At 63.2% G+C, this 54689-nt stretch carries 57 protein-coding genes, 2 tRNA genes and 1 pseudogene (1 of these 60 running past the window's edge); 28 read left to right on the top strand and 32 right to left on the bottom strand.

The genetic code is table 11. The features are described from left to right. Positions 1–271: 271 nt before the first annotated feature. The 4 genes from M2427_RS23425 to M2427_RS23440 all read left to right on the top strand — a co-directional run bounded on the left by M2427_RS23425 (position 272) and on the right by M2427_RS23440 (position 5406). Positions 272–1777 carry a M81 family metallopeptidase gene (locus M2427_RS23425; RefSeq protein WP_280709083.1) on the top strand — a complete coding sequence of 502 codons (1506 nt, stop codon included), beginning with the start codon at positions 272–274 and terminating at the stop codon, positions 1775–1777. Between the two features lie 13 nt (positions 1778–1790). Next, on the top strand, positions 1791–2954 hold the full coding sequence (locus M2427_RS23430) for a M20 aminoacylase family protein (protein ID WP_280709084.1): 1164 nt from the start codon (positions 1791–1793) through the stop codon (positions 2952–2954). Positions 2955–2956: 2 nt separating this feature from the next. Beyond that, positions 2957–4378, top strand: coding sequence for an amidase (locus M2427_RS23435; RefSeq protein WP_280709085.1), 1422 nt, complete (start codon positions 2957–2959; stop codon positions 4376–4378). Positions 4379–4515: 137 nt separating this feature from the next. Then, positions 4516–5406, top strand: coding sequence for a crotonase/enoyl-CoA hydratase family protein (locus tag M2427_RS23440; RefSeq protein ID WP_280709086.1), 891 nt, complete (start codon positions 4516–4518; stop codon positions 5404–5406). 118 nt (positions 5407–5524) lie between these two features. Here the strand turns inward: M2427_RS23440 and M2427_RS23445 are convergent, their stop codons facing one another. The 3 genes from M2427_RS23445 to M2427_RS23455 form a co-directional block, all read right to left on the bottom strand. Further along, positions 5525–6502 (bottom strand): NADPH:quinone oxidoreductase family protein, encoded by a 978-nt coding sequence (locus M2427_RS23445; RefSeq protein ID WP_280709087.1) that lies wholly within the window; start codon positions 6500–6502, stop codon positions 5525–5527. Then, positions 6502–7110 (bottom strand): 2-hydroxychromene-2-carboxylate isomerase, encoded by a 609-nt coding sequence (locus M2427_RS23450; RefSeq protein WP_280709088.1) that lies wholly within the window; start codon positions 7108–7110, stop codon positions 6502–6504. Before M2427_RS23450 ends, M2427_RS23445 begins: the two co-directional genes overlap by 1 nt. A 136-nt stretch (positions 7111–7246) precedes the next feature. Next, the gene (locus M2427_RS23455; RefSeq protein WP_280709089.1) at positions 7247–7948 is read right to left on the bottom strand and encodes a glutathione S-transferase N-terminal domain-containing protein; all 702 of its coding nucleotides are present in this window, start codon (positions 7946–7948) and stop codon (positions 7247–7249) included. A 109-nt stretch (positions 7949–8057) separates the two neighbouring features. Between M2427_RS23455 and M2427_RS23460 the strand changes: the two genes are divergently transcribed. Further along, complete coding sequence (locus M2427_RS23460; RefSeq protein ID WP_280709090.1) at positions 8058–9080, top strand: methionine synthase; 1023 nt, start codon at positions 8058–8060, stop codon at positions 9078–9080. 16 nt (positions 9081–9096) lie between these two features. Here the strand turns inward: M2427_RS23460 and M2427_RS23465 are convergent, their stop codons facing one another. Genes M2427_RS23465 through M2427_RS23475 form a run of 3 tightly spaced genes read right to left on the bottom strand, consistent with a single transcriptional unit; the run spans position 9097 to position 11094 of the window. After that, positions 9097–9765: a hypothetical protein gene (locus M2427_RS23465; protein ID WP_280709092.1), complete on the bottom strand. Its 669-nt coding sequence runs from the start codon at positions 9763–9765 to the stop codon at positions 9097–9099. Positions 9766–9789: 24 nt separating this feature from the next. After that, the gene (gene gpt / locus M2427_RS23470; RefSeq protein WP_280709093.1) at positions 9790–10317 is read right to left on the bottom strand and encodes a xanthine phosphoribosyltransferase; all 528 of its coding nucleotides are present in this window, start codon (positions 10315–10317) and stop codon (positions 9790–9792) included. 39 nt (positions 10318–10356) lie between these two features. Beyond that, positions 10357–11094, bottom strand: coding sequence for a molybdopterin-binding protein (locus M2427_RS23475; protein WP_280709094.1), 738 nt, complete (start codon positions 11092–11094; stop codon positions 10357–10359). 277 nt (positions 11095–11371) lie between these two features. Between M2427_RS23475 and M2427_RS23480 the strand changes: the two genes are divergently transcribed. The 5 genes from M2427_RS23480 to M2427_RS23500 all read left to right on the top strand — a co-directional run bounded on the left by M2427_RS23480 (position 11372) and on the right by M2427_RS23500 (position 16265). Continuing rightward, complete coding sequence (locus M2427_RS23480; RefSeq protein ID WP_280709096.1) at positions 11372–12790, top strand: circularly permuted type 2 ATP-grasp protein; 1419 nt, start codon at positions 11372–11374, stop codon at positions 12788–12790. A 4-nt stretch (positions 12791–12794) separates the two neighbouring features. Further along, complete coding sequence (locus tag M2427_RS23485; protein ID WP_280709097.1) at positions 12795–13739, top strand: alpha-E domain-containing protein; 945 nt, start codon at positions 12795–12797, stop codon at positions 13737–13739. 47 nt (positions 13740–13786) lie between these two features. Further along, positions 13787–14635 (top strand): transglutaminase family protein, encoded by an 849-nt coding sequence (locus M2427_RS23490; protein WP_280709099.1) that lies wholly within the window; start codon positions 13787–13789, stop codon positions 14633–14635. A gap of 87 nt (positions 14636–14722) precedes the next feature. Beyond that, complete coding sequence (locus M2427_RS23495) at positions 14723–15481, top strand: proteasome-type protease (protein WP_280709100.1); 759 nt, start codon at positions 14723–14725, stop codon at positions 15479–15481. 25 nt (positions 15482–15506) lie between these two features. Further along, positions 15507–16265 carry an SDR family oxidoreductase gene (locus M2427_RS23500; RefSeq protein ID WP_280709101.1) on the top strand — a complete coding sequence of 253 codons (759 nt, stop codon included), beginning with the start codon at positions 15507–15509 and terminating at the stop codon, positions 16263–16265. A gap of 264 nt (positions 16266–16529) precedes the next feature. Here M2427_RS23500 and M2427_RS23505 read toward each other — a convergent pair whose 3' ends face one another. After that, complete coding sequence (locus tag M2427_RS23505) at positions 16530–17768, bottom strand: MFS transporter (protein WP_280709102.1); 1239 nt, start codon at positions 17766–17768, stop codon at positions 16530–16532. 158 nt (positions 17769–17926) lie between these two features. On the opposite strand from M2427_RS23505, the gene M2427_RS23510 reads away from it, so the two are divergent. Continuing rightward, positions 17927–19177, top strand: a complete 1251-nt coding sequence (locus M2427_RS23510; protein WP_280709103.1) for a nucleoside transporter C-terminal domain-containing protein — start codon at positions 17927–17929, stop codon at positions 19175–19177. 107 nt (positions 19178–19284) lie between these two features. On the opposite strand, the gene M2427_RS23515 is transcribed toward M2427_RS23510, so the two are convergent. Beyond that, the gene (locus M2427_RS23515; protein WP_280709104.1) at positions 19285–19845 is read right to left on the bottom strand and encodes a cupin domain-containing protein; all 561 of its coding nucleotides are present in this window, start codon (positions 19843–19845) and stop codon (positions 19285–19287) included. Between the two features lie 179 nt (positions 19846–20024). Beyond that, on the bottom strand, positions 20025–20312 hold the full coding sequence (locus M2427_RS23520; RefSeq protein ID WP_280709105.1) for an usg protein: 288 nt from the start codon (positions 20310–20312) through the stop codon (positions 20025–20027). A 379-nt stretch (positions 20313–20691) separates the two neighbouring features. Here M2427_RS23520 and M2427_RS23525 point away from each other — a divergent pair, with 379 nt between their 5' ends. The 3 genes from M2427_RS23525 (at position 20692) to M2427_RS23535 (ending at position 23468) form a co-directional block, all read left to right on the top strand. Continuing rightward, on the top strand, positions 20692–21006 hold the full coding sequence (locus tag M2427_RS23525; RefSeq protein ID WP_200519935.1) for a co-chaperone GroES: 315 nt from the start codon (positions 20692–20694) through the stop codon (positions 21004–21006). An 87-nt stretch (positions 21007–21093) separates the two neighbouring features. Further along, positions 21094–22734, top strand: coding sequence for a chaperonin GroEL (gene groL / locus M2427_RS23530; protein ID WP_071912538.1), 1641 nt, complete (start codon positions 21094–21096; stop codon positions 22732–22734). Positions 22735–23180: 446 nt separating this feature from the next. Next, entirely contained in the window at positions 23181–23468 is a 288-nt protein-coding gene (locus M2427_RS23535; protein WP_280709106.1) for a GIY-YIG nuclease family protein, read from the top strand. A gap of 59 nt (positions 23469–23527) precedes the next feature. Here M2427_RS23535 and lepB read toward each other — a convergent pair whose 3' ends face one another. The 5 genes from lepB to M2427_RS23560 all read right to left on the bottom strand — a co-directional run bounded on the left by lepB (position 23528) and on the right by M2427_RS23560 (position 27094). Continuing rightward, a complete protein-coding gene (gene lepB, locus M2427_RS23540) occupies positions 23528–24274 on the bottom strand; it encodes a signal peptidase I (protein WP_280709107.1) in 747 nt (248 codons plus the stop codon). A 162-nt stretch (positions 24275–24436) separates the two neighbouring features. Further along, the gene (locus M2427_RS23545) at positions 24437–25588 is read right to left on the bottom strand and encodes a slipin family protein (protein ID WP_280709109.1); all 1152 of its coding nucleotides are present in this window, start codon (positions 25586–25588) and stop codon (positions 24437–24439) included. A 337-nt stretch (positions 25589–25925) separates the two neighbouring features. Then, positions 25926–25991: transfer RNA gene (locus M2427_RS23550), tRNA-Thr, on the bottom strand. Positions 25992–25995: 4 nt separating this feature from the next. After that, positions 25996–26068, bottom strand: a tRNA-Phe gene (locus M2427_RS23555). Positions 26069–26260: 192 nt separating this feature from the next. Then, positions 26261–27094, bottom strand: coding sequence for a LysR family transcriptional regulator (locus M2427_RS23560; RefSeq protein WP_280709110.1), 834 nt, complete (start codon positions 27092–27094; stop codon positions 26261–26263). A gap of 128 nt (positions 27095–27222) precedes the next feature. Here M2427_RS23560 and M2427_RS23565 point away from each other — a divergent pair, with 128 nt between their 5' ends. Both M2427_RS23565 and M2427_RS23570 read left to right on the top strand, forming a co-directional pair. Further along, positions 27223–27816, top strand: coding sequence for a cysteine hydrolase family protein (locus tag M2427_RS23565; protein ID WP_280709112.1), 594 nt, complete (start codon positions 27223–27225; stop codon positions 27814–27816). A gap of 13 nt (positions 27817–27829) precedes the next feature. Beyond that, the gene (locus tag M2427_RS23570) at positions 27830–28459 is read left to right on the top strand and encodes a glutathione binding-like protein (protein WP_280709113.1); all 630 of its coding nucleotides are present in this window, start codon (positions 27830–27832) and stop codon (positions 28457–28459) included. Between the two features lie 8 nt (positions 28460–28467). On the opposite strand, the gene M2427_RS23575 is transcribed toward M2427_RS23570, so the two are convergent. Next, positions 28468–29541, bottom strand: coding sequence for a DUF2778 domain-containing protein (locus tag M2427_RS23575; RefSeq protein WP_280709114.1), 1074 nt, complete (start codon positions 29539–29541; stop codon positions 28468–28470). 676 nt (positions 29542–30217) lie between these two features. Between M2427_RS23575 and M2427_RS23580 the strand changes: the two are divergent. After that, positions 30218–31432, top strand: a pseudogene (locus M2427_RS23580) (CHASE2 domain-containing protein); the annotation flags it as partial. Positions 31433–31460: 28 nt separating this feature from the next. Here the strand turns inward: M2427_RS23580 and M2427_RS23585 are convergent. Continuing rightward, positions 31461–31940: a hypothetical protein gene (locus tag M2427_RS23585; RefSeq protein ID WP_280709115.1), complete on the bottom strand. Its 480-nt coding sequence runs from the start codon at positions 31938–31940 to the stop codon at positions 31461–31463. A gap of 218 nt (positions 31941–32158) precedes the next feature. On the opposite strand from M2427_RS23585, the gene M2427_RS23590 reads away from it, so the two are divergent. From M2427_RS23590 to M2427_RS23610, 5 genes are all read left to right on the top strand, one after another. Beyond that, the gene (locus M2427_RS23590) at positions 32159–32896 is read left to right on the top strand and encodes a class I SAM-dependent methyltransferase (protein ID WP_280709117.1); all 738 of its coding nucleotides are present in this window, start codon (positions 32159–32161) and stop codon (positions 32894–32896) included. Beyond that, positions 32893–33735 (top strand): NAD(P)-dependent oxidoreductase, encoded by an 843-nt coding sequence (locus tag M2427_RS23595; protein ID WP_280709118.1) that lies wholly within the window; start codon positions 32893–32895, stop codon positions 33733–33735. The genes M2427_RS23590 and M2427_RS23595 overlap by 4 nt, the downstream gene beginning before the upstream one ends. Positions 33736–33797: 62 nt before the next feature. Further along, a complete protein-coding gene (locus M2427_RS23600) occupies positions 33798–34709 on the top strand; it encodes an ATP-grasp domain-containing protein (RefSeq protein ID WP_280709119.1) in 912 nt (303 codons plus the stop codon). Next, positions 34687–35367, top strand: a complete 681-nt coding sequence (locus tag M2427_RS23605) for a metallophosphoesterase family protein (protein WP_280709120.1) — start codon at positions 34687–34689, stop codon at positions 35365–35367. Before M2427_RS23600 ends, M2427_RS23605 begins: the two co-directional genes overlap by 23 nt. A 77-nt stretch (positions 35368–35444) precedes the next feature. After that, positions 35445–36212, top strand: coding sequence for a class I SAM-dependent methyltransferase (locus tag M2427_RS23610; protein WP_280709121.1), 768 nt, complete (start codon positions 35445–35447; stop codon positions 36210–36212). A 50-nt stretch (positions 36213–36262) separates the two neighbouring features. Here M2427_RS23610 and M2427_RS23615 read toward each other — a convergent pair whose 3' ends face one another. Together M2427_RS23615 and M2427_RS23620 are read right to left on the bottom strand one after the other, a co-directional pair. Beyond that, positions 36263–36976: a WbqC family protein gene (locus M2427_RS23615; protein WP_280709122.1), complete on the bottom strand. Its 714-nt coding sequence runs from the start codon at positions 36974–36976 to the stop codon at positions 36263–36265. A 19-nt stretch (positions 36977–36995) separates the two neighbouring features. Beyond that, positions 36996–37742 carry a glycosyltransferase family 25 protein gene (locus tag M2427_RS23620; protein ID WP_280709123.1) on the bottom strand — a complete coding sequence of 249 codons (747 nt, stop codon included), beginning with the start codon at positions 37740–37742 and terminating at the stop codon, positions 36996–36998. A 180-nt stretch (positions 37743–37922) separates the two neighbouring features. On the opposite strand from M2427_RS23620, the gene M2427_RS23625 reads away from it, so the two are divergent. Together M2427_RS23625 and M2427_RS23630 are read left to right on the top strand one after the other, a co-directional pair. Continuing rightward, positions 37923–39095, top strand: coding sequence for a DegT/DnrJ/EryC1/StrS family aminotransferase (locus M2427_RS23625; RefSeq protein WP_280709124.1), 1173 nt, complete (start codon positions 37923–37925; stop codon positions 39093–39095). Between the two features lie 55 nt (positions 39096–39150). Then, positions 39151–40179, top strand: a complete 1029-nt coding sequence (locus tag M2427_RS23630) for an SDR family oxidoreductase (RefSeq protein ID WP_280709125.1) — start codon at positions 39151–39153, stop codon at positions 40177–40179. Positions 40180–40183: 4 nt separating this feature from the next. On the opposite strand, the gene M2427_RS23635 is transcribed toward M2427_RS23630, so the two are convergent. From M2427_RS23635 to M2427_RS23660, 6 genes are all read right to left on the bottom strand, one after another. Next, positions 40184–41689 carry a glycosyltransferase family 39 protein gene (locus M2427_RS23635; RefSeq protein ID WP_280709126.1) on the bottom strand — a complete coding sequence of 502 codons (1506 nt, stop codon included), beginning with the start codon at positions 41687–41689 and terminating at the stop codon, positions 40184–40186. A gap of 30 nt (positions 41690–41719) precedes the next feature. Next, positions 41720–42847: a glycosyltransferase family 2 protein gene (locus M2427_RS23640; protein WP_280709127.1), complete on the bottom strand. Its 1128-nt coding sequence runs from the start codon at positions 42845–42847 to the stop codon at positions 41720–41722. A gap of 261 nt (positions 42848–43108) precedes the next feature. Next, positions 43109–43315: a hypothetical protein gene (locus tag M2427_RS23645; RefSeq protein WP_280709128.1), complete on the bottom strand. Its 207-nt coding sequence runs from the start codon at positions 43313–43315 to the stop codon at positions 43109–43111. An 82-nt stretch (positions 43316–43397) separates the two neighbouring features. After that, positions 43398–43853, bottom strand: coding sequence for a hypothetical protein (locus M2427_RS23650; RefSeq protein ID WP_280709129.1), 456 nt, complete (start codon positions 43851–43853; stop codon positions 43398–43400). Beyond that, positions 43834–44019 carry a hypothetical protein gene (locus M2427_RS23655; protein WP_280709130.1) on the bottom strand — a complete coding sequence of 62 codons (186 nt, stop codon included), beginning with the start codon at positions 44017–44019 and terminating at the stop codon, positions 43834–43836. Before M2427_RS23655 ends, M2427_RS23650 begins: the two co-directional genes overlap by 20 nt. A 185-nt stretch (positions 44020–44204) precedes the next feature. Next, complete coding sequence (locus M2427_RS23660) at positions 44205–44585, bottom strand: hypothetical protein (protein WP_280709132.1); 381 nt, start codon at positions 44583–44585, stop codon at positions 44205–44207. Positions 44586–44702: 117 nt separating this feature from the next. On the opposite strand from M2427_RS23660, the gene M2427_RS23665 reads away from it, so the two are divergent. Together M2427_RS23665 and M2427_RS23670 are read left to right on the top strand one after the other, a co-directional pair. Next, entirely contained in the window at positions 44703–45524 is an 822-nt protein-coding gene (locus tag M2427_RS23665; RefSeq protein WP_280709133.1) for a DUF72 domain-containing protein, read from the top strand. Positions 45525–45533: 9 nt separating this feature from the next. Beyond that, positions 45534–45995, top strand: a complete 462-nt coding sequence (locus tag M2427_RS23670) for a DUF488 domain-containing protein (RefSeq protein ID WP_280709134.1) — start codon at positions 45534–45536, stop codon at positions 45993–45995. 9 nt (positions 45996–46004) lie between these two features. Here the strand turns inward: M2427_RS23670 and M2427_RS23675 are convergent, their stop codons facing one another. Further along, the gene (locus tag M2427_RS23675; protein ID WP_280709135.1) at positions 46005–46307 is read right to left on the bottom strand and encodes a hypothetical protein; all 303 of its coding nucleotides are present in this window, start codon (positions 46305–46307) and stop codon (positions 46005–46007) included. Positions 46308–46359: 52 nt separating this feature from the next. Here M2427_RS23675 and M2427_RS23680 point away from each other — a divergent pair, with 52 nt between their 5' ends. Both M2427_RS23680 and M2427_RS23685 read left to right on the top strand, forming a co-directional pair. After that, the gene (locus tag M2427_RS23680; RefSeq protein ID WP_280709136.1) at positions 46360–46881 is read left to right on the top strand and encodes a hypothetical protein; all 522 of its coding nucleotides are present in this window, start codon (positions 46360–46362) and stop codon (positions 46879–46881) included. A gap of 204 nt (positions 46882–47085) precedes the next feature. Continuing rightward, positions 47086–47604: a hypothetical protein gene (locus M2427_RS23685; protein ID WP_280709137.1), complete on the top strand. Its 519-nt coding sequence runs from the start codon at positions 47086–47088 to the stop codon at positions 47602–47604. 276 nt (positions 47605–47880) lie between these two features. On the opposite strand, the gene M2427_RS23690 is transcribed toward M2427_RS23685, so the two are convergent. From M2427_RS23690 to M2427_RS23720, 7 genes are all read right to left on the bottom strand, one after another. Continuing rightward, on the bottom strand, positions 47881–48795 hold the full coding sequence (locus M2427_RS23690) for a PhzF family phenazine biosynthesis protein (protein ID WP_280709138.1): 915 nt from the start codon (positions 48793–48795) through the stop codon (positions 47881–47883). A 119-nt stretch (positions 48796–48914) separates the two neighbouring features. Continuing rightward, entirely contained in the window at positions 48915–49808 is an 894-nt protein-coding gene (locus tag M2427_RS23695) for an amidohydrolase family protein (RefSeq protein ID WP_280709139.1), read from the bottom strand. Positions 49809–49830: 22 nt separating this feature from the next. After that, on the bottom strand, positions 49831–51072 hold the full coding sequence (locus M2427_RS23700) for an MFS transporter (RefSeq protein WP_280709140.1): 1242 nt from the start codon (positions 51070–51072) through the stop codon (positions 49831–49833). 50 nt (positions 51073–51122) lie between these two features. Beyond that, the gene (locus tag M2427_RS23705; RefSeq protein WP_280709141.1) at positions 51123–51854 is read right to left on the bottom strand and encodes a GntR family transcriptional regulator; all 732 of its coding nucleotides are present in this window, start codon (positions 51852–51854) and stop codon (positions 51123–51125) included. 118 nt (positions 51855–51972) lie between these two features. Then, complete coding sequence (locus tag M2427_RS23710; protein WP_280709143.1) at positions 51973–52173, bottom strand: hypothetical protein; 201 nt, start codon at positions 52171–52173, stop codon at positions 51973–51975. A gap of 116 nt (positions 52174–52289) precedes the next feature. Further along, complete coding sequence (locus tag M2427_RS23715; RefSeq protein ID WP_280709144.1) at positions 52290–53591, bottom strand: adenylate/guanylate cyclase domain-containing protein; 1302 nt, start codon at positions 53589–53591, stop codon at positions 52290–52292. A gap of 28 nt (positions 53592–53619) precedes the next feature. Further along, positions 53620–54689 carry the 3' portion of an ABC transporter permease gene (locus M2427_RS23720; protein WP_280709145.1) on the bottom strand. The gene runs 94 nt beyond the window's last position, so 1070 of the gene's 1164 nt are visible here — the last part of the coding sequence; the start codon falls outside the window, past its right edge — the gene reads right to left on this strand; its stop codon occupies positions 53620–53622.

The raw sequence follows: 54689 nt of genomic DNA on the forward strand, positions 1-54689 counted from the left end.
CGGGGGGGGTCCCGCCCCGGCGGGGGGGGGGGGGGGGGTGGGGGCGGCGTTTTTCTCACACCACTTTTGGGTCGCGGCCCGCGCCCCCCCCCCCCCCCCCCCCCCCCCCCCCCCCCACACCGAGACTATGATTGGCGGATTCGCTCACAGCGGCCACCGCAGCATTCCCAAAACAGCTTGAGGCCATGCATGGCGCGCTTGCTTCCCGCCTTGCTCTCCTCGCAAGGCCAAGGCTAACGTCCCGCACCCTTGATCGACCGGACTTGCATTGATGACACGTATCGCCGTCGGCGGCTTCCTGCACGAGACCAATACCTTCGCTCCGACGAAGGCGACGTTCGCAGACTTTCAGCATGGCGGCGGCTGGCCGGCGATGACGCAAGGGCCTGACGTGCTCAAGGTGATGCGGCGCATCAATGTCGGCCTCGCCGGCTTTGTCGACAGCGCCGAAGCCAACGGCTGGGAACTCGTTCCGACCATCGCCTGCGGCGCAAGCCCGTCGGCGCATGTCACGGAGGATGCCTTCGAGCGCATCGTGAAGGTGATGGTCGACGGCATCAAAGAAGCCGGCCCGCTCGATGCCGTCTATCTCGACCTGCATGGCGCGATGGTCACCGAGCATCTCGATGACGGCGAAGGCGAGATCCTGGCGCGGGTGCGCCGCGTCATCGGCAAGGATGTTCCGCTGGTCGCGAGCCTTGACCTGCACGCCAACGTCACTTCAGCAATGATGGACCACGCGGATGCGCTGATCGCCTATCGCACCTATCCGCATGTCGACATGGCCGACACCGGCCGTACCTCGGCCAAGCACCTCGCGCTGCTGCTGAACACGAAGCAACGCTTCGCAAAGTCTTTCCGGCAATTGCCGTTCCTGATCGCGATCAGCTGGCAATGCACCAACGACTTCCCGACCAAAGGCATCTACGAACAGCTCGCTGCGCTGGAGAGCGATGCGGTTCCGACACTGTCCTTCGCACCCGGCTTCCCGGCCGCCGACTTCCACGACTGCGGGCCGAGCGTGTTCGCCTATGGCAAGACGCAAGGCGACGCCGATCGCGCGGCGGATGCGATCGTCAAGCTGATCGAAAGCCACGAAGATGATTTCGACGGCAAGATCTGGACGCCCGATGACGGCGTGCGTCACGCCATGGAACTGTCCAAGAGCGCGAGCAAGCCGATCATCATTGCCGATACCCAGGACAATCCCGGAGCCGGCGGCGATTCCGACACGACCGGCATGCTGCGCGCGCTGGTGCGTAACAAGGCGAGCGCGGCGACCGGCGTGATCTACGATCCCCAATCGGCCAAGGCCGCGCATGCGGCCGGCGTCGGAGCAACCGTCACGCTCTCGCTCGGCGGCAAATCAGGGATCGCCGGCGACGAGCCCTATACTGAGACCTTCGTCGTCGAGAAACTCTCCGACGGCCGCTTCATCGCGCCGGGCCCCTATTACGGCGGCCGCGAGATGGAGATGGGCCCGTCCGCAGCCTTGCGCATCGGCGACGTCCGAATCGTCGTCTCCTCGCACAAGGCGCAGCTCGCCGACCAGGCGATGTACCGCTATGTCGGGATCGAGCCGACCAAAGAAAAGATTCTGGTCAACAAGAGCTCGGTGCACTTCCGCGCCGATTTCGAGCCGATCGCAGAAAAGTTGATGATCTGCGCCGCACCCGGCGCGATGCCGGCCGACACCGCGTCACTGCCCTGGACGCGCCTGCGGCCGGGCATCCGCATCAAGCCGAACGGCCCCGTTTTCAATCCCCCCTCACGCTAACCGGACAGGACTTATGCCCACCATCGATCGCATCGACGGCTACGCCGACGAACTCACCGCCATCCGCCGCGACATCCATGCCCATCCCGAGATCGGCTTCGAGGAAGTGCGCACCTCCGGCATCGTTGCCGACAAGCTGACGAGCTGGGGCATCGAGGTGCATCGCGGTCTTGGCGGCACCGGCGTGATCGGCGTCATCAAGGGCAAGGGCTCGGGCAGCAAGCGCATCGGACTTCGCGCCGACATGGACGCGCTGCCGATGGAAGAGAACACCAATCTGAAATGGAGCTCCAAAATCCCCGGCCGCTTCCACGGCTGCGGACATGACGGCCACACCACCATGCTACTGGGCACCGCGCGCTACCTCGCCGAGACCCGGAATTTCGACGGCACCGTGCACCTGATCTTCCAGCCGGCCGAGGAAGGCCTCGGCGGCGCGCGCGCCATGATCAAGGACGGCCTGTTCGAAAAGTTTCCGTGCGACGAACTCTACGGCTTGCACAACGCGCCCGACCTCGACCTCGGCGAGATCGCGATCCTGCCCGGCCCTGCGATGGCCAGCGCCGACTTCTTCGACTTGCGCATCACCGGCTACGGCGCGCATGGCGCGATGCCCGAGCGCTCCAAGGACGCGGTGATCATCGCGACCACGCTGGCGCAGGCGATCCAGACCATCGTCAGCCGCAATGTCGAGCCGCTCCAGGCTGCTGTCGTGTCGATCACCCAGATCCATGCCGGCTCCGCCTACAACGTCATTCCCGGCGACGCCCATCTTTGCGGCACCATCCGCACCTTCTCGAAGGAAGTCCGCACCCTGGTCAGCGAGCGCATCCGCACCATCTGCGCCGGCATCGCGAGCGCCTATCAATGCGTGATCGACGTCGACATCCGCGACACCTTCAACGTGCTGGTCAACCAGGTCGAGCAGTCCAAGGTGGTCGAGGAGGTCGCGCGCACCATCGTCGACCCCGCCAAGGTGATCACCCGGACCCAGCCGAAGATGGGCAGCGAGGATTTCGCCGACATGCTGGAGACCATTCCCGGCGCCTATTTCTGGGTCGGTCATGACGGCTCGGTGCCGGTGCACAATCCCGGCTTCGTGCTCGACGACAAGATCCTGCCGATCGGCGCCAGCATGTTCGCCCGGATCGTCGAAACGCGCATGCCGGTCGGCTAGCGATGCAGAAAAAGAGCGTCGATGAGGCGGTCACCTCGCTGCACGATCTCTCCGCGGTCGATCTGATCGCGGGCTATCGCGCCAGGCAGTTCTCGCCGAGCGAGGTGCTGGAAGATTTGCTCACGCATGTCGCTGCGTGGGAGCCGCACCTGAAGGCGCTCTATGCGTTTGACCCTGACAGCGCGCGCGAGGCCGCAAAGGCCTCGACCGCGCGCTGGGACGGCGGCGAGCCATCGGGCCCGCTCGACGGCGTGCCTGTCACGGTGAAGGACAATATCGCGACCAAGGGCGTGCCGGTGCCGCTGGGCGCGGCCAGCGTCAAGCTGGTGCCGGCCGAGAAGGACGCGCCGCCCGCCGCGCGGCTGCGCGAGGCAGGCGCGATCATCTTCGCCAAGACCACCATGCCCGATTACGGCATGCTGTCCTCGGGTCTCTCCTCGTTCCATGCGCTCGCGCGCAATCCCTGGGACCTCTCCAAGAATCCCGGCGGCTCCAGCGCGGGTGCGGGCGCAGCTGCCGCGGCCGGCTATGGTCCGCTACATCTCGGCACGGACATTGGCGGTTCGGTGCGCCTCCCCGCCGGCTGGTGCGGGCTCGTCGGCCTGAAGCCGAGCTTCGGCCGCGTGCCGATCGATCCCACCTATGTCGGCCGCGTCGCAGGTCCCATGACCCGCACGGTCGATGATTGCGCGCTGATGATGAGCGTGATCGCCAAGCCCGACAGGCGCGATGGCATGAGCCTCCCCGCCGAGCCGCTCAACTGGAAGGGCCTGGAGAAATCTCCGCGCAAGCTGCGGATCGGCCTGATGCTCGACGCCGGCGTCGGCCTGCCCGCGGAAAAACAGGTCCGCGACGTCGCGGTGAAGGCTGCAAAGGCATTCGAATCCGCCGGCAGCGTCGTCACCGAGATCGACGGCATCCTCACGCGCGAGATGCTCGATGGTCTCGACAATTTCTGGCGCGCGCGGATGTGGGACGATCTGTCGAAGCTGACGCCGGCCGAACAGGCAAAGGTGCTGCCCTATATCTTCAAATGGGGGGTATCCGGTGCGAAGCTGTCCGGCGTCGACGTGATCCGCGGCTTCAACCAGACCATGGCGATCCGCGCGGCGGCGTCAAAACTGTTCTGCGAGCTCGACTATGTGATCTCGCCGACCGCGCCGAACGTGAACTATGCGGCGGAATGGGCCTCACCCACCAACGATCCGATGCGTCCGTTCGAGCACATCTGCTATACCGTGCCGTGGAATATGTCGGAGAACCCCGCCGTCTCCATCAATGGCGGCTACGATAGCTCGGGCTTTCCGATTGGTGTTCAGATCGTCGGCCGTCGCTTCGACGATATCGGCGTGCTTGGTCTCGCCAAGGCGTTCGAGGGCCTGCGCGGCGCGCAGAAGCCCTGGCCAAAGCCGCCCGCTCGTTAAGCGCGCATCTAGCGTCTCAGCACAAATCGTCATGCGCGGGCTCGACCCGCGCATCCATCCTCTTCAAAAAAGATGGATTGCCGGGTCAAGCCCGGCAATGACAGAATTGATTCAAGAATGACAAGGAAGGAAACCACATGGCGTATGAGACGATCAAATACGAGGTCGCCGAGCAGATCCTCACCATCACGCTGAACCGGCCCGACAAGCTCAACGCCTTCAACGCGCAGATGCAGGCCGAGCTGATCGACGCGTTCGATGCTGCCGACAAGGACGACAACGTCCGCGCCATCATCGTCACCGGTGCCGGCCGCGGTTTCTGCGCGGGCGCCGATCTCTCATCGGGCGCCGACACCTTCGATCGCGACGCGCGCCGCGGGCCGGTGAAGCGCCTTGCCGACGGCAAGGTCGATTACAGCGATCCGCAGGTGCGCGACGGCGGCGGCCAGGTCACCTTGCGCATTTTCAAATGCCTGAAGCCTGTGATCGCCGCAGTGAACGGTCCCGCTGTCGGCATCGGCGTCACCATGCAGCTGGCGATGGACATCCGTATTGCCTCGGACGCCGCGCGCTTCGGCTTCGTGTTCTCCCAGCGCGGCATCGTGCCGGAGGCGGCCTCGAGCTGGTTCCTGCCGCGCATCGTCGGCATCTCGCAGGCGCTGGAATGGTGCTATTCCGGCCGCGTCTTCCCCGCGCAGGAGGCGCTCGCCGGCCGCCTCGTCAGCAAGGTCGTGCCGCCAGATGACCTGCTGCCGACCGCCCGCGCGCTCGCGAAGGAATTCGCGGCCAAGACCGCCCCAGTATCGGTGGCGCTGATCCGCCAGATGATGTGGCGCATGATGGGCGCTGATGACCCGATGGAGGCCCACAAGGTCGACAGCCGCGGCATCTATGCCCGCGGCCGCTCGGAGGACGTTAGGGAAGGCGTGGTCTCGTTCCTGGAGAAGCGCCCGGCACAGTTCAAGAACAAGGTGTCCAGCGATATGCCGGATTATTTCCCGTGGTGGACGGAGCGGGAGTATAAGTGACGCGAAGCGTCATCCCGGGGCGATGCGAAGCATCGAACTACGGTGCGCACTTGCGCACCTGAGGATCTCGAGATTCCGGGTTCGCCCTTCGGGCGCCCCGGAATGACATTGGTGAGAACTACCGCATCACCAGCGCCACGCGCCCGATTGCCTTGCGATCGAGCAACAGCCGCATCGCCTTGGCAAAATCTTCCAGCGGCAGGCGATGCGAGATGTTCGGTCGCAACTTGCCCTCCTCCGCCCATGCGAGCAGCGCCTTCAGGCGGACCTCACCGAGCGCGGGGTTCTTCCGCACCGCCTCGCCCGCGCGCACACCGAGCACGCTGGCGCCCTTGATCAGCAGCAGGTTGGTCTTGGCCGAGCCGATGCCGCCTGTAAAACCGATCACCAAGAGGCGCGCGCCCCAGGCAATGCAGCGCATCGAGCTCTCGAACACCTCGCCGCCGACGGGATCGAAAACGACGTCGGCGCCGCGTCCATCGGTGATGCGCTTGACCGCGTCGCGAAACGGCTCGCGGTCGTAGCGCACGAGATGATCGGCGCCGCGCGATTTTGCGATCGCAAGCTTCTCGTCGCTGGAGGCCGTCGCAATCACTGTCGCCCCCAGCATCTTGCCGATCTCGACGGCCGCGAGGCCGACACCGCCGCCAGCACCGTGCACGAGCAGCACCTCGCCCGGTTCGACCCGACCGCGATCGATCAGCGCGTGATAGGCCGTGCCGTGGCCGGCGAGATAGGTCGCAGCCTCTGCATAGTCGAATGTCGAGGGCATCGGCGTGAGTTGCGCCGGCGTCACCACCGCTTCGTCCGTGAAAGCACCGTGGCGCATCTTGACGATGACCTTGTCGCCGACGGAAACGCCCTTCACCTCCGCACCAACTTCGGTGACATCGCCGGCAGCCTCCACGCCCGGCGTGAACGGCAGCTCGGGCTTGAGCTGATATTCGCCGGCCGCCATCAGCACGTCAGGAAAATTCAGCCCGGCGGCGCGGATCGCAACGCGCACCTCGCCCGGCTTCAGGGCGCGCGAGGGAAACTCTTCCAGCCGCAGCGTTTCTGGCGCGCCGAGCGCGCGGCAGACGACAGCCCGGACCATCAGGCCGCGCTCGCCTTGCTGCGCTTGAGCGCTTCGCGGATCAGCGGCAGGCGGTCGTTGCCAAAGTACATGTCGGTCTTGTTCACGAAGATCGTCGGCGAGCCGAAGCCACCGCGGGCCACGACTTCTTCCGTATTGGTCTTGAGCTGATCCTTGATCGCCTGCTCCGAGATGCCCGCAAAGAACTTCTGCTCGTCGATGCCGACCTTCTTGCAGATCTCGGCGAGCACCGCATCCTGCGAAATATCCTTGTCGTCACCCCAATAGGCCTCGAACACTGATGTCGCGAACGGCACCATGTCCTGACCGAGCCAGATGCAGCCGCGCATCGCCTTGACGCTGTTCACCGGAAACACCGTCGGCGGCATCTTGATCGATAGCCCCGCCGAGCGCGCCCAGTCCTGGAGGTCCTTCTTCATGTAGCGCGCCTTCAGCGGCACCGGCTTCTCGCGCTGGGCGTAGACGCTCGGGTTGACGGTGTTGAAGATGCCGCCGACCAGGATCGGTCGCCAGGTGATCTCGGCGCCGAGCTCTTTCGCCAGCGGCTGGATGTTGTGGAAGGCGAGATAGGTCCAGGGGCTGGAACAGTCGAAGAAGAATTCGATCATGGTGGTTCCTTGTGTCTGTCTGTCATTCCGGGATGCGCCGCAAGGCGCAGGCCCGGAATCCATTTCGCCTCTCGTTCTGCGGCCCGATGGATTCCGGGCTCGCGCTACGCGCGCCCCGGAATGACGGCCGTGGCCGTCACTTCCTTCCCAACACTTCCTTAGCCCGCTGTCCGAACATGATCTTGCGTGATTCCTCGTCGAACGGCTCTTTCACGAATTTTCCGATCGCAAGCCCCGCCTGCACCTGCGGCCTGGCGCGCACCTCGGCGTACCAGCGTTTGACGCTCGGATAGTCGTCGAGCGTAAAGCCCTGCGCCTTGTGGGTCATGATCCAGGGGAAGCAGGCGATGTCGGCAATGGAATAATCGCCGGCGACATAGGCGCCGGTCTTGGCGAGCTGACGGTCGAGCACGCCATAGAGCCGCGCCGCCTCGTCGCGGTAGCGCTCGATCGCGTAGGGAATCTTCTCCGCCGCATAGAGCGCGAAATGGCCGTGCTGGCCCAGCATCGGGCCGAGCCCCGCCATCTGCCACATCACCCATTGGATCGTGGTCGAGCGGCCCCGCAAGTCAGCCGAGAGAAAACGGCCGGTCTTCTCCGCCAGATAGATCAGAATCGCGCCGGTCTCGAACACCGAAAACGGCGGGCCGCCGTCGGCAGGCTCGTGATCGACGATCGCGGGAATGCGGTTGTTGGGCGAGATCGCCAGAAACTCAGGCGCAAACTGTTCGCCGGCGCGGATGTTGACGGGCTTCACGGTGTAGGGAAGCCCCAGCTCCTCCAGCATGATCGAGATTTTCCAGCCGTTCGGCGTCGGCGCGTAATGGAGGTCGATCATCGCCTTCCCTGCCGTCGCCGCTGGAATAGAGGGCGACTTTTGTTGTTCTGTACCTCGACGTTAAGACATGGCAGACAGTGGCGCAATCACAACCCGCCGGGAGGGACCCATGCTGTTTCCAACCACGATCGCCGGCTCCTTGCCGAAGCCGGAATGGCTGGCCGAGCCCAACATGCTCTGGGCGCCCTGGAAGTCTGGAGGAGACGAGCTGCTGCGTGCCAAGCGCGACGCGACGCTGATCTGGCTGAAGATCCAGGAGGACGCCGGCATCGACATCGTCACCGAGGGCGAGCAGGCCCGGCAACATTTCGTGCACGGTTTTCTCGAGAAGATCGAGGGCATCGACTTCGCCCATAAGGTCGAGATGGGCATCCGGAAAGATCGCTACAAGGCGATGGTCCCGCAGGTGGTCGCGCCGCTGCGGCTGAAGGGGCGCGTCCACGATTTTGAGGCACGCGTCGCGCGCACGCACACGAAGAAGAAGCTGAAATTCACCCTGCCCGGCCCGATGACCATCATCGACACCATTGCGGACCGTTACTATGGCGACCGCGTCAAGATGGCCTTCGCCTTCGCCGAGCTTTTGAACGAAGAAGCCAAGGCGTTGCAGGCCGACGGCGTCGATCTCGTGCAATTCGATGAGCCGGCTTTCAACGTCTACATGGACGAGGTCAACGACTGGGGCATCAAGGCGCTGGAGCGCGCGGCACAAGGCCTCACCTGCACCACTGCCGTCCACATCTGCTACGGCTACGGCATCAAGGCCAACACCGACTGGAAGGAGACGCTCGGCGCGCAGTGGCGCCAGTATGAGCAGATTTTTCCGACAATCGATGCCAGCCCGATCCAGCAGGTTGCGATCGAATGCCGCAATTCGAAGGTCCCGCTCGATCTGCTCGCGCTCTTGAAGAACAAGATCGTGCAGGCCGGTGTGATCGACGTCGCCAGCGACACGGTCGAAACCGCCGAGGACGTCGTGAAGGCGATCGACGCGGTGTCGAAATTCGTGCCCAAGAGCAATATCATCGCCACCACCAATTGCGGCATGGCGCCGATGCGCCGCGAGATCGCCGAAGCCAAGCTGATGGCGCTCGGCGCCGGCGCCGCGCTGGCGCGCGAGAAGCTGGGGTGATGACGAGGATTCGACGCTAGGCCTGCGCCTGCGCGGAGGGGTGCAGCACCGGCCGATAACCGGCATGCAGCGTGCGGAGTGTCGACGGCGGCGTGAGCAGCATTGCGTCGTTGGGGACCTGTTCCGCAGCAGTGTATCCCGCCGGCGACCACTTCAGCGCGCTGCCCTGCGTGAGAAGGTAGCTCTCCTCGCCCTGCTGCAGCATCGCGCCATCGGGCAGCTGATCGAGCGGCACGAGCAGCAAGTGCAGCCGCTTCTTGCCGTGGTCGAGCCGCTCGTGGTGCAGCACGGTGTCGATATCGTGCATACGGACGTCGTGCACGCGGTTGCCCTTTTCCCAAGCGGCACGGAAGCGATTGGCATCGTCGCGGCGGCAGTAGAAGCAGGGACGATGGCCGGCGGCGAGCGCCGTCGCCTCATCGAGAAAGAACAGCTCGGTCCAGCTTTGCTGCGCCATCACCTCGCGGCGACGGCCGCGGAATTCGCAGGTGCAGGTGAGCCACGCCGGCGACGACCAGCGCTTCTTCAGCAGCGTCTTCGTCGCGGGATCGTGGATGATGCCGCGATTGCCCGTGAACATCCCGCGATGGGAGGTGGCGATGATCTCGCCGGTCGGAGTGACGCGGTTTTGCAGCGGGCGAGTGACGAATAGCGAATTGCGAGTGGAGGAATCGCTACTTGCCATTCGCTACTCGCCACTCGCTTTCGCTCACGCCGCGCCGTCGCGGAGCGGCGGGTGGTAGGACAGCGCGGTGTCCCAGGGGAAGAAGATCCACGTATCCTGCGACACTTCCGTGATGAAGGTGTCGACCAGCGGACGGCCCTTCGGCTTGGCGTAGACGGTGGCGAAATGCGCATCGGGCAGCATCTCGCGCACCAGCTTGCCGGTCTTGCCGGTGTCGACGAGATCGTCGACGATCAGGAGCCCTTTGCCGGTGCCGCCGCCGAGCTTCATGGCCTGTTCAGAAATGCCCTTCAGGACCTGGAGCTCGCCCTGCTTGTCATGGTCGTAGCTGGCGATGCAGACCGTATCGATCACGCGCAAGCCGAGCTCGCGCGCCACGATCGCGGCCGGCACCAGGCCGCCGCGGGTGATCGCGATCACAGCGTGAAATGGACCGACCTCGTTGAGCCGCCAGGTCAGCGCCCGGCAATCCCGGTGGAACTGGTCCCACGACACCGGAAAGGGCCTGCCCGCCCGCTCCTGCGCGCTCAGTTCCGGTGCATCACCAGCCATCGTCGTCTCCTGCATTCGTCTTGCCGGCAGCTCCATTTGCTACCGGGTGATGTTCAATCCCGCCAGCATTTCCTTCACCGCTGCCATCGCGGCTGCGAGCTTATCCGCATCGCGCGAGCGCACCACCAGATTGGTGTTCGGCTTCGAGTCCTCGTCCATGAACGGATAGCTGCCGATGATGGTGTCGGGGTGCGCGGCGGCGATCGCCCGCAAGGGACTGCCGATGTCACCTTCCCGCGCGTTGGCGCGGACCGATTCGGACAGCATGCGCACGCCCGACTTCAGCTTGGGCGAGACGATGTCCATCATCGCCTGCATGATCGAGGGCACACCGGCCATGACGATGACATTGCCGATCTTGAAGCCGGGGGCAAGGATGGTCGCGCTCTGGATCAACTCGGCGCCATCGGGGATTCGCGCCATGCGCAGGCGCGCCTCGTTGAGGTCCTGCCCGCTCCAGCGCTCCTTGAAGCGCGCGACCACCTCGGGGTGATGGTCGATGCCGACGCCGAACGCCTTGGCAACGCTGTCCGCGGTGATGTCGTCATGGGTCGGCCCGATGCCGCCGGTGGTGAACACATAAGCATAGCGATGCCGCAGTGCATCCAACGCGGCGATGATGTCGGCCTCGTCGTCGGAGACGACCCGCACTTCCTTCAGGTCGATGCCGATATTGGTCAGGTATTCGGCGATGAAGCCGATATTCTTGTCCTTGGTCCGGCCGGACAGGATTTCATCCCCGATGACCAGAATGCCTGCCGTGACGATCTCGCTCATACCTTAAGTCCCTCACCTCTGGTCCCGACTTTGCCGAGGTAACGCGTTGAAGTCACGTGGTTTTGCTGCCGAAATAAGCAGTCCTCAGCCATTTTTTCAGGCAAGCCTCCGGCTGTCCCCGGCAAATGCCCCTTCTCAATGCTTATAGCGCTGGCCCGGCCCTTGCTACCTCCTCAAAGTCATGCACTCTTGCCGCATGGCCAGGACGTTGCGGTCTTCACCAAGGCCTGACGACCTGTCCATTGGCGCAACGCCTTGCGGAGACAAGTCGGGATCTATGGCAGTCGCGTTTGACGAAATGAATATTCCCGGCGGGGACCTTCGCCCCGCCTACCAGGAGCTGGCGCGCTGGCTCAAGGAGACGCCTCCCGAGGCGCTCGAATATCGCCGCCAGGAGGCCGAGCTCCTGTTCCGCCGCATCGGCATTACCTTTGCGGTTTATGGAGACTCCGAATCCACCGAGCGCCTGATCCCGTTCGACGTGATCCCGCGGATCATCTCGGGCAAGGAATGGACCCTGCTGGAAAAGGGGCTGAAGCAGCGCGTCAAGGCGCTGAACATGTTCCTGCGCGACATCTATCACGGCCGCGACATTCTTCGCGCCGAGATCGTGCCTGACGATCTGATCTTCCAGAACCCGGTCTTCCGTCCCGAGATGAATGGCCAGCAGGTGCCGCACGACGTCTACGTGCACATCGCCGGCATCGATATCATCAGGGTCGATGCCAACGACTTCATCGTGCTGGAGGACAATGCGCGCACGCCATCCGGCGTGTCCTACATGCTGGAAAACCGCGAAATCATGATGCGGCTATTTCCGGATCTGTTCGCCCGCCACAGGGTGGCTCCGGTCGAGCGCTATCCGGACGAACTGCTGTCGGCGCTTCGCTCGGTCGCGCCGCAGAGCGCCTCGGGCGAGCCGACCGTCGCCCTGCTCACACCGGGCGTCTACAACTCCGCCTATTACGAGCACTCCTTCCTCGCCGACAAGCTCGGCATCGAGCTCGTCGAGGGTCGCGACCTCATCGTCAAGAACAACGAAGTGTTCATGCGCACGACGGAAGGGGTGAAGCGGGTCGACGTGATCTATCGCCGCGTCGACGACGATTTTCTCGATCCCCTCACCTTCCGGCCCGACTCGGCGCTCGGCGTGCCCGGGCTGATGTCGGCCTATGCCGCCGGCAACATCACGCTCGCCAACGCCGTCGGCACCGGCATCGCCGATGACAAGGCGATCTACTCCTACATGCCGGAGATCGTGAAATTCTACCTCGGCGAGGAGCCGATCCTGAAGAACGTGCAGACCTGGCGCTGCCGCGAGCCGAAGGATCTGGCTTATGTGCTCGACCATCTCGGCGATCTCGTCGTCAAGGAAGTCCACGGCTCCGGCGGCTACGGCATGCTGATCGGCCCCGCTGCGACCAAGGCCACCATCGAAGCCTTCCGCGAGAAGCTCAAGCGCGAGCCGGAAGGTTTCATCGCACAGCCGACGCTGGCGCTCTCGACCTGCCCGACCTGCACGGCTTCAGGCTTGGCCCCACGCCATGTCGATCTTCGCCCCTTCGTGCTCACCGGCAGCAAGACGACGACCATCGTGCCGGGCGGGCTGACGCGTGTTGCCCTGAAGGAAGGCTCGCTCGTGGTGAATTCAAGCCAGGGCGGCGGCACCAAAGACACCTGGATTTTGGACGAGTAGAGAGATGCTGTCGCGTACCGCCGAAAACCTCTACTGGCTCGCCCGCTACGTCGAACGGGCCGAATATCTCGCGCGCACTATCGATGCGACGCTGCGCGTCACCGCGCTTCCCGCCACCTATATCGGCAAGACCAATGAATGGGACTCGGCGCTGCTCACCGCAGGCGTCGCCGAAAGCTTCTATCAGACCCACGAGGAAGCCAACGAGCACAACGTCGTCGATTACCTCTCGTTCGCGGCCGACAACCCGTCCTCGATCCGGAATTGCATCGAGGCGGCACGGCTGAACTCGCGCTCGGTGCGCACAGCATTGACCAGCGAGATGTGGGACACCATCAACTCGGCCTGGATCGAGCTCCAGGCGGTCTGGAGCAAGGGCACCTCGACGCGCGAGGACCTCGCAAAGTTCCTACGTTTCGTGCAGGAAACCTCGCTGCGCTTCGACGGCTCGGCCTACCGGACCATGCTGCGCAACGACGCCTACTGGTTCTCGCGCCTCGGCCTGCATCTCGAGCGCGCCGACAACACCGCGCGCATCCTCGACGTGAAGTATCACGTGCTGCTGCCCGAGGAAGAGCATGTCGGCGGTCCGCTCGACTTCTATCAGTGGAGCTCGATCCTGCGCTCGGTGTCGGCGCTGACAGCCTATCACTGGGTCTACCGCGAAACGCTGAAGCCGTGGCTGGTGGCGGATTTGCTGATCCTCAACGGCACGCTGCCGCGCTCGCTGGCGAGCTGTTACGACAACCTCGTGCGCAATCTCGACCAGATCGGCGTCGCCTATGGCCGCCAGGGCCCGGCCCAGCGCCACGCCCGCGGCATCCGCAACCGGCTGGAACACAGCAACATGAACGACATTTTCCAGCACGGCGTGCATGAATTCATTCAGGAATTCATCGCTGACAATTCCAGGCTGGGCGAAATCATCACGAAGCAGTATTTGATCTGATACACGCAGTCGTTCCGGAGCGTCCGGAACGACGGAATCAAAACACCATGCGCCTGCGAATCCAGCACACGACGACCTATCGCTACGAGCCGGCGGCGACGAGCGTGATCCAGATCCTGCGCATGACGCCGTGCAGCCACGACGGGCAATATGTGGCGGAATGGCAGATCGACGTCTCGACCGACACCAAGCTCGACATGCACGAAGACGCCTTCGGCAATGTCACCCATGTGCTGTCCTGCGGCCCCGTCAGCGATATCAAGATCACCACCGAAGGGCTGATCGAGACGCACGATACCGGCGGCGTGCTCCGCGGCGCCGATGAGCGCTTTCCCGCCGACATGTTCCTGCGCACCACCGACCTCACGACCGTCAATCCGGCGATGACGGCGGTCGCACGTCAGTTGCGCAGCGAGGCCGAGAGCGACACGCTCGGCTTCCTGCATACGCTGATGAGCGAGATCAGCGATCACATGACCTTCGACGAGGACCCGACCAACAGCGGCACGTCGGCCTCTGAGGCGTTCACACTCAAGCGCGGCGTCTGCCAGGACTACGCGCACATCTTCATCGCCTGCGCCCGCACCGGCGGCGTGCCGGCGCGCTTCGTCTCCGGCCATTTTCTGCGCTCCGACGGCACCGTGCATCAGGACGCAGGCCACGCCTGGGCTGAAGCCTATGTCCCCGATCTCGGCTGGGTCGGCTTCGATCCCGCCAACAGCATCTGCACGACCGATGCCCATGTCCGCGTGGCGATCGGGCTCGACTATCTCGGCGCAGCGCCCGTGCGCGGCACCCGCTATGGCGGCGGCTCGGAGACGCTGACGGTTGCCGTGAAGGTCGAACAGGCCGGCCGCGGCGGACAGTCGCAATCACAATCGCAGCGACAGAGCTGATCGGCTCACCGCCCCCTGGGAAACGGGGGTTGGACCGGCCCCCAAAATTGGTTAGTACTTCCGCGCAAACGCGTTCGGGGACTGGAAATGACCTATTGCTGCGGAATCCTGGTTCGGGACGGTCTGGTGATGATCGCCGATACTCGCACCAATGCCGGCCTCGACAACGTCTCGACCTTCCGCAAGCTGCACATCTTCTCCAAGCCCGGCGACCGCATCATGGCGATTGCCAGCGCCGGCAATCTTGCCATCAGCCAGTCGGTGCTCTCCACCCTCACCGAGGGCCTGGAGGATCCGAACACGGGCGAGATCGAGACGCTGATGAACGCGCCGACCATGTTCCAGGCCGCCCAGCGCATCGGCCGGGCGATCCGGGCGGTGCATGCGACCGAGGGCCCGGCGCTGAAGTCGGAGGATGTGTCCTTTGACGTCTCCTTCCTGTTCGGCGGCCAGATCAAGGGCGCGCGCATGCGCCTGTTCATGGTCTACACCGCCGGCAATTTCATCGAGTGCACGACCGACACGCCCTACCTGCAGATCGGCGAGCACAAATACGGCAAGCCAGTGCTCGACCGTGCCATGCATTACGACGTCGAACTCTACGAGGCGCTGAAGACCGGGCTGATCTCGATGGACTCGACGATGCGCTCGAACCTCGGCGTCGGCCTTCCCATCGACGTGCTGGTGGTGCGCTCGGACGCCTGCGATGCCGACCTCAACCACCGCATCGAGGCGGGCGAGCCCTATTTCCACGATCTGCGCTCGCGCTGGTCGGCGGCCTTGCGCGCCGCGCATCAGAACATTCCGCGGCCGCCCTACAAGAACGATAAAGAACCAAAAACCTGACAACTCAAAGAAAAGGCAGGAAACGATGAGTGAAGCAAAAAAGATCGCAGTGGTGACGGGCGCCGGCACGGGGGTCGGACGCGCCGCGGCACTGGCGCTGATGAACACCGGCTTCACCGTGGTGCTCGCAGGCCGCCGGCTCGACATGCTCGAAGAGACCGCCAAGCTCGGCCCCGCCGGCAAGAGCCTGTGCGTCACTGCCGACATGACCAAGCCGGACTCCATCGCCGCGCTGTTCGACAAGGTGAAGGCGACCTATGGCCGGCTCGACGTGCTCTTCAACAATGCCGGCATGGGCGCGCCCGCGGTCAACTTCGAGGACCTCAGCCTCGAGCAGTGGCAGGCGGTGGTGAACACCAACCTCACCGGCCCGTTCCTGTGCACCCAGCACGCCTTCCGCATCATGAAGGACCAGAGCCCGCGCGGCGGCCGCATCATCAACAACGGCTCGATCTCGGCGCACGCGCCGCGGCCGTTCTCGGCGGCCTACACCTCGACCAAGCACGCCATCACCGGCCTGACCAAGGCCAGCAACCTCGACGGCCGCATGTACGACATCGCGGTCGGCCAGGTCGATATCGGCAATGCGGCGACGCCAATGACCGACCGGATGGTCAACGGCCCCGGCGTGCTGCAGCCCGACGGCACCACCAAGCACGAGCCGCGCATGGATGCGAAGGCCGTCGGCGATGCGGTGGCCTACATGGCCGGCCTGCCGCTCGATGCCAACGTGCTGACGATGACTGTCATGGCGACGAAGATGCCGTTCGTCGGACGCGGCTGAGCGGAAAACTGCGAAAACAACCCCATGCACAGTAGCCGTCAAGAGGCGACTACTGCGGGGGGTAACGTCAGCTAAAGTGCCGCGCTGCTTCAACAATCGACATTTCGAGCGCAAGACTCGTGCCCCGGACGCAGCGCGGCATGCAATGACGCGCTGCTGAGCCGGGGCCCATCCCGCTCCTGCGTCACTTGCGGCGACGTGGGTCCCGGCTCAGCGGCGCACCGCTTGCGCGCTGCGCCGCGTCCGGGACACGAGACCTCGGCCCTACTCCAGGCTCTCCACCCGCCGCAGGCTGGGAAACAGCTTCATCCACAGCAGCGCCACCGCGACCGTGCAAACGCCACCCAGCACGGCTGCCGGCATCGCCCCGAACAACGCAGCCGTGACGCCGCTCTCGAACTGGCCGAGCTGGTTCGAGGCATTGATGAAGAGGAAATTCACCGCGCCGACGCGGCCGCGCATCTCGTCGGGGGTGGCGAGCTGCACCAGCGAGAAGCGGATCACGACGCTGATGGTGTCGGCGGCACCGAGAACGGCGAGCGACAGTACCGACAGCCACATCCACGACGACAGCGCGAACACGATGGTGGCGATGCCGAACACGATCACCGCCTGAAACATGCGCAAGCCCACATGCCGCGCGATCGAATGGCGCGCCAACACCATGGTCATCAGCAGCGCACCGACCGCCGGCGCGGCGCGCAGGATGCCGAGGCCGAGCGGGCCAGTCTGCAGAATATCGCGCGCGTAGATCGGCAGCAGCGCGGTGGCGCCGCCGAGCAGCACGGCGAACAGGTCGAGCGAGATCGTGCCCAGGATCGCCGGATTGTTGCGGACGAACCGGACGCCGGCAAACAGATCGTCTGGCGTCGCGGCGTCCCTGCGCGCGGCGGTCTGCGTCAGGCGGACCACCCCGATGCACGCCGCGGCGAACAGTGCGAACGCGCCCGTGATCCCGTAGGCCGCACTTGGTGCGATGGCGTAGGCAAGCCCGCCGATGGCGGGACCGGTGATGGTGGCAACCTGCGCCGCCCCGCTCGATATCGCGGTCGCGCGCTGCAGCGAGCCCTGCGGCGCGATCAAGGGCAACAGCGCCGCCAATGCCGGGCTTTCGAATGCGCCGACGATCCCGAGCACGAAGGTCGCAATGAAGATGTGCGTCACCGTGAGCCAACCGGCAAACGCGCCCCAGGCGAGAAACAATGCTGTCAGGCCTTCGACCACCTCGCAGATCTGCACGACGCGTTTGCGTTCGTAGCGGTCCGCCGCATGCCCGGCGACGAACAGCAGCAGCGCCGTCGGCAGGAATTGCACGAGGCCAATCATGCCGAGATCGAACGCGCTGCCGGTCAGATCGTACACCTGCCAGCCGATGGCGACGGCGCCGATCTGGGTGGCGAAGCGCGACAGGCTGCGCGAGAGCAGGAAGAACAGGAAGGCGCGATGGCGGAGGAGCTCGCCGGCGGTGATCGGCTGGTTCAGTGAAACTGGCTCGTCTGGCATCGCCTGTTCGGTCACGCTCGGATGGTCCGCCCCTGATATCGATAGGCCCCGCGTGGCTGAGGCGGGCCCGGATGTCAACAGCGGGCGATGCCGGGGCGCTTCCGGCATTGCGTTTGCAACGCACCCGCGGCCATAATCCTTGGGGCTTTGGGGACATCATGCTGCGGCTGCAATCGACACTCGGCGTTTTCGCATTGCTGCTGATCGCCTTCGCGCTGGCGGAGAATCGCCGCGCGGTCTCCTTGCGCCAGGCGCTGATCGGCCTTGTCGTCACCTTCGTCACCGCGATCGTGCTGCTGAAGGTGCCTTTGGTGGCGCATGCCTTCGGCGCCATCAACGACGCGGTCGGCGCCATCTCGGCGGCCTCGCGCGCCGGCTCCTCCTTCGTGTTCGGCTATGTCGGCGGCGGCACCCTGCCCTTCGAGCTGAAGGTACCGGGCGCCGATTTCATCCTGGCGTTCCAGGCGCTGCCGATCGTGCTGGTGATGAGCGTGCTGACGACGCTCTTGTTCTATTGGCGCGTGCTGCCGCCAATCGTGCGCGGCATGGCCTGGCTGCTCGAGCGCACGCTCGGGGTCGGCGGTGCGGTCGGGCTCTCGACCGCGGCCAACATCTTCCTCGGCATGGTCGAGGCGCCGCTGTTCGTGCGGCCTTACCTCACGCAGATGTCGCGCAGCGAATTGTTCCTGGTGATGACGGGCGGCATGGCCGGCATCGCCGGCACGGTGCTGGTGCTCTATGCGACGCTGCTCGCTCCTCTTATTCCAGATGCAGCCGCGCATTTCGTCATCGCTTCCGTGCTCGGCGCGCCGGCCGCGATCCTCGTCAGCCTGATCATGATCCCCGAAACCTCCGACAAGCGCACCGGTGGTGCGTTGGAGGATCCGGAGATGGAAGTCTCCGGCACGATGGACGCGATCGTCAAAGGCACGGGCGCGGGGATCGAGCTCTTGATCAACATCATCGCGATGCTCCTGGTGCTGGTGGCGCTGGTCTATCTCGCCAATGCGGTGCTCGGCCTGCTGCCGAACGTTGGCGGCGCCGCGATCTCGCTGCAACGTGTGCTGGGATTGATCATGGCGCCGGTGTGCTGGCTGATGGGACTGCCCTGGGACCAGGCGATCACCGCCGGCAGCCTGATGGGCACCAAGACCGTGCTCAACGAACTCGTCGCTTATGTCGATTTTTCAAGGCTGCCGCCAGGTACGCTCGATCCGCGCTCGCGCCTGATCATGCTCTATGCGATGTGCGGCTTCGCCAACTTCGCCAGCCTCGGCATCATGATCGGCGGCTTAGGGGTGATGGCGCCGGATCGGCGCGAGGAGATCAATGCGCTCGGATTGAAGTCGATCGTGTCGGGGACGCTGACGACATGTTTGATGGGAGCGGTGGTGGGTGCGTTGACGTGATGGCGGTGCCGTCATTGCGAGCGCAGCGAAGCAATCCAGAAATGCATCCGCAGAAGCAGTCTGGATTGCTTCGTCGCAAGAGCTCCTCGCAATGACGTGGAGAGAGCCTACGCCTTCAACTCCACCGTCCTGAACTCCGCAGGCAAAATCACTTCCAGCAGCTCGACGTCGTCCGAATAATCCAGGATCATGTGCTTGATCTTCGGCGGCTGGGTCCAGGCGCTGCCTTCCAGCATCAGCGTCTCGCCCTGCCCGTCCATGTAGGTCTTCACCCAGCCCTTGAGGACGTAGACCATCTGGAAGTCGACGTGGTGGAGGTGCAGCTTCGACACCTCGGCCGGATCGCAGGGGCCTTGCAAGCGGATGACGTGGGCTTGCGCGAGGCCGTGGCTTGCGGCGGCAATGCCGAGGTCGCGGTATTTGGCGTAGGCGCGCAGGCCGTCGGCTTTGAAATCTTCCTCGCGGTGATGGCTGATGGCGATGCGCTGCTTGGGGCGCGCGGGCTTTTTCGGAGAGGTCTTGGCCGTCGTGCGGGCTTTCGACTTCACGGCCTTGCGTGCGGAGGAACGTGTTGCCGCCTTGGCGCCGCTCCGCTTCTTCACTGCGGTCTGGGCTGCGCTGCGCGATTTTGTTGTCTTGCTGGCTTTCGATTTTGTTTTCTTGGCCATGGAGCCGGCCTCCCTGTTGTTATGCGGAGAGGCTAGCACAGAAACGCGATGCCGTAGGGTGGATTAGCCGAAGGCGTAATCCACCATTTCTCTCTTACCGAGCAGCGAGCAAAGAGGTGGATTACGCCGAGCGGTTTGCGCTTCGCGCAATCCGCGGGGCTAATCCACCCTACGCACCGTCAATGCAGCCTGAACACGCCGTCCACGGCGCGCAGCTCGGCCGGCTTGATCAGCTTGGAATGTGCCACCGTCACCGAATGCAGCGGGCCATCGAGCTTCTGCTGCCAGAACGCCAGGAAATCCTTCAGCGCCGGGAATTTCGGAAACATGTCGTAGTCCTGCCAGACATAAGTCTGGAGCAACGACGGGTGATCCGGCATCCGGTAGAGAATTTGCGCCGTCGTCAGCCCGTAACCCAGCATCTGCTTCCGGAAATCCTCGGAAACGCCCCCAACCCGCAGTCCCATGCCAACCTCCTTTGCAGGAGCGCATTCAGGGGGTGGCTTTCCGGGTACGCAGCTTACGAGCCACCCGATGGAGATGCGCTCACATGAGAGAAATGTGACGCAAACTGACAATCCATCTCAAGCCCAAAAGTTTAACAAGCTGTTGAAATTCAATGCTTTAGCAGCAGAGGTGGCTCCGTGCTAATACGGTCCGCACCGTGGGTTAACGATCGTCGAGAGAATTTGGCAGACCGCGGTTTCGAGTGCTGATTTTTCTGCTAGAAGCCCTTGCCCCCGCAATGTTCCTGGCTTATCTCAGCTTTGCCCCCACTGGCACTCGCGAGGGGCGACTGCTAACAATCTGAAATCATCAACCCGAGCAAATGCTTAGGAGAGCTGCATGAAATTCCGTCCGCTTCACGACCGCGTCGTGGTCAAGCGCATCGACGCAGAAGAGAAGACCGCTGGCGGCATCATCATCCCCGACACGGCCAAGGAAAAGCCCTCGCAGGGCGAAGTCGTCGCCGTCGGCCCCGGTGGCCGCGACGAAGCCGGCAAGCTGATCCCGATCGACCTGAAGGTCGGCGACCGCGTGCTGTTCGGCAAGTGGTCCGGCACCGAGGTCAAGATCGACAACGTCGATCTGCTGATCATGAAGGAAAGCGACATCATGGGCGTTCTCGACGTCCCCGCTGCCAAGAAGAAGGCGGCTTAAGCCATCGCCGCACACGCTCACCCTGAGGAGCGCCTGCTGGCGCCTCTCGCAGGGTGAGACACCAAGATCAACTCAGGGAAAACAAATATGTCAGCTAAAGAAGTCAAATTCGGCGTGGACGCGCGCGACAAGATGCTGCGTGGCGTCGACATCCTCGCCAACGCGGTGAAGGTCACGCTCGGCCCGAAGGGCCGCAATGTCGTGCTCGACAAGTCGTTCGGCGCTCCCCGCATCACCAAGGACGGCGTCACCGTCGCCAAGGAGATCGAGCTCGACGACAAGTTCGAGAACATGGGCGCGCAGATGGTGCGCGAAGTCGCCTCCAAGTCCGCTGACGCGGCTGGCGATGGCACCACCACCGCCACCGTGCTCGCGGCTGCGATCGTCCGTGAAGGCGCCAAGTCGGTTGCCGCCGGCATGAACCCGATGGACCTCAAGCGTGGTATCGACCTCGCGGTGGAAGCCGTGGTCGCTGACCTCGTCAAGAACTCGAAGAAGGTCACCTCGAACGACGAGATCGCCCAGGTCGGCACCATCTCCGCCAACGGCGATGCCGAGATCGGCAAGTTCCTCTCCGACGCCATGAAGAAGGTCGGCAACGAGGGTGTCATCACCGTCGAGGAAGCCAAGTCGCTCGAGACCGAGCTCGACGTCGTCGAGGGCATGCAGTTCGATCGCGGCTACATCTCGCCCTACTTCGTCACCAACGCCGACAAGATGCGCGTTGAGATGGACGACGCCTACATCCTCATCAACGAGAAGAAGCTCTCCTCGCTGAACGAGCTGCTGCCGCTGCTCGAGGCCGTGGTGCAGACCGGCAAGCCGCTGGTCATCGTCGCCGAGGACGTCGAAGGCGAGGCGCTCGCGACCCTGGTCGTGAACCGTCTGCGCGGCGGCCTGAAGGTCGCGGCCGTCAAGGCTCCGGGCTTCGGCGATCGCCGCAAAGCCATGCTGCAGGACATCGCGATCCTGACCGGCGGCCAGGCGATCTCGGAAGATCTCGGCATCAAGCTCGAGAACGTCACGCTCAACATGCTCGGTCGCGCCAAGAAGGTGATGATCGACAAGGAGAACACCACGATCGTCAACGGCGCCGGCAAGAAGGCCGACATCGAGGCGCGCGTGGCCCAGATCAAGGCGCAGATCGAGGAAACCACCTCGGACTACGACCGTGAGAAGCTCCAGGAGCGTCTCGCCAAGCTCGCTGGCGGCGTCGCGGTGATCCGCGTCGGCGGCGCGACCGAGGTCGAGGTGAAGGAACGCAAGGATCGCGTTGATGACGCGATGCATGCGACCCGCGCGGCTGTCGAGGAAGGCATCGTCCCGGGCGGCGGCGTCGCCCTGCTCCGTGCTTCCGAGCAGCTCAAGGGCCTGCGTACCAAGAACGACGACCAGAAGACCGGCGTCGAGATCGTGCGCAAGGCGCTGTCGGCTCCCGCTCGCCAGATCGCGATCAACGCCGGTGAAGACGGCTCGGTGATCGTCGGCAAGATCCTGGAGAACAAGACCTACGCTTACGGCTTCGACTCCCAGACCGGCGAATACGTCAACCTCGTCACCAAGGGCATCATCGACCCAACCAAGGTGGTCCGTACCGCGATCCAGAACGCAGCTTCGGTTGCGGCGCTGCTGATCACCACGGAAGCCATGGTCGCCGAGCTGCCCAAGAAGGGCGGCGCCGGCCCCGCAATGCCCCCGGGCGGCGGCATGGGCGGCATGGACTTCTGAGCGACGAAGTCGTCCCGGACGCGGTGCAGCGCGCAGCGGTGCACCGCAGATCCGGGATCTCGCTCCACAAATGCGAAACCCCGGCAGCGATGCCGGGGTTTTTGTTTTGGGGGGACATTCACTCTACCCGTCATTCCGGGGCGCGCCCTCTTGGGCGCGAGCTGTGGTGCGCAATAGCGCACCTGAGAATCCATTGCGCGGCTTGGCGCCCGGCGTGGGACCGTCCCAACCAGGCAACACGCTGCGTATGTTGATGAATGGATTCCGGGCTCGCGCTCCGCGCGCCCCGGAATGACAGGAGTGACAGAGCAGCCCACCGCCACCGCGAGTTATTTTACAAACACACGCAAAGATGGCATCGTTATACTCAGTCATTCCGGGGCGGCGCAAAGCGCCGAGCTACGGTGCGCAATTGCGCACCTGAGAATCCATTTCACCACTTGCGCATGGCCTATTACGTCTACCTCCTCGCCAGCAAGAAATACGGCACGCTCTATCTCGGCGTGACGAACGATATCATTCGCCGCACTTTCGAACATAAAAGCAAAGTCGTGGCAGGGTTCAGCAAACGATACTCTGTCGATCGGTTGGTTTGGTACGAGATTTACGACGATCCCGTCGCTGCGATCACTCGCGAGAAGGAATTGAAGAAGTGGCGGAGGGAATGGAAAATCCGGCTCATAGAAGAGAAGAATCCTGAATGGATTGATCTGTATCCGGAAATTACGGTCTGACCTTTGCGGACCGATGGATTCCGGGCTCGGCGCTTCGCGCCGCCCCGGAATGACAGCCTCTACCCCACCTTCCCCAGCCGCTCCGCGCGCAGCTCGCCTCTGGAATCGAGTGACCAGAAGATCCGCGTGACCTTGCCGACGAGATTGTCCATCGGGATGTAGCCCATCACCGACTTGAAGCGGCTGTCGGTCGAGTTGTCGCGGTTGTCGCCCATCGCGAAGAAATGGCCTGGCGGTACGGTGTAGACTTCGGTGTTGTCGACATAGCCGTTGTCGACGCAGTCGTACGTCGTGTAGCTCACCCCGTTCGGCATCGTCTCGCGCCAGCGCTTGACCCTTGCACCGACCTCGCCGCCGCAGGCGGAGCCGGCGGACACCTCCTTCAGCGCAACGCGCGTCACCGGGATGTCGTTGAGGAAGAGCTGGCCTTGCCTCATCTGGATGCGATCGCCGGGCAACCCGACCACGCGCTTCACATAATCGGTCGAGGTATCCTTCGGCGTTCGGAACACGACGACGTCGCCGTATGCGGGGTCAGCGGCGCGGAAGCGGCCCGAGACGAACGACGGTGCGAAGGGAAACGAATAGCGGCCGTAACCGTAGGCATATTTGGCGGCGAAGACGTAGTCGCCGACGACCAGCGTCGGGGCCATCGAGCCGGACGGAATGTTGAACGGCTGAAACAGCACGTAGCGAAACAGGATCACCGGCGACCACAGCACGGGAACGAGCAGGATCAGGACGACGATCACCCTCCAATCGCTGGATCTGGCCCGCGGCCGCATAGTGTCCTGAAGCGTGGTCATGGCCTGCCCTGCCCGACAAGGTTGTGCGCCGAGAGTAGCGCAAGCGACGGCATGTGCAATCCCGATGCATCTGATGATCTTGGTCGCGCAGACGCGCCGCTGCGTTCATGACGACGACAATATGACGATGCATGAAGGGCCGCCCTTGGGCGGCCCTTCCGTTTATGCACTCTCAGGCGCCTTCAGGCGCACGAGCCGGGTCAGGAGAGCATCGAGGCCCTCGCCGTTGCCGGCGTGGAGATCGATGCGGCCGACCTTCTCGACCAGCCGCTCCAGCGACTCCAGCTCCTTGAGCCGAAGCAGCAGGGGGTTCTCCTCCATCAGGCGAGCGGTGTTCAGGAGCGACCGCGTTGCCGCCGTCTCCTCCTGCCGGCGGATCAGGTTCGCCTTCGCGACCCGCTCCGCCTCCACCACCTTGTTCACCAGCTCCCGGATCTCGCCGGGCAGGATCACGTCCTTGACGCCGAGCTCGGTGACCTCGACACCCGACTCCGCGACGCGTGCACGCACATAGTCGCGCAGCTCCGCATCCAGCGCCGCCTTGGCGGACAGCACCTCGTCCAGCGTCCGGCCCGCAACCGCCTCGCGGATCGCGAACTGCACCAAACGATACAGCCACGCATCCACGTCGGGCACGGTCGCCACCGTGCGCTCGGGATCGACCACCCGGCGGAACGCCGTCAGCGTCACCCGCAGCGCGATGCGATCCTTGGTCAGCATCTCCTGCGCGGTGATCTCGACCGCCTGGGGCCGCAGGTCGAGGCGCTTCACCTCGATCTTGCGGCCGACGGTCCAGAAGGCGTGACGGCCAGGCGCGAGCCGCTCGACGAGCCGGCCCTCAACGTAGAGCAGGCCCGCCTCGTGGTTCTCGACCACCGTCTCGGACGACACGGCCGAACGGTTGCGCTCGATCATGCCGAGGTGCCGCGCGCCGATCTTGGGATCAACAGACACATCGATGCGCTCGACATCGATGCGGGTTGCAACCTTCCAGTAGACGCGCACCTGCCAGGGCGTCATCAGATGCACGGGCCGGCCGTCGAGGCTGACGATGGCGATCTCATCCGCCTTCGTCTCCACCGCCTCGAACAGCTCGGCGGCGAGATCAGGACGCGCGGCCTTCAGCACCGCGTAGCGATCGGTGGGGAATTCGGTCCCCACGACGTTGTACACGGTGGCCGTCAGCTCGTTGCGCAGATCGTACATCCGGTGCCGACCAGGCGCGAGCACACGCTCGAGCTGGCCGTTTCGCGTCAGTAGCGCGCGCTCACCGTCCTTCACAATCACAGTCGTCGTCAGCAAATGCCACGTCATGGCACGTCTCCATCATTTGCTGCCGGCCCGTGGGTCGCGCAGCATGTTTCAATTCAAAGGAATTGAGGACGCGGACGACGCTTCCTGCAGGGATCGGCGGACCGGGGCTTGAGCTTGCGTGATGACGGGCGCACGCGCGCGATCGCGCGACACAAGTCGCGCGGCCGTGCGGAGCCACCCGGCATCGGCGCAAGCGGTATCGACCCGCGGCGCAAAGCCGGTCTCACAGTGTCTTAAGTTCGGACGGAAAGCCTTGCGGCAAAACGGCCGGACTGCGACTGAAGCGCGCGTCCGGTCCTCGTCAGAGGTGTCAGTTTTTCAGGCTGACCCGGAGCGATGGAGCGGGAATCGAACCCGCGACACGATGATTACAAGTCACCTGCTCTACCCAACTGAGCTATCCTTTGTGGGACAAGAGACCGGAATCGAACCGATGCCTTCGGGCTTTCGACCCGACGCTCTCCATGAGCTACATCCTGCTTTCGCCTTCATTCGGCGGAACACGAAACCGGAGACCGGCTCGCGCCAGCCGGGATCTCAACGAGCCCGGACACGTGGCCTAGCGAAGGAGCGCGCTAATAAGGTATGCGCGGAGCGTTGGCAAGAGCACCGTTCGAAAATTTTTGTCGCGTGTCGCGCGCTGTGACGCGCTGAGCACAGCGCGAGATCGCCTCACCCTCGCGCCATCTCCTGGAAACACGTCCTCACCCAGTCGATCGTCACGCGCGTTGCCGCATCGCGCTTGAGGTGGTTCTGCACGAGCAGCCAGGCGTCGCGGCGCTTCGGCAGCAGCGTTGTGCGCAGGCGGCGGTCGGCGAGCAGATCCGCGCAGCTATACTCCGGCAGCACGCCGGCGGCCTGATGCGCGCGGATCAGATTGCGGATGACACGGACGTTGTCTGTGACGCAGCGCGCGCGGGCCTTCCTGGTGCGCAGGAACTGCATCTCGGGAATGGCACCGAGCTCGTCCGGATAGGCACAGAGCATCGGCTCGCCCTCGGTCGCAACAGGCTCGACATAATAGAGCTTGATGTCGCCGAGCCTCGAGATCGCGAAGTCGCCCTTGTCGGGCTTGCGCAGGCGGATGGCGAGATCGGCCTCCCAGCGCGAGAACCTGACGTTCTCGCTCGAGGTGAGGAATTGCAGCGTCAGGCCGGGATGAGCGCGCAGGAAGTCGCTTGCGCGCGGCGACAGCACTTCCTCGGCGACCGTGTTGGTGGAGGCGATGCGCAGCCGTCCCACCGGACCTTCCAGGCTCTCCTTGAGGCGACCGATCTCGGCCGCATGCGCCGCCATCGCCTCGACATGTGCCAGCACCGCCTCGCATTGCCGCGTCGGCTTGCGGACGCCGTCGACGGCCTCGAACAGGCGCAGGCCGAGCGCGCGCTCGATGCGCGACAGCCTGCGCCCGACCGTGGTCTCGTCGATGCGCAGCCGCGCGCTGGCGCTGGCATAGGTGCCCTCGTCCCTGACGGCGGCGATGATGCGCAGATCGTCCCAGTTCATGCTTTCAGGCTATATCGGCCGGACGCCGCCTGCAATATCGCAGCTACCCGCTGCAATTTCCCTGCATATCGGCAGGCCTTCCCGGGGCTATGCTTCCTCGGCATTTCGCCTTGGAGAGTCCAAAGACCATGACGACCGCAAAGACCCTGCTGCAGCTTGCCGGTGCCGACCTCAACCCGCCCCGCCTCGCCGACGCCGCGCTGGTGCTGATCGACATCCAGAACGAATATCTCGCGGGCCCCCTCGCCCTGCCCGACGCCAGGCCCGCGATCGCGCGCGCGGCCGCGCTGCTGGCCCGGGCGCGCGACGCCGGATCCGCGATCATCCATGTCGCCCATCGCGGCAAGGCCGGCAGCCTGTTCGATCGCAGCGCCGAGCGCGGCGCCATCGTCGCCGAGCTCACGCCCCGTGCCGGCGAGCTCGTGATCGAGAAGGAGCTGCCCAATGCGTTTGCCGGCACCGATCTCAAGGCGCGCCTCGACGCGATCGACCGGAAGAACATCGTGCTGGCCGGCTTCATGACGCACATGTGCATCAGCTCGACGGCGCGCGCCGCGCTCGATCTCGGCTTCCGCACCACTGTCGATGCCGACGCCTGTGCCACGCGCGACCTGCCCGACGGCCGCGGCGGCACGCTGGACGCCCGGACCATCCACGAGGTTGCGCTGGCCGAGCTATCCGACCGCTTCGCGATCATTGCACGCGGCGATGCGCTGAAATAAGCGGAGCAAGGCGATGCTGCAACTCTATTTCTCGCCGATGGCCTGCTCGCTTGCGAGCCGCATCGCGCTGATGGAAGCGGGCCTGGACGCGCGCTATCATCAGGTGCACCTCGCGACCAAGAGCGTCGCGGACGGCGACGGCGATTTTCACGAGATTTCGTCCAAAGGCGCCGTGCCGGTTCTGGTGCTGGAAAACGGCGAGCGGCTCACCGAGTGCGCGGCGGTGCTGCAATACATCGCCGACCTGAAGCCGGAGCGCGGCCTTGCGCCGCGGCCGGGAGACGTGGATCGCTATCGCCTGCAGGAATGGCTGAGCTTCGTCGGCACCGAGATCCACAAGGCGTTCCTGTTTCCGACCTTCTGGTACAAGGATGACGGCTCGCTCGCCAAGCCGCGTGCGCGGATCGTGCAGACGTTGTCGGTGCCCGCTGCGCATCTGAAGGACCGCGAATTTCTCGTCGGTGACCGCTTCACCGTCGCGGATGCGCACCTCGCCTGGGCCTTGCTGTTGCTTCGTCCGGCGGGCGTCGACGTCAAGCAATGGCCAACGCTTGCGGCCTATCTCGAGCGCATGCAGGCCCGGCCTGCCGTGCGGGAGGCGATTGCCACCGAAGCGGCCCTGCGCAAGACGGTCGCGGCGTAAGGCGCTGACTAGTCGACCCGCGCCAGCACCGCGAGCTTGCGGATGCCCTTGTTGCGATAGGCGTCGAGGAACGCGTAATAATCCTTGAACGACACGCAACCGTTGGAATCGCCGTTCGGCCCGAGCATGAAGGTGTGCGCGAGCAGGCCATCGCGGCCGTAGATCGCATTCTCGCCACCGATCGGCGTCAGACGCAGTGCCGGCACGCCATGGAAAAGCGCTTCGCGCGGCTTCAGATTGTAGATGTGCGGCGGCGTCACGCCGCGCATGCGGACCCGCGATGAGCGCGGATCGTCGAGGTTGTCACCGAGGCCGGAATGCGCCTCGAGCTTGGTACCGTCGGGCAGGTAAACCGTCTTGGCGGTGATGTCGTAGACCGCGGTGTCGCGCTCATAGGGCGCCGAACCGCCGAGCATCGGGTTCTGCTCCTTCGGCGCGATCGCCGAAGTTACACTTGCATCAGCAGAGGCATAGGCGAGCAAGCCGCCGGACGGCTCACGCTTGCCCCAGAGTTTTTCCACCATCGACTGATGCGGCCCGGTGATCGACAGCACCGCGGCCTTGGCGCGATCGGCAAAGGTTTTCGGCTTGGCTTCAGGGGCCGGCACGATCTCGGCCGGGTCAGCCGAAGCGAGCTGCACCGACGCATCCGTGCGCTTGGTCTTCGCGGCGTCCGTGATCTTCTCGACAGCCTTGACCGGGCTCTTGAGGACTTCCGCGACCCTGGCGACGACGGTCGGCTTCGCGGGCTGGACTTCCGCGACCTTGGTCGCAGGCGCAGCGCTGGCCGCGTTCGAGTCAACGCCCTGCGTCGCTGCCGCGGCAAAGCGCTCGTTGAACATCTCGCGCGAGATCGGCGCGGCGACCTGCAGCCGGTCGGGCAGCAGCGCAAAGGTTTCCCGGATGGCCTCACCCGCCTCGCGCAGCGCGACTCTGGGGGCGCGCTTGACCACCGGCTCGTCGTAGCCGGCACTGCCGACCGTCGGATAGACGCTGGCAGCGAAGATGTTGTTGTAGACGGTCCAGCCGGCCAGCAAGACGCAACCGGCTACGGCGGCGCCAAGCACGTTTTGGGTGGTCATTTTCCGGGAAGACTTCCGATGGGAATTTTTCTGCTTCCGTGCCGCATAACTCGGCGCAGCGATACTCGTACTCATTCGCCTTGCGTCCAGGACGGTGTCACTCAGTCCCCCTTCGAAGTGCCGCTGGTCACGTTCCGGAACCAGCATTTCGCAGAGGGTCGGAGCGTCATTAAGGCGACTTTTAGTTAAATGCGGATTAAGTTCTGGCGGATGTAGGGCAACTCGTTAACGCTGTGCCATTTCGAGAAAAAAGCCCGCAGAAATACGGACTTAGGCGCGGCTGTTAACCATGATTCTCGGCCGGTTTGGCACGGCCGGAGAACGTTCCCGGCCGCCTCTGTAGACGCATCAACCAAGTCATTTTCGTGGTCTTCAATGTCCGGAAGATAGCGGGGAAACGTTGCGCGAGGCTGGTGGGCCCAGGCCCCGTCTTCGCCGCTCCCCGCTCTGCGGGGAGGACGCAGGATGGTCTGCCCTGACTGAAAGTTGATCGCAGCAATCTGGAAATGACCGGGCCGAGAAAATACCTACACGCTGGCCTTTCGCCGCGCGTCGACGCGCTGCTGGCGGGTTGGGCGACCAGGCCCGGCCAACAGGGTCGATTACCAAGTCCGCAGACATCAAATCCCGGCCGCGCAACGAGACGCGGACCAAGAGCAGATTGCAGTCCAACACCATGAATAGACGCGCCCAGATCGTGATGGCCCTCGTCCTCGCTGCCCTGTGGGGGGCCGGCGTTTTTGCCGCTCACGCCAATGGCCATCTGCGCTTTCTCGACCGTCTCGAGGCTGATCTGACCGACCTGCGCACACTCGCACGCGGCGTGCAGCGTCCGCCCGATCTCGTCACCATCGTCGCGATCGACGACACCGTGGTGAAGCGTGGCGGCACCTATCCGCTGCCGCGCGCCGATCTCGCGCGCGTCGTCGATACCATCGTGCAGTTCAAGCCGAAGGTCATCGCGATCGATCTTCCGCTCGCCGAACGCAGCGCCGCGATTGGCGATGCGACGCTGGCCCACACGCTCGCAACCGGTCCCCTGGTGCTGGCGGCCGCGGCGATCTTCCCGAGTGCTGACGAGACCGCCGCGTCCGGCGGCGCCGAGCCGCTCGCTGCCGTGCCCCAGGCCGAGCGCTTCCTGCTGCCGTTGCCGGCGTTCGCCGAGCACGCCGATATCGGCATCGTCGACATCGCAACCAGGCCATCAGCATCGCCGCTTTCGGTGCCGATGCTGTTCCGGACCGGCGACAAGGTCGAACTGTCGCTCCCGCTGCGGGTCGCAAGCCGCGCGCTCGACGCGCCGCTGACAATCATGCCCGATCATCTCATGCTCGGCGATCACGCAGTGCAGACAGATGCCGATTTGTCGCTGCCCTTCACCTATTACGGCCCGCGCCGCACCATTCGCACCGTGAGCGCGCAGAGCATTTTCGACGGTACGCTCGACCGCAAGGCGATCGAGAATCGCATCGTGGTGATCGGTGGGGCCGTTGCCGGCCATGGCGACTTCGTCCCCTCGCCGTTCGATTCCCTGATGCCAGGCGTCGAGGTTGTCTCGACCACGATCACGCATCTGATCGCCCACGACAGCATGTTGCGGGTTCGCATCGCCGATGCGCTGGCCGCGATCCTGCTGCCGATGCTGCTGGTGGGCCTGCTCGCCTGGCGACGCAGCGCGCTCGGCTATGTCGCGGTCGTCGCCGTGATGATCGGCTGGGCCGGGCTCAACTTGTTCGCATTCACGCACGGCGTCTGGCTCGATGCCGCGACCACGCTCGCGGCCGCGGCGCCGCCGGTCGCGGTCTTCATCGGCGTGCAGTTGTGGGCCGGAATCCGCCGCACGCAGTCTCGCGCCGACACGGGCCAGTTGCAGGCGACGGCCGCGCAGGATTGACGGGCGCGGAACAGCACGGCAAGCGCTAAGCAACTCCAGTTTCTGAGACTTCACGGGCGGTCGCAAAGCAGAGGCTTGCCTGGTCGGCATGCCCGGCCCTGTTCAAGGCGTGACCGAAATTCTCCCAGATTGACGGGTCAACGGGATCCAGCTCCACAGCGCGCTCAAACGCCTCCAGCGCCTCCGCCTGGAGTCCTTTGCCTTGCAGCGCCGTCCCGAACGTTGCGAGATAGGTCGCTTTCATCTCGTTTGTGAGAGCGCGGCCGGCCCAATTGATCGCGGCATCGTAGTCGCCGTTGAGCAGAGACACACCAGCCATCAGATGAAGCAGACCAGCATGGTTTGCATCTACGGCCAGCCCTTCCCGGCAACGGGCTTCGGCTTGCTCAAGCTCCCCCGTCTTCAGATGTCGAAGGCAGATCTGGTAATATTCATCGCGCGTCGGCGACGACGGCGCTGTCGAGATCTCGTTGGCTTTTGCGAGCGTGCCGTCGTGATAATTCATGGGGACCTTCCGGATCATGGGATAGCGAGCAGCGCGGGCTGCCCAAATCGGGGAAGCTTGCCGCATCTCGACTATCCCGCTCGTAGCTTGTTTGAAGCTTGCTTGAAGCTTGACACCGCCTTCGTCTCGCCGCGCCAACGCGTGGCGAATCAAGGAGGCCGTTGATAAGCGTGAGACCGGGCGTCCGATGGCGCATCGAATTTGGGGAAAGAGAACCCATGAACAGTCGGCTGGATGTCCATGTCGCCGCCTACGAAGGCAAGAACATCTACGATTTCGACAACGAAATTTCGCTGACCTGGTATCCGAAGCGCATTGCGCGTGTCGTCAACGATCCGCGCTCCGTTCTGGATCTCGGACTGGGCCACGGTTTCGCCACCGAACTCTTTTCGGACGGCTGCAAGCGCCACGTGGTTCTGGAAGGCTCGCCCGCGGTCATCCAGAACTTCAGGCTGAGGTTTCCGGACAACCGAAGCGAGGTGATCGAAACCTATTTCGAAGAGTTCGATACGGACGAACGGTTCGACCTCATCGTCATGGGATTCGTCCTCGAGCATGTCGATGACCCGCTTCTGATCCTCAGCCGCTTCAGGAAATTCCTGGCACCCGCGGGCAAACTGTTTGTGGCGGTCCCCAACGCCGAGGTCATGAACCGACGGCTCGGACATCTTGCGGGAATGCTCCCCGATATGGAGGCTCTTTCGGAGAACGATCTGGTTCTCGGGCATCAGCGGTACTTTACGGTCCGCTCGCTCACCCAGCTGGTGAGCGATGCCGGCTACAAACTCGAGACAATGGAAGGGATCTATCTCAAGCCCTTCGCCACCAGTCAGCTGCTGTCGTTGAATCTCGACACCAAGGTCATCCGGGCCTTGTGCGAGATGGGAGTTGACTATCCGGAACTGTCCTGCGGGCTTCTTGCTCAACTCACCCCGGACGGCTCGGCGCGATCATGAGGGTGTTGATCGTCGGGGGAACGTCCTCGCTGGCCCACGCGCTCATCCCGCTCCTGCACCGGCGGTGCGAGGTGTCGACGGCCGGCCGCGCGGGCTGTGATGTCGAACTGGACCTTTGCTCCGACGACATTCAGATCCCCGAAGGGATCGACTGCATCGTCAATATGGCCGCCGCCTTCGCCGGCAACGGACTGCCTGACACCCTGCGCGCAATGGATGTCAACGTGCTCGGCCTGATGAAGCTGTGCCATGCCAGTGCAAAGGCGAACGTGAAGCATTTCGTGCACATCTCCAGCATTTTTGCGGATCTCGCCGACGGTTCGCCCTACTTCGGAGCCTATGCTCTTTCGAAGAAGCATTCCGAGGACGTTGCGCAGTTTTGCAGCAGAGAGCTTCGGTTGCCGATCGCGGTGCTGAAGCCTTCGCAGATCTATGGTGTCGGGGAGCGATTTCGAAAACACCAGCCGTTCCTGTACGCCATCATGGACAAGGCCGAGAGGAGCGAAGACATCGACCTCTTTGGCTCGAACGACCCTTTGCGAAATTTCATTCACGCCCAGGACGTGGCTGAGATCGTCTCGGCCGTCACGGCGATGAAGCTCGAGGGCATCTATCCCTGCGTGAACCCCGACAACGTCACCTACTCCCAGATCGCAGCGGCTGCGATTTCCGCATTTGAAAGCAAGAGCAAGGTCAGGTTCTTGCGAGATCGGCCCGATATCCCGAGCAACGGCTTCGCCTGTAACGAGACGCTATTCCGCCTGGTCGACTATTACCCTCGCATATCCATTGCCGAGGGAATGCGAATGGAAGCAGGTCATCGAAGGCTGGCATCGTGACAACAATATTGGTTTCGGGCGCCAGCGGAATCGTCGGCTACGGAATCCTGCGATCCCTCAGGATGTCGAAGCAACCGATGAACCTCATCGGCACCTCGATTTATGCCGATTCGGTCGCGCCGGGGTTTTGCGACGTTTTTGAGGTCGTGCCCAGAACCGATGCGCCTGACTACGTCGACCAGCTTCTCGCGCTGCTGCACAAGCATCACGTCGACGTGGCGATCCCCGGCATCGACGCCGACATGTACAAGTGGACCGACAGCGTCGCCGAGCTTGAATCGACCGGAACCAGCGTCGTTCTGAACTCGCGCGAGCTGATCTCCAGATGCTCGGACAAATGGGCCTTCTACGAACGGCAACTGGAGCTGAAGCTGCCTTATGCGATCCCAAGTTACCTGGAGATGGACTTCGATGTCCTCACAGCGAAATGTGGCCTGCCCTTCCTGCTGAAGCCTCGTCGAGGATTTGGCTCCAAGGACATCGTGGTGGTTGAGACCGCGGAGCAGTTTGCCGGGATTGCTCCCGCAACGAAAGCAACGCTGATGGCCCAGCCCATCGTCGGCCGGGATGACGAGGAATTCACGGTCGCCGCGTTTTGTGACGGCCATGGAGGCTATTCCGCCATCATGGCGCTTCGGCGAAAGCTCTCCAGGGATGGCTTCACGGAAAAGGCCGAGGTCGTCGATCAGGCCGAATTCTCCGAGGCTGTCCAGAATCTGTGCCGGGCGTTTTCGCCGATCGGGCCGACCAATTTCCAGTTTCGCAAGACCGATGCCGGACTGAAACTGCTCGAGATCAATCCAAGAATTTCATCATCGACGTCGATCCGTGCCGCCTTTGGCTACAACGAGGCGCTCATGGCGGTTGACATGGTCCTGGAGAAACGACTGCCGGTGCAACCGGACATCAAGCGTGGCCGAGCCGTCCGCTATACCGAGGATTTCATCTTCCATGACAACAGCGTTCATTTCTGACATCCACGGAAACTACGAGGCGTTGAAAGCGGTTCTCGCCGAGATCGACCGTATGCGCGTCACCGAGATCGTCTGCGTCGGCGACGTGGTCGGCTATTATTCCCAGGTGAACGAATGTTGCGATGAACTGAAGCGGCGCGGCATCCCCAGCGTTCTCGGCAACCACGACTGGTACCTCGGCTTCGGCGGTTTCTGCACCAGATCCAGAAGCGTGAACGAATGTCTGGTCTATCAGAGGAAGGTGATCACGTCCGAAAACGTGAACTGGCTAAGGGCCTTTCATCTGCAAATGCAGATCGGGAATGCTCAGGTCGTTCACGCCGGTTGGGGCGATCCGATCGATGAGTACCTGACGAGCCCCAACGAAGACTATTTCGCGCGGCTTTCCGGCGTCAACTTTGTGAGTGGCCATACCCATGTACAAAGCATTCACCGCTTCGGCGAGAAGACCTACTGCAATCCGGGGTCCGTCGGGCAGCCACGCGACGGCGATCCACGGGCGGCATTCGCAACGTTCGACGGCGAGACCTTCGCGCTGCATCGGGTCGAATACGACATGCAGAAGGTCTTCGAGCTGATGGAGACCGCGGGATTCCACGACTACTACTATGGCGGGCTGAAGACCGGCGCGAAAAATCTCAGACGGCTCGAAGGTTGAGCATCGAGATCTCAACGTCGTGTTCTCTTCAAATCAACATCAAAACCGGCCTTCGGTTGGCCTTGTGAGCGCAAATCATGACATCAAACGATCCGCAGGACGCGCAGAACTTTACCTACGCTGCCCATGAGGAAGTGGCCGCTTACAACAGGTTGCAGGAGCTGATGAAGACCTCGCCGTTGCCGCAGCGTGAATTCCACGCCAATCTCGGCCTGTTTCTGAATCGCCCATCGCTGGCGCGCATTCTCTTCATGCATGACCTCTATTCGAAGGCCCTGCACACACATGGCGTCATCATGGAATTTGGCGTGCGCTGGGGGCAGAACATGGCGCTGTTCACGACGATGCGCCACATCTACGAGCCCTACAACATGAGCCGAAAGATCGTTGGCTTCGACACGTTCGAAGGCTTCCCGTCGGTGGCGCCACAGGATGGCGATTTCGACGGGCTGAAGATCGGCGGGCTCAATGTCACCCCCAATTACGAGGACGTTCTTGCGGAGATCCTGTCGGCGCAGGAAAAACTCGCGCCGCGCAGCCACATTCGCAAATTCGAGCTGGTCAAGGGGGACGTGACCGAAACTCTTCCCCGGTACCTTGAAAAGCACCCCGAGACGATCATCGCGCTGGCCTATTTCGACCTCGATCTCTACGAGCCGACGAAACAATGCCTCGAGCTCATTCGCCCCTATCTGGCGAAGAACAGCATCGTCGGGTTCGATGAGCTGGTTCTTGCCGAAAATCCCGGAGAAACCCTGGCATTGCGCGAGGCCTGGGGCACGCAGGGCTATCGAATCTGCCGTAGCACCATCTCGCCGCAGCAGAGTTACGTGGTGTTCGAATAAGGCGTCGATTTTCGATGCCGGGCCGTTTCCGGATGGAGGCGGCTCGGGGCCTATGCGTCCTGTCGCACAATCTCGTAGTTCTCGGCGATGATCTCGCTCAGTTTCGACACTGGGTTGAACATCATCAAGTCGACGATCGACAGATATGGCACGTGAGGCTGACCGAACTGCTCGTAGGGAAACGGTCTTGCCCGAAGGGCTCTGAATTCGATTCCGCGCGCGCTGAACGCCTTGGCATCGTAGAGCTCCAGGCCGCCGATCGCGTTGATATAGGTCTGCGTGCCTTCCGCTTCGCACAGTGCGAGCACCTTGTCCTGAAACTTGAGTGAATGGTCGATCGGCACCTCGGACGAGATCTTGAACGTGGTCTTCAAGCCGAGATGCGCGCAGGTCATCTGCAGCGAATTGAAGAGATAACGAAATAGATTGGGGTCCTGAAAGCCGACGATCTCTTCCAGGAGCGGAAAGGTTTCCTTGAAGAAAGGCGCGGTGCGATAGGCCCCTCGCCATTGGTTGAGCAGCTTTGCACGGTCGAAATCGGGCGCCAGCTCCCTGTCGCGAATGTCCAGCGCATCCGAATCCTTCTTCAACGGGAGTGAAAACAAGGCGTCCTTGCCGTTGACCAGCATCCGATTGCGGTTGATCCAGCCCTTTTTGACGTATTTGATGTTATCGTAGACGATGAAGAGATCGACCGCACCGATGAGCTGGTAGTAGCCGATATAGGGAAGAAAATACGGCTGCATGATCGCGAGTTTCATCATGTCTGACACCTGCGCTCACTCAACCCCAGGCTCGCGCATCGTGGGTATAGGTCGTCGAAGTCGCGTTGTCATTGCGCGGCACCACGAGCGGCGCGAAGCAGGCATATGCCTGCATGAAGCGATAGACGCTGTTTCCCATCCCATCCAGACCGGCCGTCGGCAGCATGCGATTGCCGAGTGCCTCGATCTGGACCGGCCGATTGTCCATCGGGTAACACAGCTCCAGGAGCCGCTTTGCGCCTGCGGGAGAGATCAGGTTTCCGGCTGGCCCGAAGCAGGTGTTGAGCCGTAGCGCGGCGACCTGGGAATTCGCAGCCTGGAAAGCGGCATCGGTCCGGTCATCCGGGCGCGCTGGCCTGAAGACCATCATCGACTTCATGCCCGGCGCCAGCTCGAGATCGAGCACGGAATCCGTATTGCAGCCGAGGACCAGCAGATCCCAGTTTCCGAGAGTCGGAAGCAGCATCTCCAGACGTGCGATGATGTCGTGGCGAACAGTACAATCGTCCTCGAACACAAGGGCGGGTTCGTTCTGCCCGGCGATCCAGTTCAATATCCGCCACAGTGAAGCGGCACCACCCACCGCCCCCCTCGTGAACCTCGCGCCTGGAGCGACAAGCCGCATCGCCATCACGTCCTCATCGGTCATCTCCAGCCCGTTGGATGCTGCGAAGCGCTCGAATGCGATGTTGCAGCCGGCGTTCCGCTCCAGAAAGCGCGCAAATTTTTCGGGATGACGATCGAGATTGATGACGAAGTTCTTCATCTGCCAGACAGCACCATGAGCGAATGGATATCCGTGGGCTACTCAAATATGATTCGTCATTGCCGCGGCTAGTCCAAAACACGTGTCAACCGCCGCCCCCCGCGACAGAGGAATGCTCCACGCAAGTTTCGGTTCGTATCGATAGCCGGTCACGGACCCTATCGACAATCAGGACTCGAGATGAGTGATGCAGTCCCGTGTGAATTTCTGACGCCCCGTGCCGAGCGCCCGCTTCATATCGTGCGTCCACGGTTTCCAAGGACCGAGCAGTTCCTGGCCGCTTTCGAAACCGCGCTGGAAGCAGGCCAGGTCACCAACAATTCGCGCTGGGTCGTCGAATTCGAGCGGCGCCTGAGCGAATATCTTGGCGTTCCGACCCTCGTTTTCTGCAACGGACAGATCGGCATGATGGCCATGCTGAGAGCCGCCGGGATCACCGGCGGCGAAGTGATCGTGCCATCGTTCACGTTCAGCGCCACGCCGCACGCCATCAAATGGGTGGGCGCGGAACCGGTGTTTGCGGACATCCTTGATGATCAGACCATGCGCCTCGACCCTGATGATGTCGAGCGCCGGATCACGGACCGTACGGTCGCGATCCTGGCCGTCGACGCTTATGGCATCGCCAGCGACTACGCTGCGCTTGCTCACGTCGCCAGGCGTCATCAGCTGAGACTCCTCGTCGATAGCGCACCCTCGTTCGGCACGCGCGTCGGCGGGAAACTGGTGGGCGGCTGCGCAGACGCGCAGATGTTCAGCTTCCACGCCACCAAGGCCTTCGCGACGATGGAAGGCGGCTGCGTCTGCAGCCACGACCCCGAACTGCTCGCGCGCGTCAAAGCCATGCGCAACTTCGGGCAAGTCGACGGCGCCGACTGCCACGAGGCGGGGCTGAACGGAAAAATGCTGGAGATATCGGCCCTCATCGGCCTCGAACAGCTCAAGACGTTCGAGCAGGCCGTTGCAACGCGCCGTCGGGCCGTCGCGCGCATGCGGATCGGTCTCTCCCGGATTCCCGGCCTGCGCGTCGGACAGGAGCCCGCGGACGTAGAAGCCAACTGGCTTTATCTGCCTGTTGTCGTCGAGGCCGCCGAATTCGGATTGGACCGCGAGGCGCTGGCATCGGCGCTCGAGCAGCACAACGTGTTCGTGCGGAAGTACTACAGCCCCCCCTGTCACCACATGACGGCTTACAGCACGCAGCGCGAGGTGAAGCTGGAGGTGACGGAGAGGATCGCCTACAGCGTCATTGCGCTCCCGGTCTACAACGACATGACCAACGAAGAATGCGATCTCATCGTTGCCGCCATCCAGCACGTGCGCGAATCCGCGCCACGTGGACGCCAGTCTTAGCCGCAAAAACAGATCGCACTCATGCGATGACCCCAAGGACATAGAAGTCGAACAGATGCAGAAAGTTCTCGTCACTGGAGCCGGAGGCTATATCGGCATTCCCCTGTGCCAGATGCTGGCCCAAAAGGGATATTCGGTGGTTGCGCTCGACCGAGGTTTCTTTGGCAAGGATCGATTTACGCAGGCGGCTTCCCATCCGAACATCAGGCTGCTCGTCGACGACATCCGAACCGTGGATCCCAAGCAGTTCGAAGGCATGGACGCCGTCATCGATCTGGCCGGGCTGAGCAACGATGCCTCGGCCGAAATCGACCCCGAGCTCACGGTCTCGATCAACCATCAAGGGGGTGTTCGCCTGGCTCGCGCGGCCAAGGAAGCCGGCGTTCGCCGCTATGTCTATTCGAGTTCCGCATCGGTCTACGGCCACGGCCAGGAGGTTGCGCTCAACGAGCACTCGGTCTGCCGCCCGCAGACGCTGTATGCCGAGAGCAAGCTTCACGTCGAGGACGAGCTGCGCAAGCTGCAGAGCGGCACGTTCGAAACGGTCATCCTGCGCAACAGCACCGTCTTTGGCCTAGCTCCGCGCATGCGCTTCGACCTCGCCATCAACGTGATGACACTGCGCGCGTGGAAAGAGCGCGTCATCTACGTCATGGGCGGCGGCGAGCAATGGCGGCCGTTCATCCACGTTCGTGACGTCTGCCGCGCCCTGATGATGGGCATCGAGAGCGAGGCGTCGATCGTATCCGGCGAGACCTTCAACGTCGGCGGCGACGATCTCAATTATCAGATCAAGCAGCTCGCAAATTTCGTCAAGGACATCATTCCGAACATCGTCACGCACACGATCCCGGATGCGACGGACAAGCGGACCTATAATCTGTCCTTTGCCAAGATCCTCCAGCGCCTGAAATTCGATCCGTCCTCCCGCGTCCATGAGGGCATCGTGGAGATCAAGCAGGCCCTCGAGCGCGGCGTGGTGAGTGGCGACGATCCCACGACCCATACGCTGGGATGGTACCGTTCCCTGATCGACTGGGAAAAACGGATCAAGGAATTGTCGATCAACGGCAGGATCCTGTGATCGCTTAAGGCGCTAGTTCGGGCGGCGGCGAGCGATCCAGCACGTCGCCCTTGGCGCCCTCGAGCAGATCGATCCCATAGGTCTCGACGACGAGCGGCCCACGCTTGCGCTGCAGCTCGCCGACACGCGTCACGTGCGTGAAGAGGTCGTTGAGGAACGGATGGCCGTCGGGCCTGGCCTCGTCGACATAGATCAGCTTGCCTGCGAGCAATTTCGGATCGGGCTCGGGCATGTTGACCCAGCGGATACGCTGGTTCTGCTGCACCACGCACGTGCCGCGCGGCAGGTAGAAGGCGAGCCAGCCCGTGGTGCCGTAGTCCGGCGTGAGCACGCAGGTCGCACCATTGCGCAGACGCTCCGCTTCGATGCCGGCTGCAAGCTCGCGCCAGCCGACGCCGACGCTGCGCACGGTCGCATCGCGGCGATAGCCGGACAGCCAGCCCGTATTGGCCTGCACGATCAGCGCGGCAAACATCACGATGCCGGCGGGCGCGGCCCAGCGCAGGCAGAAATCCACCAGGCGCCGCGCGCGCGGTTTCCACTGCGCGAGGTTGGCGGCAGCCGCGGCGGCGACGATGAACGGCGGATAAACCGGCGCAAACCAGTTGGCCTCGACCCGCGCATGCAGCGAATGCCAGACGAAATAGGCAACGATAGTCCAGAACATGCTCTCGATCAGCACGCGCGAGGCCAGCGCGCCTGCCCTGCGCCAGGTCAGCGCGTGCAGGCCCATCGCGCCGAGGATGAAAACCAGCGGGGTTGCGAACCCGATCTGGGTCGGGATCAGCTCGGCGATGAAGACCGGACGGAAGTCTTCGATCCTGGCGCGCCCGAGCTGCTTGACGAACGAGACCCAGTGATGATCGGCATTCCACAAGATCACCGGCGAGAACAGTGCAAAAGCAACGAGGCCGCCGAGATAGGGCCAGGGCGAGAGAAACCAGCGCCGCAGCTTCGGCACCGCCGCAAGCCAGATCAGGATCGCCGCGCCAAAGAACATCGCGGTATATTTCGACAGCAGGGCCGCGCCGACGGCTGCGCCGACAGCGAGCCACCAGACGCCGCGGCCGGTCTCGAGCACCTTGGCGAGGAAGAACAGCACGAAGCTGGAGGCGACCAACAGCGGCGCATCCGGCGTCACGATCAGCGTGCCGACCGAGGCGATCATCGTCACGTTGAACAGGATGGCGCTGGTCGCCGCCAGGCGCGCGCCACCAAACAGGATCGCGGCCGTGCGATAGATCGCATAGCTCATCGGCAGCGCGAGCAGGATCGAGACCAGGCGGACGCCGAGCTCGGTATCGCCCGCGATCATCGTGCCGGCGCGGATGACGTAGGCCACCATCGGCGGGTGGTCGTAATAGCCCCCGGCGAGGTTCTTCGACCACATCCAGTAATAGGCTTCGTCGAAGGTGATCGGGGTGAAGGCGGCCGCAACCAGCCGCAATGCGACCAGCGCAAGGATCATGAGTGCCGTGTTGCGGACGATCCGCGCGTCAGCCCCGCCCATACGAGCTTCCCTGCAAGCGTCCTTGACGCGCTATTTCTTGCGCCAGACGAACAGTCCGGACATCGCGTAATTCCACACCACGCCCATCAGCGCGCCGGCAAGCCCGGCCAGCCACCAGATCGGCTCCTGGTCGTAGACCGAGAAGGCGACGCCGACATTGGCGAGCAGGCCGACACTGCAGACGATGTAGAACATGATCAGGCCGCGCAGGATCGCAAAGCCCTTCAGCCGTTGATCGCGATAGGTGAGGAAGTTGTTCATGATGAAGTTGCTGGTCATGGCGACGATCGCACCGGCGGCCTGCGCCTCCGCGAACGGCACCTTGATCAACTGCAGCGCGATGAACAGCGTGGTGAGATGCACGACGAGGCCGATGCCGCCGACCATCGCAAACAGGATGAAGCGCAGCGAGACGATGTCGTTGGTCAGCTTCGCCAGCACGAGGCCCAGGAAATCCAGCGCGACCATGGAATCCAGCTTGCTCTCGCCGTGCTGGCGGGCACCGAACGTGTAGGGAATCTCGACCGCCCGCAAATCGCCATGTGCGGTCGCGACGAGGTCGAGCAGGATCTTGAAGCCGTGCACCGACAATTTCGGCGCCAATTGCTCGAAACGGTCGCGGCGAACCATGAAGAAGCCGCTCATGGGATCGGCGATCTCGACCCGAAGCATCTTCCTGGCGAATTCGGTCGCCAGCGCGCTGGCGCCGGCGCGCTGCTTGTTGAAGCCTTCGCTCTTGTAGCCCTCGATGTAGCGGCTGCCGACCACGAGGTCGGCCTTGTCGCTGGCGAGCAAGAGCAGCATCTTCGGCAGCTGCGTCTCGTCATGCTGGAGATCGGCGTCGATCACGGCCGCATAGGGCGCGCTGGAGGCCAGGATACCCTCGATGCAGGCGCCCGAGAGGCCTCGGCGGCCGATGCGGCGGATGCAGCGGACGCGACTGTCCTTCTGCGCCAGCGCGCGCACGACATCCCAGGTGCCGTCGGGTGAATTGTCGTCGACGAACACGACTTCCCAGGCGACGTTGGCAAGGGTCGCCTCCAGCCGGCGGTAGAGCACCGTGACGTTGTCGCGCTCGTTGAAGGTCGGGACGATGACCGACAGTTCCGGCCCTTCCTGGGCCTGGCCGTCGACGCCCGGTCTGATCGCTTCATTCATGACGGCAGCGTATATCCGCCGCGTCCTGCGCTGCCAAGTTCTTGAGCTATCAGCCGGGGGTTTCTCTGAGGGGATCGCCCAAAAGGGGCCCCAAAATGCCAACGACCCCGGAACGGCGGACCCGCGCGTACATCCGGCGCAGGCCTAAGCTATTCCAAGGTCGTTCCAGCGCCGGAGCTTTTGGCTCAACGTCGCCGTTAGAAGCCAAATGGGGACGAGAAAGCCGCTTTGCAAGGGGTGAAAGCCGCCTTTTTCAGGCCATTACTGGTTCGGGACTTCCCGGATCACCGGGCCCCGCGGCGCCGGCGCGGCAGGGGCTGCGGGCGCCATGGCGGCGGGCGCCGGCTCGACCTTGGCCGGCTTCGCCGGCTTGCCATACTGCCCGATCGGCCCAAACACGACGGCAACCGCCAGCACCACCGCCGCGACGACCGCGCCAAAAATGCCACCTACCGACTCAGACGACATACCAACTTTTCCCCGGTCACGCCTGTTGATTAATAGCACTAGCCTCGGATCGCGGGAATAGGCCGGAGGCCCCTATCGCGACCTATGCGAGGATCGTTCCGATAACGGCCGACGCGATCAGCGCTGCAGCTACAAAGACGACGAAATTCTTTGCCCAAAAGAAGAACGCGTTCGCTTGCGAATAAGCGCTGATCGTATTCCTATTGAATTGCTCCCGGTCAATCGGCTTGGGTGCCGATTCGATCCAATCCACAAAGCCGCGCGCGTGAATGAAGGCCGCAAGATATTGCAGATAATCGAACAGCAATGCCAGCGCTCCGGCGCCCGCAGCAGCAATCCAAAGCAAACGATGCACCCCGGTGAACGCAGGCACCACCTTTTCAGTTGTCGCCAGCGCATACGTGATCGCCAGTGAGCCCGCCCACACATACTTGCACAGCTCGGAGAGCTTTCCGCCAAACTTGGGTATGTTAGCGGCTTCGGTGGCGTATGCCTTTTGAAGATCATCCGGCGCAATGTCAGACACGGCCGTCATCATCACGTTTTAACCCATCACCCGGATCGAACCGCTCGATCAGATGCGATTGGCGAATAACGCCATCATCATTGTTACCGGGCTTGTCAGGCGCTGGCTGCTCTTTCGGCCCCTTCTCGTCCTTTGTGATCTTGTCACGTCCAGTTGGGGCCTTATCCTGCTCGGGCATTTTTCCTCTCCCCGCAGACAATCGACTTGCGTTCTGAAAATTACCTTGGGCGCCGTAACGACTGCGTGCTGAAAAGCACGACGACTCCAGCAAATATTGCCCACCAAATCTTGCAACCACGGATAGTGGCAAGCTGCCAACCGACTGTCAATTCGGAATTGATCCATGGCGGCCAGCAGTAGACCCTATTTCGCCGGCGGCCGGTGCTTGACGAAGGCGGTCACGATGTCCTTCTGCGCCGACTCCACCGCCCTGTTCGCGGTCGCGAGATGGGCACCGGAATCGATGTTCGGGTATTGCGCGGTGAGATAGTCGAGCAGCGCGACCCGGTAATATTGCCGCTCCGACGGACAGGCGCCGGCAACCGAGCGGCCGAAATCCTGCGCCGACAGGCCCTGATTGCTGTCGCGCGAATATTCGCGCGCCAGGCAATGCCAGTAATCGTCGCGCCCCTGCATGGCGAGCTTCTGCGCGCCCTTCGCGTCGTCGTCATCCGCCGTCGCAGAACAGGTCATGGCAGCAGATGTCATCATGACGAGCGCCGCTCCCAGCATCAGCATCCGCATCTTGTTCTCCTTTTTCGCAGATCGCGTCTCAAGCTTAGACGGGATGCGACAACTGGCCAATCACTTCTGGTTTGAATAGGATGCAGCCCTCCCCTTCCCGTCGATGCGAGATCCCCCGTGGCCAAAGCAAAAACCGCGTCCAAAAAATCCGGCAACATCTTCATCGGCATCGGCGGCTGGACCTTCGAGCCCTGGCGCGGCGTGTTCTATCCGGAGAAGCTGACGCAGGCGAAGGAGCTGTCTTACGCCGCCTCGAAGCTGACCTCGATCGAGATCAACGGCACCTATTACGGCTCGCAGAGGCCGGAGAGCTTTCGCAAATGGGCGAGCGAAGTGCCCGAGGGTTTTGTGTTCTCGGTGAAGGGCCCGCGCTTCGCCACCAATCGCCGTGTGCTCGCCGAGGCCGGCGATTCCATCAAGCGCTTCTACGATTCCGGCGTGCTGGAACTCGGCGACCATCTCGGTCCCGTGCTATGGCAGTTCGCGCCGACCAAGAAATTCGACGGCGCGGATTTCGGCAAGTTCCTGGAGCTGCTGCCGCGCAAGCTCGAGGGCCGCGCGCTCCGCCACGTGGTCGAAGTGCGGCACGACAGCTTCTGCGCACCCGACTTCATCGCGCTGATCCGCGAGTTCGAGACGCCCGTGGTGTTTGCCGAACACGGCAAATATCCTGCCATCGCCGACGTCGCCGGCGATTTCGTTTATGCGCGCTTGCAGAAAGGCAATGACGAGATCAAGACCTGCTATCCGCCGAAGCAGCTGGACGCCTGGGCCGAGCGCTTTCAGGCCTGGGCCGGGGGAAGTGAGCCCGACGATTTGCCGAAGGTCGACAAGGCGAAGCCGAAGAAGCAGCCGCGCGACGTGTTCGCCTACGTCATCCACGAGGGCAAGGTGCGCGCGCCGCACGGCGCCATGGAACTGATCGCGCGAGTCTCGTGAGGAGCATCCATGGCCAAGGCGAAGAAGCTCTTCACCATCGGATATGAGCAGACGCCGCCGAAGGCCGTGCTCGACGAGCTGGAGCGGGCCGGCGTCAAGCTCGTGGTTGACGTCCGCGCCGTGACGTCGTCGCGGCGGCCCGGCTTTTCCAAGAATCAATTGGCCGCTGGCCTGGACGAGCGCGGCATTGCCTATGTTCATCTTGCCGCGCTCGGCACGCCGAAAGAGGGCCGTTTGGCCGCGCGCAGCGGGCAATACGACGTGCTGGAGAAGATCTTCTCAAAGCATCTGAAGACGCCGGAGGCCCGGGAACAGATGGACGAGCTTTCGGCGCTGGTAAAGAAGGCCGGTCCCGTCTGCCTGCTCTGCTACGAGCGCGACCACACGCATTGCCACCGCCAGATGATCGCGGAGGTCATCGAGGAGCGCGATGGGGTTGCGGTGAAGAATTTGGCCGGGCGGCAGATCTAATCGAAGCCGTCATTCCGGGGCGCGCCACTTGGCGCGAACCCGGAATCCATTCATTTTCCACGAAGCGACCTCGGCGCTCGACTGCCCTATCTGACGGATACAGCCGATGTCCGCCGGAAAGCTATGCAGATCGAATATGGCAATCGGATTGCCTATCTCGATGCTGAATTCCGGTTGAGCGACCAAAATCACGAGTTCGTCACTCAGCGCCGCCACGCGGTCGAGGTCGAAGCCGCTCGCAAAGCACCGGACGCGAGCCGTGAGTAAACTCGCGCCGAATATGCACGCGGGATCGTCACCGACCGCAGACACTGAACAGAAGGCCGCGCAAGCAGGGCAAGACCTGATCAAGGCCGAGTAGAAGATGCAGGATCAGATCCGGCATGCGCCGATGGACGGTGCTGTGCAACAACTCGCGGTTCATACGGTTGGAGGCGTGGTCACGCCCGCGCAGGTGCCGCCGTTTGTGTCCCCACCGATGACAGAGTCGAAATCGAAGCCATGGCGCTCAACAACGACATCGGGTTCGTCCGCGCCGGCGATCCGGTCGAGGTCAAGGTCGATACGTTCAAACTTCACCAAGTATGGCCTGCTGCACGATAAGGTCGTCAGCCTTTCGGGAGACGCTATCGTTCGCGACAAGAACACTGCCCAATCAGACGCGCAGCATCAATTGGGGCAGATCGCACATACAAGCGAGCCGCCTGGACAGGAACTGCTCTATTCGGCGTGCGTCGCACTCGATGAAACCAAAATGCAGGTTGAAGATCGCATCGTCGACCTTGCGCCGAGCATGGCGGTCACGGCCGAGATCAAGACCGGGCGACGTCGGATCATGCTGTCGCCGCTGTTGCGATATCAACGTGAGGCGGGACGAGAGCGGTGAGAGATCGGTGCGAGTGAGGAGACTTATGACGCACGCTGGCGGAGCACAAGCCATGAATCAGTCAGCCCAAACCGGAATTCTCCAACACAAATCGCGGGAGATTTATAAATGAATTATGATGCGACGATTCAGCTAAACCCCGCTCATCGCAATTCACGACGGAATTCGACTTAGTGACGGGCTTCAGAGAAGGATTCTGAACCAATGTTTTTGCCCCCAAGAACGCTGTTCGATCTGCTGAAAAATATGCGCACGGCCTTCGATCAGAATCTCGTTTTGCGAAACGACTTCGTTTCAGACCACAATCTCACGGCCTTTTCCGGCTCTTCGATGATTGTTCGAGAGACCAATGGTCCGACTGACCTTAGAATTTGGATGAACGTGGAGTCTTTATTTACTCCTGTCGAACGCCATTTAGGCACGACGGTTCCCAGCGTTCAATTTAGATTCTCAAAAGATACGAGGGTTGAAGCTAAGCCAAGCTTCTTTGTCCACCTGGCGTTTCAAAGTAAGCAAAAGGACATAAAACTCCAAGAAGTTGAAGCTGTATTCGGCGCCGGTTGGAAGACAGATTACCCCGTTCCTTTGCCCGCAAATTGGGAGGCCGGGACCAAGTGGATACGATACTTCTTTGAAACCGAGACGCTTACTCGGGAAATAAGCTTTAGATTCTTGCCGGATGGCTCTTTGTCAAGCTGCTCCATTCGGCAGGAGACGAAGTGATTGCGGCCCTCAGCAGCCTTGCAAATTCTCTGATAATCCGCGCGTTTAGCTACACGCAGGGCAATATCTCGCAAGCAGTCGGGCGCACTAACGGATATGCTGAATGCCCTTGCCAGCGACCCAAGTTCTACACTTGCTCTAGGAGCGACAGACGCGTCATCAACGGTGGGGAACTGGGCCGACCGAAACGCTTCGATCGCTATTGGCAATGTCATGCACCGTGTCTGCTGCCCGATAGATTCCGGGTTCGCGCTACGCGCGCCCCGGAATGACAACTCAGCCCTCCCCCGCCAGCCTGAACGTCCCTTCCATCATCTGCACGCAGGCACCACCGACATGGGCGGAGACGATCTTGCCGTCCTTTTTCACGACGCGCGTCTGCAGGACGCTCGGCCGGCCCATGTCAAAGCCCTGGCCGACCGTTAGCTTCAACTCGCCATCGCGCTGAGGATCGAGTTCGGCGAACAGCGCGGCGGCCGCGACGGTCGCGCTACCGGTGGCGGGATCTTCGGTGAGGCCGCTGGCGCCGCGCATGAACATGCGCGCCTGGCGATCCAACGGCGCCTCGGCTGCAGGCACGTCGCGCGTGTAGAACCACACCGAGCGGGCGCCATCGCGCGGCAAGACCTTGGCATAGGCCGCAGCATCAGGCCGGGCCCGCTTCAGCGCCTCGCGCGAATGCAGCTCCATCACCAGGAACGCGTTTCCGACGGTGACGACATGAGGCGGGTGGTTGTCGGTCTTGATGTCATCAGCGCCAAGCGAGATGCAGCTAGCGGCCTCAGCAGGTGACAGGGGCGCATAGCGCTGCAGCGGCTGCGGCGCGGTGAGCTCGGTCCTGATGACCTGGCCCTGCTCTCGCACGATCTCAACCGGCACGAGGCCTGCCTTCTCCTCGAACAGCAGGCGCGGCTTCGGCTCTTTCGCCATCGAAGCGAGCACGAAGGCGGTACCGACGTTGGGATGCCCTGCAAAGGCAATTTCCAGCACCGGCGTGAAAATGCGCACCTCGGCGTCGTTGGCCTTGTCACGCGGGGGCAGCACGAAAGTCGTCTCGGAATAGTTGAACTCCGTCGCGATCGCCTGCATCTCGCGCGTTGAGAGCCCAGCTGCATCGAGCACCACGGCGAGCTGGTTACCGCCGAAGGCGCGGTCGGTGAACACGTCGACAGTGACGTAGCGGCGCTGCATGCAAAATCCTCACGCAAATGGCGGCCGCAATCCGGCCGCCTCGCGCAGCATTCTACAAGCCCAAAACATCGCCCGTCATGCCCCAAAATTGAGTGCAATCGGAGCAATCGCGACGCGTGTCAGAAGCGAAAGAGAGGCCGCGGCGATGCCAGCACCTGCGCGCGTTCGCGCTCGTCGACGATGAGCGTGTCGAGGAACTGCCGGTTCTTCGCGTAAGTCTGCGTCGCCTCGAACTGCGTGTGCGGCCAGTCGCTGCCCCACAGCAGGCGATCGAGCCCGTAAGCGCTGCGCAGCAGCGGATAGGCTTCCCTGGCAAAGCTCTCGCCGGCCGGACCGTTGCGATACGGCGCAGAGATCTTGACCCACACGTTCCGCGTCGCGCCAAGCTTCAGCACGGACTGAAAGCCGGGATCTGTGACACCGAGCCGGGGGTCGGGCAGCGCGTAGTGGTCGAGCACGACGGTGACGCCACGATCGAGCAGTTGCGGCGCGAGCAGCGCAAGATCAGCCGCATTGCGCTGGATCTCGACCTGCCAGCCCAATGCTTTCACATTGGCGAGCAATCCCTTCCATTCGCTCGCCGCGAGATCGGGCAAGGGTTGGCCGACGAGATTGAGGCGGATGCCGACGATGCCGACTTTGTCGAGCGCGCGAAGCTCGTCCGCGGGGACGGCGGGATCGACGACCGCGATGCCACGCAGGCGCCCGCCGGTCTGCTTCAGGCAGTCGACAAGATAGGAATTATCGGTGCCGAGAAAGCTCGGCTGCACCAGGACGCCGTTGGTCGTGCCGTTGTGATCGAGTTGCTCGAGATAGAGCGACAGCGGCGCGTCGTAATCAGGCGCATAGCGCCGGCCCGGCGCGAGTTTCAGCTCGCGGTGAAAGACATGAGCGTGGGTGTCAATAACAGGCAAGGTCCCCTCACTCCTGGCCATGGTTGCGACCGCAGTCGTGAGCGATACCAGGCCCGCACCAAATTGGCGGCGCGTCAGGCCGCGCTGGATCGATGTCATCGTCGTTACTCCTCATCTCTCCTCAGGCGCGCGTTGCCGCAGGCGCCTCGAACACCTTGCCGCGGGTTTCGGGCAGCAGCAGCACGGCGATCAGCACCAGCGCATAGGCGAACGCCGCATCGATGCCGATCGCGGGCCCAAGCCCGATACGATCACTGAGAAAGCCGACCAGAAAGGGAAACGCGGCGGAGACCACGCGGCCGAAATTGTAGCAGAAGCCGACACCGGTCCCGCGCACGCCGGCGGGATAGAGCTCGCTGAACAACGCCGCCATGCTCGCAGGAATTCCGGCCGAGAAGAAGCCGAGCGGAAAGCCCAGCACCAGCATCTGGCCATCGGTCAGCGGCGCGAAGATGTAGACGAGCACGGTGGCAATGCAGGTGCTGGCAAAGAACGCGACATTGGCCCGGCGGCCGATCCGGTCGCTGATGATCCCGCTCGCAACGCAGCCGCAGAAGAACGCGATGATGATGACGGCGAGATAGAAGCTCGAACCGAGCACCGACAAATGCCGCACCTCGCGCAAATAAGTCGGCAGGAAGGTCGTGAGCGCCGCGTAGCCGCCATGGGCGCCGATGCCGAACAGGCCGCCGACCAGCGTCGAGCGCAGCACGTCGGGATGGAAGATGCCTGCCAGCGTGGCAAAGAACGGCGTCTCCTCACGCGCGACGGTACGCGCCGGCTCCTTCAGTCCGCGGCGGATGAAGATGATGAGCAGCGCCGGCAGCAACCCGATCGCGAACAGGATCCGCCAGGCGATATCAGCCGGTGCATAGGTGAAGACAAGCGCCGACAAGAGGACAGCCGCACCCCAGCCGACAGCCCAGGCGCTCTGCACCGTGCCCAACGCCTTGCCGCGATGCTCGGGACGGATGATCTCGGCCATCAACACCGCGCCGCAAGCCCATTCGGCCCCAAAGCCGAGGCCCTGGATCGCCTTGAGCACCAGGAGCTGGGTGTAGCTCATCGCGAATGCTGAAGCGAAGGTGGCGAGCGCAAAGGTCGCGACCGTGATCTGGAGCGCCTTGACCCGACCAAAGCGGTCGCCGAGTGCGCCGCCGAGCCAGCCGCCGAATGCTCCGAAAAACAGCGTGACCGAGCCGAGCAGACCGGCATCGGCCTTGCTGATGCCGAAGGCCGCGATCAGCGCGGGGATGGCGAGGCCGAACATCTGGACGTCGAGCGCATCCAGCGCCCAGCCGCCAAAGCTCGCCCAGAACGTGCGCCGCTCCAGCGGCGAGCTTTCACTGTACCAGTTCGACATGTTTCCTACCCCTGTACGCGTTTATTGCTTGGTGTCTTTGAAAGCTGCCGTCACCGGATCTCGGCGTGGTAGCGGAAGCGGTCCGCCGGCCCGCGCGAGCGGCGCCATTCGATCGGCCGCCGCTCCAGATCGAGCGCGAGACGCTCGATCACGATCAGCGGCGCATGCGCTTCGAGGCGCAACAGCCGTGCCTGCATCTCGTTCGCGGTCTCGACGGTCAGAATTTCCTCGGCGGACACGACGACCTCGCCGCAGCGCTCTTCGTAGAGTGGATAGAGCAAGTCGCCGAACTCGGCGGTGTCGATGTCGAGAATCTTCGCGAAGCGCGACTGCTGGAGCCAGATCTCTTCGGCGAGCAGCGGGACGTCGTCGATCAGCCGCAGGCGCGACAGGCTGATCACGGGTTCGCCAACCGGGATGCGCAGTGCCGAGGCGACCGCTGATGTCGCCGGCAGGCTCTTGCGCCTGAGGATACGGCTCTTCGGCACGCGCCGCTCGCCGCTCTCGGACTGGAAACGGAAGAAGCGGAACAGCGATGAGTTGAAGCGTGCGCGACGCACGAAGGTGCCACGGCCCTGCTGACGCTCCAGCACGGCGTCCGCGACGAGCTGGTCGATCGCCTTGCGCACGGTGCCGATCGCGACGCCGTAATGCGCCGCCAGCTCGGCCTCCGACGGGATCGGCTCGCCCGGCCGCCATTCATTGCGGTTGATCCGCGCGGCGAGGTCATCGCGCAGGCGCTGATAGCGTGGTAGGCGGTCGTCGCGCAGGGCTGAATTCATATAGTCATATAGATGACTAGATGAAAACGGAGTCAAGCACTACTAAAATACCGGATCGCAAACAGGCGCGAGACCGGGCTAGCGGAGCTCACCAACCCGGCCTCGCCTGGTTCGATCGTCAGTTGGCGGCCTTCGGCATGCACGGCGGCTCCTTGTAAGGAGCGGTCGCATAGGCACCCACAGCTGGCGCCCTTACGCAATCGACCGGCGCGTGCGCCACGGTGCGCCGCGCAGGCGCGGCATCGCGGGCGGAAGCGGTTTCAATTTGGGAGACGGCTGCGGCAATCAGGGCGGCCGAGACAAAGCTCAATCGGATCATGGATTTTCTCCGCGTGGCATCAGGACATCGAAGAAATTTCGACGTCCTGAGTGCAAGAGCGGAAGGCCAGCCAGGTTATTTCAGCGCGCGTCTTCAAACAAACGTGAGCGATCCCCTCACCCCAATTGAAACACCGCAACCGGCTGCTCATAACCGCGCACCGTGACCTCGCCGAGCGCGACCGCATCCTCGCCGTCGTCGCCCAGCGCCTCCCGCACGGACGCCGAGATCAGGAGCTGCGAGCCGAACTCCTTGTTCAGCGCCTCGAGCCGCGAGGCAAAATTCACGGTGTCGCCGATCACGGTGTATTCCTTGCGGCGGGGCGAGCCGATATTGCCGGCGACGACCTCGCCGAAATGAATGCCGATGCCGATCCGCAGCGGCCAGCTCGTCTGCGCATTGATGTGATCCATCGCGGTCAGCATGTCGCGGCCGGCGGCGACCGCGCGATGCGCGGCATCGGACGCCTCCAGCGGCGCGCCGAACAGCGCGAGAAATCCGTCGCCCAGAAACTTGTTCACGATGCCGCCATGGCGATCGAGGATATCGACCAGCACCGCAAAGGCGCCGTCGAGCCGATCGACCACCTCCTGAGGCGTGCGCGACTGCGCGCCGGCGGTGAAGCCGCGGAAATCGACGAACATCACGGCGACGCGGCGGATATCGCCCGCGGCGCTGGTGCCCTCCGCCATCAATCGCTCGACGACCTGCGGCGAGACGTGCTGGCCGAACAGATTGGTCACCCGATCGCGCGCGGTGGCGGCCGCGATGCTCGCGGCGAATTGCCGCCGCAACTGCGCACCGACGGAGCCCGCCAGCACGCCGCAGAGCAGGATCACCATGCTGCGCACGGTGTGGAAGTAGATCAGGGGTTCGCCGTCGGCGTTCGCGGAATCGTAATACAGCGCCACCGCCAGGAGCTCACTTGCCGCGACGAATCCCGTGAAAGTGGACAGCCAGAAATCGAGCCGAAGGGTCGAAAGAATGACGAAGATGAAATAGACCAACGGCAATACGAAACCGAGCGCGGGCCCGGCGCCCATGCTGCGAATCTGCAGGATCAGGATGAGCGTCGGCAGCGACGTCTCGATGAAGGCTCCGATATAGCGCCTGATCACCGGCAGGTCGCGATCGAGCTTGAGGCTTCGGCTGATCTGGCTGTGGACCCAGACCTCGAACAGCAGAAAGCCCGTCACAAGAACGTATTCGCGGATCATCCCTTCGGTCCCGCGCCAGATCCGGTTCGAGATAGCGGGATCGATCACGAAGGTTGCCGTGAGCAAGACGAGCATGACACAGCCGGTGGCGATCAGCGCCCTCACCCGCAGCAGCTCGGTACGCAGCACTTCGCGCGTCAGCTCGCGCTCGAACGCCTCAGACAGGACGGCTTTGCGCCGGGCCTTCAAAAAGCTGACCATTGCATCCCCCGTTCCGAAGCAGTCTGCCTCAATCCAGCGTGCGGCGGAAGCGCGTCACGGCGATGGTCATGGCGACCAGCATCAGGATGGCAAGCGCCGCCGCATCGAACCGCAGGTTCGGCATGGTGGCGCCCTTCAGCATGATGGCGCGAACGATGCGAATGTAGTGCGTCAGCGGCAGGCATTCGCCGACATATTGCGCCCAGGCCGGCATGCCCGCGAACGGGAACATGAAGCCGGACAGCAAGATGCTCGGCAGGAAGAACATGAATGACATCTGTATCGCCTGCAGCTGATTCTGCGCGACGGTGGAGAACGTGTAGCCGATTGCGAGATTTGCGGCGATGAAGAGGGTCGAAAGAGCCGCCAGAAGGAACAGATTGCCGAGCACCGGCACGCCGAACAGGAACACTCCGATATTGACGATCAGGAAGGCCTGGATGAAGCCGACCAGGATGTAAGGAACGATCTTGCCGATCATCACCTCCACCGGCTTGATCGGCATCGACAGGAGGCTCTCCATGGTGCCGCGTTCGATCTCGCGCGTCACCGACAGCGCCGTGAAGATCAGCATCGTCATGGTGAGAATGGTGCCGACAAGTCCCGGCACGATGTTCAGCCGCGATTCCGCCGCCGGATTGTAGCGCGCATGCGCGCGGATCTCGAACGGCATCGCCGGCGGATCGCCGATATAGAGATCGTGCGCGAGCGCGGTCTGCACGATCATGCCGAGCGAGCCGAGTGCGGAGCTCGCCGCGACCGGATCGGTCGCGTCGGCCGCAACCAGCAGCGCCGGCTTGTCGCCGCGCCGCACCGCGCGTTCGAAGCCGCGCGGGATCTCGACGCCGAACAGTACCTTGCCTGACTTCAGCAGATTGTCGAAATCGTCGACGTCGTGCACTTCATAGACGAAGCGGAAATAGGCGGTATTCTCCAATGCCTTCAGGACCGAACGGGCGAGATCGGAGTCCTCCTGCAGCAGCACCGCGCTCGGCAGATGGTGCGGCGTGGTGTTGATGGCATAACCGAACAGGAGAAGCTGCATCACCGGGATCGCCACGATCATCGCGAAGGAGACGCGGTCCCGCCGAAGCTGAA

Origin of the sequence: Bradyrhizobium sp. BR13661 (assembly GCF_029892425.1) — a bacterium.
Lineage (GTDB): Bacteria > Pseudomonadota > Alphaproteobacteria > Rhizobiales > Xanthobacteraceae > Bradyrhizobium.

Bases quoted from the DNA above. Each gene is read 5' to 3' on its own strand.
- M2427_RS23525 (WP_200519935.1), top strand. From the start codon at position 20,692: ATGAAATTCCGTCCGCTTCACGACCGCGTCGTGGTCAAGCGCATCGAC.
- M2427_RS23535 (WP_280709106.1), top strand. From the start codon at position 23,181: ATGGCCTATTACGTCTACCTCCTCGCCAGCAAGAAATACGGCACGCTC.
- M2427_RS23625 (WP_280709124.1), top strand. From the start codon at position 37,923: ATGAGTGATGCAGTCCCGTGTGAATTTCTGACGCCCCGTGCCGAGCGC.
- groL (WP_071912538.1), top strand. From the start codon at position 21,094: ATGTCAGCTAAAGAAGTCAAATTCGGCGTGGACGCGCGCGACAAGATG.
- M2427_RS23655 (WP_280709130.1), bottom strand. From the start codon at position 44,019: ATGCCCGAGCAGGATAAGGCCCCAACTGGACGTGACAAGATCACAAAG.
- M2427_RS23705 (WP_280709141.1), bottom strand. From the start codon at position 51,854: ATGAATTCAGCCCTGCGCGACGACCGCCTACCACGCTATCAGCGCCTG.
- M2427_RS23475 (WP_280709094.1), bottom strand. From the start codon at position 11,094: ATGAGCGAGATCGTCACGGCAGGCATTCTGGTCATCGGGGATGAAATC.
- M2427_RS23680 (WP_280709136.1), top strand. From the start codon at position 46,360: ATGCAGGATCAGATCCGGCATGCGCCGATGGACGGTGCTGTGCAACAA.
- M2427_RS23445 (WP_280709087.1), bottom strand. From the start codon at position 6,502: ATGGTCCGGGCTGTCGTCTGCCGCGCGCTCGGCGCGCCAGAAACGCTG.
- M2427_RS23690 (WP_280709138.1), bottom strand. From the start codon at position 48,795: ATGCAGCGCCGCTACGTCACTGTCGACGTGTTCACCGACCGCGCCTTC.
- M2427_RS23570 (WP_280709113.1), top strand. From the start codon at position 27,830: ATGCTGCAACTCTATTTCTCGCCGATGGCCTGCTCGCTTGCGAGCCGC.
- M2427_RS23560 (WP_280709110.1), bottom strand. From the start codon at position 27,094: ATGAACTGGGACGATCTGCGCATCATCGCCGCCGTCAGGGACGAGGGC.
- M2427_RS23700 (WP_280709140.1), bottom strand. From the start codon at position 51,072: ATGTCGAACTGGTACAGTGAAAGCTCGCCGCTGGAGCGGCGCACGTTC.
- M2427_RS23490 (WP_280709099.1), top strand. From the start codon at position 13,787: ATGCGCCTGCGAATCCAGCACACGACGACCTATCGCTACGAGCCGGCG.
- M2427_RS23575 (WP_280709114.1), bottom strand. From the start codon at position 29,541: ATGACCACCCAAAACGTGCTTGGCGCCGCCGTAGCCGGTTGCGTCTTG.
- M2427_RS23620 (WP_280709123.1), bottom strand. From the start codon at position 37,742: ATGAAGAACTTCGTCATCAATCTCGATCGTCATCCCGAAAAATTTGCG.
- M2427_RS23480 (WP_280709096.1), top strand. From the start codon at position 11,372: ATGGCAGTCGCGTTTGACGAAATGAATATTCCCGGCGGGGACCTTCGC.
- M2427_RS23500 (WP_280709101.1), top strand. From the start codon at position 15,507: ATGAGTGAAGCAAAAAAGATCGCAGTGGTGACGGGCGCCGGCACGGGG.
- M2427_RS23585 (WP_280709115.1), bottom strand. From the start codon at position 31,940: ATGAATTATCACGACGGCACGCTCGCAAAAGCCAACGAGATCTCGACA.
- M2427_RS23605 (WP_280709120.1), top strand. From the start codon at position 34,687: ATGACAACAGCGTTCATTTCTGACATCCACGGAAACTACGAGGCGTTG.
- M2427_RS23515 (WP_280709104.1), bottom strand. From the start codon at position 19,845: ATGGCCAAGAAAACAAAATCGAAAGCCAGCAAGACAACAAAATCGCGC.
- M2427_RS23465 (WP_280709092.1), bottom strand. From the start codon at position 9,765: ATGGCAAGTAGCGATTCCTCCACTCGCAATTCGCTATTCGTCACTCGC.
- M2427_RS23520 (WP_280709105.1), bottom strand. From the start codon at position 20,312: ATGGGACTGCGGGTTGGGGGCGTTTCCGAGGATTTCCGGAAGCAGATG.
- M2427_RS23640 (WP_280709127.1), bottom strand. From the start codon at position 42,847: ATGAATGAAGCGATCAGACCGGGCGTCGACGGCCAGGCCCAGGAAGGG.
- M2427_RS23600 (WP_280709119.1), top strand. From the start codon at position 33,798: ATGTCGAAGCAACCGATGAACCTCATCGGCACCTCGATTTATGCCGAT.
- M2427_RS23660 (WP_280709132.1), bottom strand. From the start codon at position 44,585: ATGCGGATGCTGATGCTGGGAGCGGCGCTCGTCATGATGACATCTGCT.
- M2427_RS23450 (WP_280709088.1), bottom strand. From the start codon at position 7,110: ATGATCGAATTCTTCTTCGACTGTTCCAGCCCCTGGACCTATCTCGCC.
- gpt (WP_280709093.1), bottom strand. From the start codon at position 10,317: ATGGCTGGTGATGCACCGGAACTGAGCGCGCAGGAGCGGGCGGGCAGG.
- M2427_RS23695 (WP_280709139.1), bottom strand. From the start codon at position 49,808: ATGACATCGATCCAGCGCGGCCTGACGCGCCGCCAATTTGGTGCGGGC.
- M2427_RS23435 (WP_280709085.1), top strand. From the start codon at position 2,957: ATGCAGAAAAAGAGCGTCGATGAGGCGGTCACCTCGCTGCACGATCTC.
- M2427_RS23495 (WP_280709100.1), top strand. From the start codon at position 14,723: ATGACCTATTGCTGCGGAATCCTGGTTCGGGACGGTCTGGTGATGATC.
- M2427_RS23485 (WP_280709097.1), top strand. From the start codon at position 12,795: ATGCTGTCGCGTACCGCCGAAAACCTCTACTGGCTCGCCCGCTACGTC.
- M2427_RS23595 (WP_280709118.1), top strand. From the start codon at position 32,893: ATGAGGGTGTTGATCGTCGGGGGAACGTCCTCGCTGGCCCACGCGCTC.
- M2427_RS23565 (WP_280709112.1), top strand. From the start codon at position 27,223: ATGACGACCGCAAAGACCCTGCTGCAGCTTGCCGGTGCCGACCTCAAC.
- lepB (WP_280709107.1), bottom strand. From the start codon at position 24,274: ATGACCACGCTTCAGGACACTATGCGGCCGCGGGCCAGATCCAGCGAT.
- M2427_RS23650 (WP_280709129.1), bottom strand. From the start codon at position 43,853: ATGATGACGGCCGTGTCTGACATTGCGCCGGATGATCTTCAAAAGGCA.
- M2427_RS23510 (WP_280709103.1), top strand. From the start codon at position 17,927: ATGCTGCGGCTGCAATCGACACTCGGCGTTTTCGCATTGCTGCTGATC.
- M2427_RS23615 (WP_280709122.1), bottom strand. From the start codon at position 36,976: ATGATGAAACTCGCGATCATGCAGCCGTATTTTCTTCCCTATATCGGC.
- M2427_RS23645 (WP_280709128.1), bottom strand. From the start codon at position 43,315: ATGTCGTCTGAGTCGGTAGGTGGCATTTTTGGCGCGGTCGTCGCGGCG.
- M2427_RS23590 (WP_280709117.1), top strand. From the start codon at position 32,159: ATGAACAGTCGGCTGGATGTCCATGTCGCCGCCTACGAAGGCAAGAAC.
- M2427_RS23425 (WP_280709083.1), top strand. From the start codon at position 272: ATGACACGTATCGCCGTCGGCGGCTTCCTGCACGAGACCAATACCTTC.
- M2427_RS23685 (WP_280709137.1), top strand. From the start codon at position 47,086: ATGTTTTTGCCCCCAAGAACGCTGTTCGATCTGCTGAAAAATATGCGC.
- M2427_RS23670 (WP_280709134.1), top strand. From the start codon at position 45,534: ATGGCCAAGGCGAAGAAGCTCTTCACCATCGGATATGAGCAGACGCCG.
- M2427_RS23430 (WP_280709084.1), top strand. From the start codon at position 1,791: ATGCCCACCATCGATCGCATCGACGGCTACGCCGACGAACTCACCGCC.
- M2427_RS23635 (WP_280709126.1), bottom strand. From the start codon at position 41,689: ATGGGCGGGGCTGACGCGCGGATCGTCCGCAACACGGCACTCATGATC.
- M2427_RS23710 (WP_280709143.1), bottom strand. From the start codon at position 52,173: ATGATCCGATTGAGCTTTGTCTCGGCCGCCCTGATTGCCGCAGCCGTC.
- M2427_RS23455 (WP_280709089.1), bottom strand. From the start codon at position 7,948: ATGATCGACCTCCATTACGCGCCGACGCCGAACGGCTGGAAAATCTCG.
- M2427_RS23545 (WP_280709109.1), bottom strand. From the start codon at position 25,588: ATGACGTGGCATTTGCTGACGACGACTGTGATTGTGAAGGACGGTGAG.
- M2427_RS23460 (WP_280709090.1), top strand. From the start codon at position 8,058: ATGCTGTTTCCAACCACGATCGCCGGCTCCTTGCCGAAGCCGGAATGG.
- M2427_RS23505 (WP_280709102.1), bottom strand. From the start codon at position 17,768: ATGCCAGACGAGCCAGTTTCACTGAACCAGCCGATCACCGCCGGCGAG.
- M2427_RS23630 (WP_280709125.1), top strand. From the start codon at position 39,151: ATGCAGAAAGTTCTCGTCACTGGAGCCGGAGGCTATATCGGCATTCCC.
- M2427_RS23440 (WP_280709086.1), top strand. From the start codon at position 4,516: ATGGCGTATGAGACGATCAAATACGAGGTCGCCGAGCAGATCCTCACC.
- M2427_RS23715 (WP_280709144.1), bottom strand. From the start codon at position 53,591: ATGGTCAGCTTTTTGAAGGCCCGGCGCAAAGCCGTCCTGTCTGAGGCG.
- M2427_RS23610 (WP_280709121.1), top strand. From the start codon at position 35,445: ATGACATCAAACGATCCGCAGGACGCGCAGAACTTTACCTACGCTGCC.